38 protein-coding genes and 1 pseudogene (1 of these 39 cut by a window edge) are annotated in these 40,624 nt (G+C 29.7%); 3 read left to right on the top strand and 36 right to left on the bottom strand.

Going from position 1 to position 40,624, the window contains the following annotated elements; all coding sequences use genetic code 11:
• Positions 1-421 precede the first annotated feature (421 nt).
• The 26 genes and pseudogenes from CLTEP_RS04340 to cdaA all read right to left on the bottom strand — a co-directional run bounded on the left by CLTEP_RS04340 (position 422) and on the right by cdaA (position 29,313).
• Positions 422-673 (bottom strand): hypothetical protein, encoded by a 252-nt coding sequence (locus CLTEP_RS04340; protein WP_066823141.1) that lies wholly within the window; start codon positions 671-673, stop codon positions 422-424.
• Between the two features lie 74 nt (positions 674-747).
• Positions 748-1,395, bottom strand: coding sequence for a TnsD family Tn7-like transposition protein (locus CLTEP_RS04335; protein ID WP_278319521.1), 648 nt, complete (start codon positions 1,393-1,395; stop codon positions 748-750).
• Positions 1,396-1,964: 569 nt separating this feature from the next.
• Positions 1,965-3,791 carry a glutamine--fructose-6-phosphate transaminase (isomerizing) gene (glmS, locus tag CLTEP_RS04330; RefSeq protein WP_066823137.1) on the bottom strand — a complete coding sequence of 609 codons (1,827 nt, stop codon included), beginning with the start codon at positions 3,789-3,791 and terminating at the stop codon, positions 1,965-1,967.
• Between the two features lie 551 nt (positions 3,792-4,342).
• A pseudogene (locus CLTEP_RS15565) lies at positions 4,343-4,541 on the bottom strand (MerR family transcriptional regulator); the annotation flags it as partial.
• Between the two features lie 67 nt (positions 4,542-4,608).
• On the bottom strand, positions 4,609-6,012 hold the full coding sequence (locus tag CLTEP_RS15560) for a tetratricopeptide repeat protein (protein WP_066823135.1): 1,404 nt from the start codon (positions 6,010-6,012) through the stop codon (positions 4,609-4,611).
• Between the two features lie 183 nt (positions 6,013-6,195).
• Complete coding sequence (locus CLTEP_RS04320; RefSeq protein ID WP_066823133.1) at positions 6,196-6,783, bottom strand: tetratricopeptide repeat protein; 588 nt, start codon at positions 6,781-6,783, stop codon at positions 6,196-6,198.
• Positions 6,776-8,488, bottom strand: a complete 1,713-nt coding sequence (locus CLTEP_RS04315) for an Hsp70 family protein (RefSeq protein ID WP_066823131.1) — start codon at positions 8,486-8,488, stop codon at positions 6,776-6,778. The genes CLTEP_RS04320 and CLTEP_RS04315 overlap by 8 nt, the downstream gene beginning before the upstream one ends.
• Positions 8,489-8,555: 67 nt before the next feature.
• On the bottom strand, positions 8,556-9,131 hold the full coding sequence (gene grpE / locus CLTEP_RS04310) for a nucleotide exchange factor GrpE (RefSeq protein ID WP_066823129.1): 576 nt from the start codon (positions 9,129-9,131) through the stop codon (positions 8,556-8,558).
• Positions 9,132-9,185: 54 nt separating this feature from the next.
• Entirely contained in the window at positions 9,186-10,532 is a 1,347-nt protein-coding gene (gene glmM / locus CLTEP_RS04305) for a phosphoglucosamine mutase (RefSeq protein ID WP_066823127.1), read from the bottom strand.
• A gap of 998 nt (positions 10,533-11,530) precedes the next feature.
• Entirely contained in the window at positions 11,531-12,847 is a 1,317-nt protein-coding gene (locus CLTEP_RS04300; RefSeq protein ID WP_084364628.1) for an MFS transporter, read from the bottom strand.
• Between the two features lie 559 nt (positions 12,848-13,406).
• Positions 13,407-14,615 (bottom strand): hypothetical protein, encoded by a 1,209-nt coding sequence (locus tag CLTEP_RS04295; protein WP_066823125.1) that lies wholly within the window; start codon positions 14,613-14,615, stop codon positions 13,407-13,409.
• 126 nt (positions 14,616-14,741) lie between these two features.
• The gene (locus tag CLTEP_RS04290; RefSeq protein ID WP_201786585.1) at positions 14,742-15,317 is read right to left on the bottom strand and encodes a hypothetical protein; all 576 of its coding nucleotides are present in this window, start codon (positions 15,315-15,317) and stop codon (positions 14,742-14,744) included.
• A 613-nt stretch (positions 15,318-15,930) separates the two neighbouring features.
• The gene (locus CLTEP_RS04285; protein ID WP_066823120.1) at positions 15,931-16,656 is read right to left on the bottom strand and encodes a bactofilin family protein; all 726 of its coding nucleotides are present in this window, start codon (positions 16,654-16,656) and stop codon (positions 15,931-15,933) included.
• 39 nt (positions 16,657-16,695) lie between these two features.
• Positions 16,696-17,346, bottom strand: a complete 651-nt coding sequence (locus CLTEP_RS04280; RefSeq protein ID WP_066823118.1) for a YhbD family protein — start codon at positions 17,344-17,346, stop codon at positions 16,696-16,698.
• Positions 17,347-17,768: 422 nt separating this feature from the next.
• The gene (locus CLTEP_RS04275; RefSeq protein WP_066823116.1) at positions 17,769-18,494 is read right to left on the bottom strand and encodes a polymer-forming cytoskeletal protein; all 726 of its coding nucleotides are present in this window, start codon (positions 18,492-18,494) and stop codon (positions 17,769-17,771) included.
• A 480-nt stretch (positions 18,495-18,974) separates the two neighbouring features.
• Positions 18,975-19,505, bottom strand: coding sequence for a 2-oxoacid:acceptor oxidoreductase family protein (locus CLTEP_RS04270; RefSeq protein ID WP_066823114.1), 531 nt, complete (start codon positions 19,503-19,505; stop codon positions 18,975-18,977).
• A gap of 1 nt (position 19,506) precedes the next feature.
• Positions 19,507-20,256, bottom strand: coding sequence for a thiamine pyrophosphate-dependent enzyme (locus CLTEP_RS04265; RefSeq protein WP_066823112.1), 750 nt, complete (start codon positions 20,254-20,256; stop codon positions 19,507-19,509).
• The gene (locus CLTEP_RS04260) at positions 20,256-21,326 is read right to left on the bottom strand and encodes a 3-methyl-2-oxobutanoate dehydrogenase subunit VorB (protein ID WP_066823110.1); all 1,071 of its coding nucleotides are present in this window, start codon (positions 21,324-21,326) and stop codon (positions 20,256-20,258) included. The genes CLTEP_RS04265 and CLTEP_RS04260 overlap by 1 nt, the downstream gene beginning before the upstream one ends.
• A gap of 15 nt (positions 21,327-21,341) precedes the next feature.
• Entirely contained in the window at positions 21,342-21,551 is a 210-nt protein-coding gene (locus tag CLTEP_RS04255) for a 4Fe-4S dicluster domain-containing protein (RefSeq protein WP_066823109.1), read from the bottom strand.
• A 116-nt stretch (positions 21,552-21,667) separates the two neighbouring features.
• Positions 21,668-22,336, bottom strand: coding sequence for a nucleotide-binding protein (locus tag CLTEP_RS04250; protein WP_066823108.1), 669 nt, complete (start codon positions 22,334-22,336; stop codon positions 21,668-21,670).
• 36 nt (positions 22,337-22,372) lie between these two features.
• On the bottom strand, positions 22,373-23,443 hold the full coding sequence (gene buk, locus CLTEP_RS04245) for a butyrate kinase (protein ID WP_066823107.1): 1,071 nt from the start codon (positions 23,441-23,443) through the stop codon (positions 22,373-22,375).
• Positions 23,444-23,581: 138 nt separating this feature from the next.
• Complete coding sequence (gene ptb, locus CLTEP_RS04240) at positions 23,582-24,493, bottom strand: phosphate butyryltransferase (RefSeq protein WP_066823106.1); 912 nt, start codon at positions 24,491-24,493, stop codon at positions 23,582-23,584.
• A complete protein-coding gene (buk, locus tag CLTEP_RS04235) occupies positions 24,493-25,584 on the bottom strand; it encodes a butyrate kinase (RefSeq protein WP_066823152.1) in 1,092 nt (363 codons plus the stop codon). The genes ptb and buk (CLTEP_RS04235) overlap by 1 nt, the downstream gene beginning before the upstream one ends.
• A gap of 80 nt (positions 25,585-25,664) precedes the next feature.
• Positions 25,665-27,266 carry an NAD(P)/FAD-dependent oxidoreductase gene (locus tag CLTEP_RS04230; protein WP_066823104.1) on the bottom strand — a complete coding sequence of 534 codons (1,602 nt, stop codon included), beginning with the start codon at positions 27,264-27,266 and terminating at the stop codon, positions 25,665-25,667.
• Complete coding sequence (locus CLTEP_RS04225; RefSeq protein WP_066823102.1) at positions 27,263-28,495, bottom strand: CdaR family protein; 1,233 nt, start codon at positions 28,493-28,495, stop codon at positions 27,263-27,265. Before CLTEP_RS04225 ends, CLTEP_RS04230 begins: the two co-directional genes overlap by 4 nt.
• Entirely contained in the window at positions 28,465-29,313 is an 849-nt protein-coding gene (cdaA, locus tag CLTEP_RS04220; RefSeq protein WP_066823098.1) for a diadenylate cyclase CdaA, read from the bottom strand. The genes CLTEP_RS04225 and cdaA overlap by 31 nt, the downstream gene beginning before the upstream one ends.
• Before the next feature lie 200 nt (positions 29,314-29,513).
• On the opposite strand from cdaA, the gene CLTEP_RS04215 reads away from it, so the two are divergent.
• On the top strand, positions 29,514-30,533 hold the full coding sequence (locus CLTEP_RS04215; RefSeq protein ID WP_066823095.1) for a hypothetical protein: 1,020 nt from the start codon (positions 29,514-29,516) through the stop codon (positions 30,531-30,533).
• Between the two features lie 155 nt (positions 30,534-30,688).
• The gene (locus CLTEP_RS04210; protein WP_066823094.1) at positions 30,689-30,928 is read left to right on the top strand and encodes a hypothetical protein; all 240 of its coding nucleotides are present in this window, start codon (positions 30,689-30,691) and stop codon (positions 30,926-30,928) included.
• Positions 30,929-31,184: 256 nt separating this feature from the next.
• Here the strand turns inward: CLTEP_RS04210 and CLTEP_RS04205 are convergent, their stop codons facing one another.
• The 3 genes from CLTEP_RS04205 to CLTEP_RS04195 all read right to left on the bottom strand — a co-directional run bounded on the left by CLTEP_RS04205 (position 31,185) and on the right by CLTEP_RS04195 (position 34,332).
• A complete protein-coding gene (locus CLTEP_RS04205; RefSeq protein ID WP_066823091.1) occupies positions 31,185-32,042 on the bottom strand; it encodes an NAD(P)/FAD-dependent oxidoreductase in 858 nt (285 codons plus the stop codon).
• Between the two features lie 365 nt (positions 32,043-32,407).
• Positions 32,408-32,722, bottom strand: coding sequence for a thioredoxin (gene trxA / locus CLTEP_RS04200; RefSeq protein WP_066823089.1), 315 nt, complete (start codon positions 32,720-32,722; stop codon positions 32,408-32,410).
• Between the two features lie 164 nt (positions 32,723-32,886).
• Positions 32,887-34,332 (bottom strand): tetratricopeptide repeat protein, encoded by a 1,446-nt coding sequence (locus tag CLTEP_RS04195; protein ID WP_066823088.1) that lies wholly within the window; start codon positions 34,330-34,332, stop codon positions 32,887-32,889.
• A 375-nt stretch (positions 34,333-34,707) separates the two neighbouring features.
• Here CLTEP_RS04195 and CLTEP_RS04190 point away from each other — a divergent pair, with 375 nt between their 5' ends.
• Positions 34,708-35,385: a tetratricopeptide repeat protein gene (locus CLTEP_RS04190; RefSeq protein ID WP_066823087.1), complete on the top strand. Its 678-nt coding sequence runs from the start codon at positions 34,708-34,710 to the stop codon at positions 35,383-35,385.
• A 141-nt stretch (positions 35,386-35,526) separates the two neighbouring features.
• Here the strand turns inward: CLTEP_RS04190 and CLTEP_RS04185 are convergent, their stop codons facing one another.
• From CLTEP_RS04185 to citX, 7 genes are all read right to left on the bottom strand, one after another.
• Positions 35,527-36,588 carry a DUF4652 domain-containing protein gene (locus tag CLTEP_RS04185; protein ID WP_066823086.1) on the bottom strand — a complete coding sequence of 354 codons (1,062 nt, stop codon included), beginning with the start codon at positions 36,586-36,588 and terminating at the stop codon, positions 35,527-35,529.
• A complete protein-coding gene (locus CLTEP_RS04180) occupies positions 36,578-37,171 on the bottom strand; it encodes an RNA polymerase sigma factor (RefSeq protein WP_066823085.1) in 594 nt (197 codons plus the stop codon). The genes CLTEP_RS04185 and CLTEP_RS04180 overlap by 11 nt, the downstream gene beginning before the upstream one ends.
• Before the next feature lie 232 nt (positions 37,172-37,403).
• Positions 37,404-37,733 (bottom strand): hypothetical protein, encoded by a 330-nt coding sequence (locus CLTEP_RS04175; protein WP_066823080.1) that lies wholly within the window; start codon positions 37,731-37,733, stop codon positions 37,404-37,406.
• Between the two features lie 331 nt (positions 37,734-38,064).
• Complete coding sequence (tnpB, locus tag CLTEP_RS04170) at positions 38,065-39,153, bottom strand: IS200/IS605 family element RNA-guided endonuclease TnpB (RefSeq protein ID WP_066823150.1); 1,089 nt, start codon at positions 39,151-39,153, stop codon at positions 38,065-38,067.
• Between the two features lie 10 nt (positions 39,154-39,163).
• On the bottom strand, positions 39,164-39,562 hold the full coding sequence (gene tnpA, locus CLTEP_RS04165; protein ID WP_084364624.1) for an IS200/IS605 family transposase: 399 nt from the start codon (positions 39,560-39,562) through the stop codon (positions 39,164-39,166).
• A 129-nt stretch (positions 39,563-39,691) separates the two neighbouring features.
• On the bottom strand, positions 39,692-40,552 hold the full coding sequence (citG, locus tag CLTEP_RS04160) for a triphosphoribosyl-dephospho-CoA synthase CitG (RefSeq protein ID WP_066823076.1): 861 nt from the start codon (positions 40,550-40,552) through the stop codon (positions 39,692-39,694).
• Positions 40,533-40,624, bottom strand: the 3' portion of a protein-coding gene (citX, locus tag CLTEP_RS04155) for a citrate lyase holo-[acyl-carrier protein] synthase (protein WP_161938348.1). 409 nt of this gene lie beyond the right edge of the window; only the last 92 of its 501 coding nucleotides appear in the window; its start codon lies off the right edge, out of view; the stop codon is at positions 40,533-40,535. The genes citG and citX overlap by 20 nt, the downstream gene beginning before the upstream one ends.

Here is a 40,624-nt window from a genome sequence, read left to right as displayed (position 1 = left end):
AAAAGAATCCAAGGCTAAATAAAAACTGGCTTATTGGTGATTTTTCTGGTAAACTATTTTTATGAGACATAATTTCACTCCTGTTGTTAAAGTTTGTATTCAAAATAATTTATACAACAAAAAGTGAAATTTGTCTCTATTTTTTATGAAATTATTTAATTGTAAATATATGTTATGAAATTTTCTCAACTATAGTAAAGGTTTTGTTTTTTATACCTTTTTAAGTGTATATCCCAATGCATTAATTTTATTGTTTAGTGTCTGATTTATTGGCAATTCTTCATCACAATTTTTTTTCTGTACAATAAGTTGCTTCCTTATTTCTGTAACTGAAAGTCTTGTATATAGCCTTGCTGTTTTGAAACTAGTGTCTGTTTGACTTTGAGAATCTACTATATCCTTATATCTATCAATAGATTAGTTAGCTTTTCTTCAATTGGCTTACGCCTCTCTCATTGAACTTACCAACTATTTTCTGTTTACTTTCTAACTCAAAAGTTCCCTTTCTTATAGTATCTCTGCTAACTCTAAATTTTTTAGCAATAAATGATTGTCCACCTTTTCCTCTCATTTTAGATAATTCTGCCAATACTATTCTTTTATCTGAACCTTTCAGTTTATTTACGCTTTTTATAAAAATATTTTTGCATTTTCCAAATAAATTATGTATCATATTATTAGTGTCCCTTTTGTGTTTATTTTTGTTTTCTAGTAATTACAATTAAAACACATTTTAAAGGGATATTTTTATTTTTCTGAAAATTGACTTGTTATTTCTTTGTTATAGCCTAATTCTAAGAATTCTTTGCCATGGTATTCAATGAAAGAATTTAATAGCTCTTTATATTTAACTTTACCATTTATATTTACTAATCCCATTTCTTTTAATTTAGTAACATACTGTTCTTGAAACCAATTTAATGGTCTATTAGAATACTTGTTTTTCAATAATTTCTCTACATTATTAGCTAGCACAATCATTCTATCTAGAACCTTCTGTTGGTAACTTATTGAATTATTAATATTTCCCCCAGTTATACAACAATTTTCATTAGTTGCTCCAATAAACTCATGTTTGTTTCCAGAATGGACTAAAACCTCGCTATCCAATAGCAAGGTTTTATGTTTTGGGCATATTTGTAAGCACGGAATCTGATGAACTCTATGCCAAAATAACTCTCCATATTCTTTTTTATCCTCATTAGCACAAACAAGACAATATTTTAAATATCTATTTTCAGAAATAGAACTTGCCATTATCCCAGTTCTATTATAAATATCTTCTCCTTTATTTCCTTTCATTGATTCAATCACTTGCTTTGCTCTGTTTTTAGGTAAGAATGCAGTATAAAAAGGATATAAGGAATGATTATATATTAATTTATTCGAAGTAATATAATTATTTTGAAGTATATGTATCCGTAAAATAAACTCGTACTACTCCCAAATCCCCCTTAACCCCTTAATCCATCTAACCTCAATCCTATTTTCCATATTTTATCAAGATAATAAAGTCGTAATGAAAATAGGGGTAAGTTTCAATGTTTATAATACAAGAATTGGTAAAATTGGAAATCAAAAAAGATAATAAAGTCGAACTAAAAAGGGGCATGGGTTATGGGAAATAAGGGGCAAGAGCGAAGTCCATTTTCGACTGTTCCATGTAATCAATCTATTTTTGAATTTATTTATTTAAAGTGACTATACACCTTTAAATTCAAGGCTTGCATAAGGTTTTATCTATTTGTTTTTCTATATTATTTTCTATTTTTCTTTTCTACTTTTTGGTTTTTCCCTATATCGCAAGAATTCCTTTTAATACAAAAAAGCCATGTAATTCAATGCATTCTCAGCCCAAAATCACATGACTTTTATTACAACTTTATTTTCCTTAGTATGACTTTATTATTTTTAGTACGAGTTTATTTTATTAGCTCAACTTATTTTCCTAATTAACCGTCCCTTTACTCAACAGTTACTGATTTTGCTAGATTTCTTGGTTTATCAACATCGCATCCTTTTGCTGTTGCCATATAATAAGATAGAAGTTGTAAAGGTATTACAGAAATTACAGGATATAATATTGGAAGAGTCTCAGGAATATATAACGCTGAATGAACACTCTTTTCTATTTCTGTATGCCCTTCTGGAGCAAATGCTAATATCTTTCCTCCTCTAGTTACTACTTCTTTGATGTTGCTTACCATTTTATCAAATACTTTTTCTTGAGTAGCAAGTACTATTACAACAGTTCCATCCTCAATTAAAGCAATAGGACCATGTTTTAATTCTCCTCCTGGATACGCTTCTGAATGTATATATGATATTTCTTTAAGTTTTAATGAACCTTCCATTGCCACTGCATAGTCAAGCCCTCTTCCAAGGAAGAACATATCTTTATGCATATAATTTTCTGCAGCAAATTTTTGTATAACTTCTTTACTTTCTAATATTTTTTCCGCTTTTTCAGGAAGTTTAAGCATTTCTTCTTTAATTTCTTCTATTTCAGCATCTGATAAAGAATTTTTAAGCTTTGCTAAATATAAAGCTATTGTATCTATTGCTATCAATTGAGTAACATATGCTTTTGTTGAAGCAACAGCAATCTCTGGACCTGCCCATGTGTAGAATACATCATTAGCTTCCCTAGATATAGTACTTCCCATAACATTTGTTATAGCAATTACTCTAGCTCCATTCTTTTTAGCCAATCTAAGTGCTGCTAATGTATCTGCTGTTTCACCTGATTGACTTATTACAATCATCAATGTATTTTCATTAATCATTGGTTCTCTATATCTAAATTCTGATGCTACATCTACCTCAACAGGAATCTTAGCCAATTTTTCTATAACATATTTACCTACAATTCCTGCATGATATGCTGTACCACATGCAACGATATATATTTTATTAATATTGTTTATTTCATCATTTGAAATTGTTATTCCATCAAGATTAATATCTTCTCCTAAAACAATTCTTGAAGTCATTGTATCTCTAATCACCTTAGGTTGTTCATGAATTTCCTTCAACATAAAATGCTTGTATCCGCCTTTTTCAGCAGCTTCAGCATTCCAAGTAACATGACTCAATTCTTTTTCTATTGTTTCTCCTTCTTCTGATAATATTTCTACACCTTCTTTAGTTATTATGGCAAATTCTTTATCATCTAAATAGTATACATCCCTTGTATAATTGAGTACAGCAGTAACATCTGAAGCAATGAAAGCCTCTTCTTTTCCAGCTCCAATTATAAGTGGACTGTCTTTTCTAACAGCTACAATTTTATCTGGTTCATATGAAGATATAACACCTATAGCATAACTACCTTCCATTTTTTGAGTTGCCTTAATAACCGCTTCAATAATACTTCCATTATAGTAATAATCAATAAGATTAGGTATAACTTCAGTATCAGTATCAGTTGAAAAGTTATATCCATGAGAACATAACCACTCTTTTAAATGAATATAATTTTCAATAATTCCATTATGAACAACACTTATTGTGGCTTTTTCATTTGTATGCGGATGAGCATTCAAATCTGAAGGTTCTCCATGAGTAGCCCACCTAGTATGCCCTATTCCAATAGTACCATTTAAGGGATTTTTACTTAATTTATCTCTCAAATTTTTAATTCTACCTTTGCATTTTACAATTTTCAAACTATCATTATCCAATATTGAAACACCAGCTGAATCATATCCTCTATATTCTAATTTTTCTAATCCTTGTAATAAAATAGAGTCAGCTCTCCTATTTCCAAAATATCCAACTATTCCACACATATTCTATCTTCCTTTCAATTATTAATATCATATAATTTCAAAAGGAAACCTGTACCTAATAGCATATTAGCACCCGATCAATTTTGTCCCAAAAATCGCTCTTTGGTTTTGATTGATCTTTAACGGTAGTGCTATACCGTAGGGCATCCGCCGAAAATTTCGATATTCCCTATCCTCGTCAAGTTAAGTAGGCATTTAAAAAATTAGCAGGTCAAAAATGCTAGCTTTTTTGAAAATACTCTAAGTAAGATTTTAACCTCACCTAACTCCTGGCGCTTATATTTTAATTTATAGTTATAAAATTTTAAGTCAGTATTTTTAAAATTTTCCTCCTTTCGTATTCCATCAGCACAAGCTTCCATTACATTAGGTATCTATTATAATAATGTAATAACTATTTAAAAATCAAAATTGCTTTAGCCTATTTATCGATTTTACAAGACTCCCACTTCTATAAGTGGGAGATTGAAGATTTTGCTTCAGGTGGAGTAGAATCTCCACCTGAAGTCCCGAGGTTTTGCTTTAGCAAAACGAGTTCACTTGATCTTTTAATTCTTTTTCCTTTTAAGTATAAATACTCTAACGTAAATACATGTTTTTCTATCTACACCTTTATTGAACAAATTATAAACAAAATCTTTGTCATAATCATACTTTTCATTCGATAATATCATAGTTTTAATTATACCTTTTTTCACATATTTAATATAGAGTATGTATTGATATTTGTAATAATTCTTTTGATTTCATGCTTACACCTCTAAAATTATTATGGCATAAATACAGAGGTGTAAACATAGCTCATTAAATTACTATACTATATTTTTCCACAACACTTTTTGTATTTTTTTCCACTCCCGCATGGACAAGGATCATTTCTCCCTATTTTTGGTTCTTCCCTTATAAAAGGTTTTTGTAATTCATAATATTGTTCATCAAAACCTTCATTGTAATACCCCTCATCAAATGTCTCATCAAATATTCCAAATTCTTCATAGCCTCTGTCAAATACATTATCAAAATCTGGCATTTTACTAATTTCATTTATCATCTGGAACATAATTTTTTCTCTTGATTTCTTATTAAAAATATCCCTAAAAAATTTTTCCTCAACCTTATATAACTTTGGATATTTAATCTTCAATTTTTTAATAGAATTTTTCATAACTTCAAAATTTCCACACATATTCGCTTTGTGTGCCAATATAACCATCTCGTCATATCCTAGTTTTTCCAAAACAGGCATGGGAAGAATCTTACTGGAAATAATTCCTTTAATTTCATCAGGAATTTCATCATCCTCTATCATTATTTCATATTCATCGCTTAAATTGTTATAAACTGAAAGTTCTTTTTTTATCTTTTTAATGTTTTTATCATTTTGACTTAATTTATATGCCTTATCAATTATTAATTCCGCATAATCTACATGCCCTGCTAAAGCCATATACTGCCCTATTCCTACTAATTGCCACGCAACATCATCTTTTGTTCCTTCACTTTCACCGAATAATTCTATTAGCTTATCAAGATATTCTATTAATTTTTCTTCATTATCCATAACAAATTCTTTTAATATTAAATTATAATAGAATACACTTAGATCCCATCCATTTTTTTTGCCTAAATCTATAGCTCTATTAAGAACATCCTCTGCTTTACATAACCTCTTTGAAACAATATATGCACTCGCAAGTCCAAGCCAAAACGATATGTTATCTTCATCGATTTCAATTGCCTTCTCATACTCCTTTACTGCCTTTCTGTTAAAACCTCTCTCTAAATATGCATTAGCTAAATGTCCTCTAAAAGCAGCATTTTTAGGTTCTTTTTTAACCAATCGCTTATATAATTTTATAGCCTTTCCTGTATTACCATTCAGCATATACGCTTCACCTAAAAGTAACTTGTGCACAAGAATATTCGGGTATTCTTTTTCTATATCTTCAAGTAAATCAATTGCTCCTATTATATCCCCTTCACTCATTAGTTCTTTAGCTAACTCAAATTTTTCTCTTACAACTCCCGAAACTCTAATAAGTAAATCATATTCTTCTTTAGTCTTTTCATTACTCAAAGTCTCATATGCTTCTCTTATTTCAATAAATTCTTCTTCATATATGTCCGGTGGAAATTTTCTGATCATTTTAAAATAAGCTTTTTTAATTTCACTTTTAGAAGCTTCTTTATTTATTCCTAATATTTCATAATAATCTTTCATAAATTCACACCTCTGCTACTCAAAATATAGACACCACATTGACTATTTGTTTTGGCATATTTCATTTAACAGAAGTTTCTCCTTCCCTTTTATTTTTTTCTTAACGTAAGTTTTTTATATACCTTTATATAACTCATTCGTCACTATTACTTCAAAATCACCTCTTTAAATAGTATATTCTTATCAAATTATTTTTCCACATATTATATTTTTAAACAATCCCTTAATACTATTTATTATACTAAATCTTCGACAAATACAATCAGTCATTTTCATCAAATAAGTATTTGCATATTCATTATCCTTATCAAGAGCAATAGCCTTTTTCCAAGCATTTATAGCTCCTTTTTTATTACCTATTGCATAATTACACAACCCTATTACATTATATAAATTCACAAAATTTTTGTATGGTAAACTATTCAATTTACGTAGAGCCTTTTTATACTTTCCATCATAGCATAACTCCAAAGCAGCATTATATTCTTCACACATAATTAAAAAATCTTTACTTTTCATATTAGCTAAATACTCAAACGCTCTATTTTTATCCGAATTATTAATTTTAATGCTTTTTTCCCAGTAATACTTAGCTTTTTCAAATTCAATTAAAGTATAATAACACAATCCAAGTAGATTTAAGTTATCTGAACTATATTCGTCAATAGCCACAGATTTTCTCAATACATTGACTGCCATCGATATACTATTTTCATTTAATAATTCAAGCCCCTTATTGCAGTAAAAATTTCCCAATTCTTTATTATTCATATTTTCCCTCTAAATCAAAAAGTAAATCTGCTAGCTCCGATTTTATATTCTTCAATACTTCGTCATCTTCTTCCTTTATAAGAGCTTTTTTTAGCTTATTAATAGAATTCTCTAAACTACTATATTCATACTCATCAACTCTAGAAAGAAATCCTTCTGCAGTTTCTATTATCTTCTTATATCTTTTTATTTTAGGAGCTTCTATCCATTTGCTTAAATCTACCTCTTCATTCATAGACACTCCTGTAGTTTCTATAATTATGCCTGCTTTTTCACCTTTAGAAACTATTTCAGCATCTACTTTTAATATACCATTAACATCATAAACAAACTTTACTCTTATCTTTTCTTGTCCTGCAGGTGCCTTTGGTAAACCTGTTAATTTAAATTCACCTAAAAGATTGTTATTAGATGCTCTTTTATTATCTCCCTGATATATCTTTATTTCAACTATCTCTTGATTATCTATAACTGTACTATAAATTTCTTCTTTTGCTGTAGGTATTGTAGTATTTCTCGGAATTATAACACTATAACAATCCGGCATAGGCATTCCACCCATAAATTCCAATGTTTCAATTCCTAAAGTATACGGACATACATCTGTTATAAGTATATCACTTTCTTTTGATAATTCATTATTTAAAATTGCTGCTTGAATTGCTGCTCCTTTAACAACAGCTAAATCCGGATCTACCATACATTTAGGTTCTATATTGAATATATTTTTTATAAATTCTTTAACAAGTGGTATTCTGGTAGAACCTCCTACTAAAAGTATAACATCTATATCTTCTACTGAAAGCTTAGCATCTTCCAACGCTATATTTATAGGTTTCATTGTTGATTCAATAAGTGGATTTATTAATCGTTCAAATTCTTTCCTTGATATTTTTCTTTGAATCATAACCGGTTCATTATTTTTTTCTGCTATAAAAGGAAGTTCTATTAAATATTCATCATTACTACTCAAACTTATTTTGCATTCTTCCGCTTCCTTTTTCACTCTAGATTTTGCCCTTAAATCACATCTTAAATCTATATTATATTCTTTATAAAAAGAATCAAATATTTCATTCATAAGTGCCTCATCGAAATCCTTACCACCTAAATGATTATTTCCACTACTTGCCTTTACTTCAAGAATACCATCAAACATCTCAAGTACAGTTACATCTAAAGTTCCTCCTCCAAGATCATATACAAGAATATGTTCTTCATTTTTCATATGCTCTATCCCATAGGAAAGTGCTGCTGCTGTAGGTTCATTTATTATTCTTTCAACTTTTAATCCTGCAAGTTCACCAGCCTTTACAGTCGCTCTTCTCTGTTCATCCGTAAAGTATGCTGGTACTGTTAGCACAACACTATTTATATCTTCCTTAAGAACTTCTTGAGCCATTTCTTTTAAATACTTTAAAATAAATGATGATATTTCCTCTGGAGTATATGTATTATTTCCCAAAGTTATTTTTTTAGAACTTCCCATCAACCTTTTAACTTCTTTAATCGTACACTCAGGTCTTAAAATAAATTGCTCACTTGCATCTTCACCAACTATTATTTCATTGTTTTCATTAATCCCTACAACAGATGGTATAATATATTTACCCTGTGAATTCTTTAATACTTCCGGCTTACCATTTCTTAAAATAGCTATCTCTGATGTAGATGTACCCAAATCTATTCCTATTATTTTTTTCATAATCGATACTCCTTTTAAAATTATTAATGATAAATTCAAATCACCCAAATACTGATTTACTAAAAACTTAATTTCTAGTCGTTATATTTACAATAACTTCCGCTTTCCTAATAACCTCTCCATTATAAATATATCCAAACTTAACAATATCAATCATGGAATTTTCTTCCTCGTTCGACACTTCTTTTGCTTGAATAACCCTATGCAACTCATTATCAAAGGATACATTTATATCTTCAATTCTAATCAAACCAAGCTTTAGATTTATTTTAGAAATCTTATTCCATAAAACCCCTATTTGTTTTATCCATTTCTCATCATTGGTTTTTCTTGCAAAAAAATATATACTTTCAAATAAATCGTTTATATTGATAATTCCTTTTATAAGCTTTCTATTTTCAGATTCCATATGCTTTTTATTTTCTACCAATTCCTTTGTTATACTATTATTTTCTACTTTTTCTTCTAATGTATCAATTATTTCTTCTATGCTACAAAACGTTTTATACTGCTCTTTAGAAAATCGTTCAACCATTTTCGAAAAACCATTCATGACTATAGCAATTTCATCTTCAAATTTTCCATAAGCTTCAGATAAATTTACTTTTTTATATTTTTTTATTTCATCTTTTATATCTATCATAACATTCCTCTCTTCTATAGCTATCTTATATTATAAATCATATTCAAGCAAATTCTATTTTGCTTTTGATTCTATTAGCCTTGCAAGTGTGTGTGCCATTTCATCTAACTCTGATTGATTTTCACCTTCAAGCATAACCCTTACCAATGGTTCAGTTCCTGAAGGTCTTATAAGCACCCTTCCACAGCCATGTAACTTATACTCTATTTTCTTAATTTCTTCTTTTATTTCGCTATCAATCTCATGTATGTTTTTCATATTGTTAGGAACTTTTGCATTAACAAGTACTTGTGGAAGCTCTGTCATCATTGCTGCAAGTTCTGAAAGCTTTTTCATTGATTTTTTTACAACAGATGCAATTTGAATTCCTGTTACAAGACCATCTCCTGTTGTGTTGTAATCCAAAAATATTATATGTCCTGATTGTTCTCCTCCTAATTTGTAATTTCCTTTCAGCATTTCTTCAAGTACATATCTATCTCCAACTTTTGTTTTTATAGTTTTGATTTTTTCCTTTTCTAAAGCAATATCTAGTCCTAAATTACTCATTACTGTAACTACAATAGTATCATTATCAAGTTGGTCAATTTCTTTTAAATATCTTCCACATATAGCCATAATAAAATCGCCATTTATGAGATTACCTTTTTCATCGACTGCAAGACATCTATCCGCATCTCCATCAAATGCTAATCCTAAATCACACTTATTATCAACCACATAGTCCATTAATCTTTCTGGATGTGTTGAACCACATTCTTTATTGATATTTATTCCATCAGGATCATTGTTTATTACTAAAACCTCTGCTCCTAATTTTCTAAATGCCTTTACTGAAGTCACATATGAAGCTCCATTTGCACAATCGAGTGCAATCTTTAACCCCTTTAAATCACCCTTAGCTGTTGAGATTGCATGTTCAATATAATCCTCATAAGCATCATGTTTTACATTCATTCTTCCAAGCTGTTCTCCAATAGGAGTTGGCACTCCTTCAAAATCACTTTCTATTATACTTTGTATTTTATCCTCTAGTTCATCTTTTAATTTATATCCTTTACTATTGAAAAATTTTATACCATTATATTCTACTGGATTATGCGATGCAGAAATAACAACACCTGCATCCGCATTGTATTTTCTAATAAGATATGCTACCGCTGGAGTTGGTACAACCCCTACTTTAATAACTTCAGCACCTACCGATAATATCCCAGAACATAAAGCTGCTTCTAACATGTCCCCTGAAATTCTAGTATCTTTACCTACGATTATTGTTGGTTTGTGAGTTCCCTCTGTAAGCACATATGCTCCTGCTCGTCCTAATTTATAAGCTAAATCAGCTGTTAATTCAGTGTTAGCTACTCCTCTAACTCCATCTGTTCCAAAAATTCTTCCCATAATATCCTCTCTTTCCTATCTAAAATTAGTAAACTTATTTTGCTAAATCAAAATATAGAAAAACAAGTGAACTCGTTTTGCTAAACCAAAACATCGAGACTTCAAGTGGAGACTCTACTCCACCTGAATCAAAAGCTTCAATCTGCCACTTATAGAAGTAGGAGTCTTGTAAAATCGATTAATAATTTTCAATATTAGCAATATAGTTATCCAAATTAACTAAAATTCCTATACTCACAAATTCATCCATATCATTATTTATATTATTTATGATTCGAAAGTTCTTTACCATTTATACATTGTTAGCATAATAATATTATATATTTACCAGACAATTACAAGCTATATTATACAAAAATTCACATAAACATTCAATCAATTACTACCCCAGCTTCAATTCGTAATATGCAATATTTATATTTAATATACATATATTTTGTATTAATATTCACTATAAAAATCTCTACATGCTGCATTTTTTCGTTGTAATATATATGATAAAAATCTAAATTACGAATTGAAGTACCCCATTCAATAGATACTGCATTCCTTAAATATTAACACATCAAAAAAAATTAAGCTATTTAGGCATTTTCAAAAAAATAACTAGTCAGTATGCTAGTCTATTTTGCGAACTACTTCATCGTAGGAACCCATTGATAGAACCTACTATCAGCGGAACCCAACTCTTCGTATTTCACAAAATATACGTCGCATCTTTGACTTGTTATTTTCTTTCAAATGCCTTAAGTATATGATATATAGCAAGTACATCATATATATTATAGCTTAATTTCAGTAATTATACAGATTTTTTTACTACATTATGTCCTCTAATACATACTTTTTATCTGTAAATTCTTCATGCATATTCCAAATTTTTATAATCAAGAATAATGATTCTTGCAAAGTTTCATCAATTCCTTAATGCTCCTACTTCTATAGGTGAGTGATTTAAGCTTTTGCTTTATAAAGACAAGTTCACTATTTGTATTCTTCTACATTATATCTTCTAATACTTGTTTATCAGGATTAAAGTTAATAAATGCCTTAAAGTCTTTATTGAATCCTAAAATTACACTCACTATTGTAGATATTGCAAATGAAACTAAAACTATCATTTTGATAGAAATAAACTCTGCTATAATTCCTCCAAATGCTATTCCAAGCGGTGCTAGTCCCATCAATACTGTTGACATAAGTGCACTAACTTTACCTCTCATTTCTTGAGGAACTGTAAGCTGGACAGTCGAACCAAAAAACACATTAACTATCGCATTCAAGAATCCTCCTATAGCTAAGATAGCAAGCATTCCATAATAATTTAAAAATAAAACTATCGAAAACAAAACACAAAATGCTACTAAATCCACTATAAATACAAGAGCCCTCTTTCCATAAGGTATATCAACTATTGATGTTAGAATCATACCTAAAAACATTCCTCCGCTCATAACTGCCATCGCAAATCCATATTTAACTGACCCCAGTCCTGCTGTTTCTTGAAAAAAAGGTAAAAACAGCACAATTGCCATATTAGCAAAGAAGTTTAAAATCGCTCCAATGAAGATAAAATATCTTAACGATTTGAATTTCCAAACAAATTCAAATCCTTGTTTTAAGTCATCCCAAAAATGTACTTCTTTTAAATCCCTTTTTATCTTTGGAACTTTTATAAATACTTCCGTAAATGACGAAAATAAATATGATATTCCATTAAATAAAAACATAAGAGGCGCCCCTAAAACTGAATACAAAATTCCACCAACAGGATTAGCAGCCATGTTAGTACCTGTATAAACCATATTCAAAGCTGAATTAGCTTTAATTATTTTAGATTTTGGGACAATGTCTGGAAGTGCAGACATAATAGAAGGATTAAAAAATGCACCACATATTCCCAATATAATTCCTGCCACAAACACCATCCATATTTGTACAAAATGAAAAATTGCAGCTATTCCAACAAACACCACAACAATTCCTCTTATCAAGTCCATCAAAACCATCAGCTTTTTTCTGTCCACCCTATCAACAACAACTCCTGCAAAAGGTGATATTATCAATCTTGGAATCATTGATGTTGCCATTAATGTTCCCATCAAAGCTTTTGAACCAGTAATTTCTAGTATCCAAAAACCCAATGCTATTTCATATATAACATCACCAAATGCCGATACAAACTGTCCTTGCCATAATAGAAAAAAATTTAACGTCCAAAGTTTTTCTTTATTTACAATCTGTTTATTCCCAATTTCATTTTCAACAGTACAATTTTCATTTGTAACAACTTCCGCAGTTTTTACATCACCCATAAATCATTCCCGTTGCCAAAACCTTATAAAACTCTATAAAGCTTGTTTAATTCCCTGTTCAAGCTATCCCATTTTGCCGAAGCTACTTTGGTTTGATATAATAGTCCGAGGGCTTAAATTCGGATACAACGAATCCTACATATACAAGTTTACTTTTAAGTGTAACTACTTGTATTCACTAACATTTGCTTGGTTTTCGCTAACTACCACCCTCATGGTTCTACCCAATGGTTATATCACTTTCGCAATATACGGGATTCACAATAGCTAACTCTATTATATCACAAATTTAGCACTTGTATCCTTAACAATTTTTTAGATAGTTTTATAGATTTTTATAATAATTCTGCAACAGTCTACCTCCCCCCATTTCATGGTAATTGCATATTTCATACCAATTTACATAAACATGCCTTTCATTATAAACATACTTTTTATATTGTTATTTTAACTTTTTCCCCTATTTTGCTTTGAATATATACTATATTAAATTCTCTACATCCTTTTGATACATATAAGCTCTTACGTAATTTTCTTAAATCAAACTCCCTTCTCATACTCAATAAATTACAAGCACATTATCAAAAACTTCAGATTCTCCCTCATATTCTTTAATAACATTTGTTTCTGTGTCAATAATAGCTGTATATTTTTTATGCTCCTTACCTTTAATACAATTTGTAATCATATATCGTCCTTCTATGAAATCAGAAGCCCTACCAAACTTAAAATCGTATACAAATTCTTTATTACCATAAAACAATTCCTTATTATAAACCTTATTATCGTAAAAAATCTGATGCACTATTCTCTTATCACTGGCTTTAATATTATATATAATATCCTGATACATAACTTCGTCATTATCTTCGTATTGTATAACAATCTCTTTCTTTTTTAAATTCTTTTTATCAACTATAACCAGTTTTTCATTGTTATCATCAAAATTTTTAACAATATAGAACAATGCACTAGAAGTAATTCCTTTAAACGCTACTATGCCATTAAAACCTTTACTATCTAAAATATTAAATGTTAATTTTTTTCTTCCAATTTTAACCTCGCTAATAAAATCATCAAAAGGAATAATTCTAATGCTATCATTAAAGATTCTTTTTTTCTTTTTATATACATCAAATCGATTGAATATTTCCTCTTTTTCCCATGCCTCCAAATATGTTTCTTCAAATATCAAATGCATTACATCTTTTATTTTTGTTTGCAATAAAATATTTTTAAAACCATAAACCAAATTCCTATCCATAACTTTATATTTTTTATGCTCTTGAATATCAAATAAACAAGCTTCGTTATGGTTTAAAACATTCTTACATCTTCCCTTAACGTCTAAACTATTTTTTTGCTCTCTATAGAAAGACAAAAAATATCTTTCATTCAATGGTACAATCTCAACATCATATTTTTCATAAACATCAAACACATAAATTTTTTCTTCTTTACCACTTTTTAATTCAATTCTATACAGTGTATACGTATTATAATGTGTATGTGTTTCATTCATCAAATAATATATGCAATTTTGAGTGTTTGCACTTTTATCGAAATATCTATAATAATAAATCTTCTCATCATTACTACTAAGTTTTTTAAATAATTTTTTATCAATATCATACTCATAAAAACATTTTACCTCGTATGGTGAATTCGAGAGCAATGACTTCCTTTCAATTTCCTTACATATAATTTTATTATTATAGATTCCTATTGGATAAAATTTCACATTACTGGTAATATCAATTATTTGCATAACTTCCTCCAAATCACATAACTATATACATAACCATATATGATTAATTATACCCAACACTTTACAATTTAAAACATTAAAAATTGCTATTTTAAAACTACTTTATAGTAAAAATATTTCAAAATACTATCCTAAAAACAAATTTTTAATAATCCTAAACACGTCCACTGTTAAAGGTATTAATCCCCATCCATGATTTCCTATGGCGACAAGTCCCAAAACCTTATTCCCAATAGCCACAACTCCAAATGCAGTAAGCCCTATTCCAACACATCCTATAGCAATTTTAGCAAATGCAACTGCCCCTATAGCTAATTTAAAACTAAAAGCAATTGCTCCAACAGAAAACAATTTTCCTAACGCAATCGCTCCTATTGAAGCTATCCATCCTAATCCAATCGCTCCCAAAGCAAATAGCCCAAATGCAATTGCTCCAATACTTATAATTCCGAGTGACAAACCACCTATTGAAATAGCTCCAATAGCTATATCACCTATAGCTATCAAACCAACAGCAACTTTATTACATTTCCTAAATACATTATAATTTATCCCATTAGAAGTTATTTGTCCTGAAGTCCTTATATTTACTATAGGCAAATACTTAGATGGCCACTGATAATTTATTTCTCCATTTTCCCAGTCAAGTTTTAATAATTTTCCAATCCTGTATAATATTCTATTCCTAATTCTATAAAACATATATTACATCCCCTTTGTTTTACATATCCTTTAAATGCTCTAACATAATAACTTAGGCACAACTCCTTTGCCACCTAGTACCTTGTCTTCCCTAATAAAATACTAGTTTTCAAGTTGTAAATCTGTACTAGAGATTGGAGACTGGGGACTAAAACAAAATCACTAATCGCCAATCACCAAAACAAATTGTGACTTTGCTGAAAATTAATACTTAGAACTTTGTTCTTAAATAGATAGTAGTTCTCAGGTCACAAATCTGTACTGGAAACTAGCAGTCTAGCACTCTGACATACTATCAAACTAACATTGCAAGTCACAAATTTATGCTGGAGACTAGAGACTAAAACAAAATCACTAATCACCAATCGCCAATCACCAAAACAAATTGTGACTTAGTTAGAGAGTAAAACCTGGTACCTTCTTTTCCTGCTAGTACCTGATTCCTAAATGATGCTGATGGGCAGATACCAAATTTATACTAGCCACCTAGCCCTCTAGCAAACTTGCAAACTTGTTTCATCCCTAGCATCTAGTACCTTGTCTTTCCTCCCAGTACCTAATTCCTAGCCCCTAGTACCTTCTTTCCCCTCCTAGCATACGAACCCTGGCTTCCTTATACCTGTGAAATTTCTATAACTTTTGATTTATCATCAATGCTAATACTATCATGATATTCAATAATTTGAATATCACATCCTGAACCTATAACAACATTATTACCTCTAACCACCTGTGCTATAGTATTTTCTAAATAGATTTCATCACCTTCAATTATATCCGTTATAAGATAATATTTTTCAGCAAACAAAGCTTTCATTATTTTACTAAATCCACCACTCTCGTCCTTTTTTACTCTTATCTTTTGACACCCAATTTCTTTAACTTTACATTTTCCTCCTATAGTCATATCTATTGTCTCTGAATTCAATAATCCTAATATTTTAAATTTTCCACTTGATTCAAAGCATTCACACTCACAATCACCATCTATTTTCAATGCACCTGATATTTTAATACTTTCAGTTGTAACATTTTTCCCAATTTTTATCACTCCAGATATTCCTATTCTATCAGCATTTAAAGTTCCAATAACAATTGTACTGCCACTAACTTTAATTTCTTTACAATTAACATCTCCGCCTATTTTAGATGCACCACTAATCTTCACAAAATCCGATTTAATGTTTCCTCTAATGTTCCCTGCCCCACTACTACTGAATGTATTACATTCAATATCACCATCAATTAATCCTGAACCGCTAATTTTTACATCATTATAACTTCCACCTACTGTTTTACCAGCACCTGAAATTATTAAATCTCTTTTTTTGGTTTCCATTTTTCAGCCCCCTAAAAAATTTTAAAAACTCATCCATTACTATTTTATATTATTTATGGTGCTTTTACCAAATATTTTAATCTTTAATTCCTCAATGCACTTAGCCATATTAATCTTTTTGATAAATTTAGCAGAATCTTCTATGAATATTTCACTCTGTGGTGAAATCAATATACATATCGCTACACCAAATTTTCTTACAAGTATCACTTCGCAACCTTTACTCTTAAATTTTCTGTAATTACCTTCTAATGTTAATAAGATATTTTTACCTTCCTCGATACTTGCCTCTCCAGATTTTATAAACAGTTCAACCGTATACAAAAACAATATTTTTTCAAACGAAAAGGCTTCTTCCTCACCATTAATACTTGAATATATATTAAGAGTAATATCAGATAATATGCCCTTTTCTTTAAGTTCATGTTTATTCAAAAATACATCCGCTAATTTTGGTGCAAACATATTTGCTATTTGATCTAATGATAAATCATCCTTCATATTCTTAATTTTATCTATTCTATCCAATATTTTTTCTTTAGGGAAAAACGTTTCCTGTCCAGTAAAAGAAGATTTTTTGATAAACCATTCTTCCGGTATAAGTTTTTTCCTTTTCCATCTATAAAGTTGTCCATAGGATATACCCGTTAAATCCAACAAATCTTTTTTGGAAATCAACTCTCGACTCATAAATCAACCTCTTTCCATTTTAAACCAATAAATATTTCTTTTGTTATTATTTATTTTTGTATTTAATGTGTCCCTATTACACCCTTCATTCTACATTTTTTCTCTATCCTCATAAATATCCAATTCCCAAGCAGCCCTAAAGCAAGCATAGTTAAAAACTTTTGCCCATAAAATAGAATGGCGTAGGCCAAATCAAAGGCTCAAAAATGTTAATATACAATTCACCGGATATCTAAAATACATTTTCATACTTATAATAAAACGTGCTCTATATACATTCAGCTTTTTTCTAAAACTATTTTTATTCTTCATAATCACTCCTCTTAATATCTTCCGATAGTGTAAAGTATTTACACTACTTCTCTTTTAAAACATATTTATATTTACATAGTGCAAACTTTCTCAATTACATAAAGTAATTTTCATATTTTAACTTTTTTCGAAACTTCTCCACCATCAATAATCTCTAAATTGTTTCTGTATTCAACCCTCTCTATATCACATCCATACCCTATAACAATATCATTTCCTCTAACTATATCAGCTGTGGTGTTTTCAAGAAAAATACTGTCTCCTTCTATAACATCACACTCCAAGCTACATACTGTATTTGTAAATATTTTAAATAACTTTCCTATTTTAAAGTCATTGCATTTTCTAACTTCTATCCTTTCCCCTCCAATTTCCTTTACACTGCTTTCTCCCCTAAGATTAATATTAATTTCTCCAGCATTTAAAAGTCCTTCAATATCAAAAGCCCCTCTAGAATTAAATATTTCTGTTTCACAATTCCCTTTAATATCAGAGCATCCCATTAGAGTTACTTCATCAGAATGTACGTTTCCATCAACATCTCCTGAACCCATTATCTTTATACTCTTGCATATTACATCTCCATTAATATCTCCTGAACCATTTATTATAATATCTTCAGCCTCCACATTACCATTAATATCCCCTGAACCATTTATCTTCACAAAACCTGCCTTTAAATCACCATTAATATCCCCTGAACCATTTATCTTGAGTGAATTACATTGCAAATCACCTTCTATATCCCCTGAACCATTTATGAGAACATTATTATAAATACCTCCAGGTTGATCTGATGAACCAAAAATCTTCAAATTTCTTAAATTATTTTCCATGATACAATCTCCTTTCTATATTTAGTTTCCTCAGAGGTCGTTCCAATTTTTGTTAACCTCCTATGAAACCCGTATTCAGTGAACTCGTTTTGCTAAAGCAAAAGCTTCATTTCCCACTTATAGAAGTGGGCGTCTTGCAAAATCGATAAAACCCGCATAACAAAACATTGTTACATTTAGTGTTAAAAAAAATTAAGCAGACCTCTAAATCAGATTACAAATCACTAAAATACAATCTTCTTATACAACATTATGATAACATAACATTGTTATGTTGTAAAGAAAATTTTTCCTCTATTTATCAAAAATATAAGATTTAATTAAAGCTCTATACACCTCTGAGGTGCTCCCAAAATATGTAATGCATCTATACCCCTTCTGCATCAACGTTTCAAAGCATCTCCCAAAATTTGTCTCTACCTCAGAGGAACAGCAGAAGAACCTCTGGAAATTCCAGAGGTTCTTTTATTCTATCTTATTCTATTTAGCGTATTCTGCACCTTTCATAAGAGCTTTCTTATTTGCTTCAAAGAATTTTTCTTTACCATGTGCTCTTAGAGCCTCTATAAGAACATCCATTTCAACTATCTTAGTTTTCTCAACTAAAGCACCTAAAAGAACCATGTTTGCTATTCTCTTGTTTCCTATTTTTTCTGCTTCAGTTTGAGCTGGAATCTTGATTACTTCTATATCATTTCTTTCAGGTTCTCTATTTACAAGGTCGCTATCCATTATCAAAAGTCCACCTTTAGTAATTTGCTCTTCAAATTTATCAAGTGAAGGTCTATTCATAACTACCACAGTTGTAGGATCAGTTACTATAGGAGAACCAACTGGCTGATCTGATACTATTACTGAACAGTTTGCAGTACCACCACGCATTTCTGGTCCATAAGAAGGCAACCATGAAACATTCATATTAGCATCCATTCCAGCATATGCTAAGAATTTACCCATTGATAAAATACCCTGACCACCAAATCCTGCAAATATAATTTCTTGTGCTGCCATATTATTTCGCCTCCCCTGTTGTATCTTTTTTAACTCCTAGAGGATAGTAAGGAATCATATTTTCTCTTAACCATTTCATTGATTCATCAGGAGATAATCCCCAGTTAGTTGGACATATTGAAAGCACTTCAACTAAAGAAAATCCCTTTCCCTCTAATTGATTTTGGAAAGCCTTTTTGATTGCTTTTTTAGCTTTATTTACATTTGGAACAGTATCCACTGATACTCTTTCTACATAGCAAGCACCAGTTAATGTAGATATCATTTCTGATACTCTTACCGGATAACCAGCCGTTTTAGTATCTCTTCCATATGGAGTTGTCTCTGTCACCTGTCCTGGTAATGTAGTAGGAGCCATTTGTCCACCTGTCATACCATATATACAGTTATTTACAAATATTGTTACAATATTTTCTCCTCTTGTTGCAGCATGAACTATTTCAGCTGTACCTATTGCAGCAAGGTCTCCATCACCCTGATATGTAAACACTACTGCATCAGGATTAACTCTTTTAATCCCTGTTGCTACCGCTGGTGCTCTACCATGTGCAGCTTCAAACATATCACAAGCAAAATAATCATATGCTAGAACTGAACATCCAACTGGTGCAACACCTATAGCCTTGTCAACAACATTTAATTCATCTAAAGCCTCAGCTACCAATCTATGAATAATTCCATGTGTACATCCAGGACAGTAGTGAGTAGGTACATCTAACATTGCTTTTGTAGGTTCAAATACTATAGCCATTATTTATCCCCTCCTACAATTTCTTTAACTTTGTTCAATATATCTTCAGGATGAGGAACCATACCACCTGTTCTTCCATAAAAATCAACAGGTTTTCTTCCTTCAACAACTAATCTTACATCCTCAACCATTTGTCCACAACTCATTTCAACAGCTAAATAACCATGCTTAGTTTTATCTATTGTTTTCTCAAAAGCTTCAACAGGGAATGGCCATATTGTTATTGGTCTTACTAAACCAAGTTTAATTCCTTCTTTCTCAGCCATCTTAACTACATTCTTACATATTCTTGAAGTTGTACCATAAGCCACTATAATTAAATCAACTTCATTTTCACAATTATATAATTCATATCTAACTTCATTTTTCTTTATTTCTTCATATTTTCTTTGAAGCTTGTAATTATGTTCTTCTAATTCTTCTGGTTTTAAGAACAGTGAATTGATTACATTGTGCTGTTTTCTTCCTTTTAGTCCAGTAGCAGCCCAAGTCTTTTCAGGTAATTCTCTCTTTTGTCTGTCTTTGAATTCAACTGGTTCCATCATCTGTCCAAGCATACCATCTCCCATAACCATACAAGGAGTTCTGTACATATCTGCTACATCAAATGCATCTTGAATTAAATCTACCATTTCTTGAATTGAAGATGGTGCAAATACTGGTAAATTGAAATCGCCATGAGCCAAACCTTTAGTTGCTTGGAAATAATCTGATTGAGCTGGTTGAATACCTCCAAGACCAGGGCCTCCTCTTACAATATTAATAATAACACATGGAAGCTCTGCTCCTGCAATATATGAAATACCTTCAGCTTTTAAGCTTATTCCTGGAGAACTTGAAGATGTCATAACTCTAGCACCTGCACCTGCTCCTCCATATATCATGTTAATTGCAGCAACTTCGCTTTCTGCTTGTAAGAAAACCCTACCTAATTTAGGCATTTTCTTAGCCATATATGCAGCTACCTCTGTTTGTGGAGTAATTGGGTATCCAAAGAAAGCTTGGCAATTTGCTCTAATAGCAGCTTCACCTATAGCTTCATTACCCTTCATTAATATTTTTTCTCCCATTTGGCTTACCTCCTCTTATCTTTCAACTGTAATAACTAAATCTGGACACATTTTTGCACAAGAAGCACATCCAATGCATTCTTTCATCTTTTCCTCTGTTATAGTTGCTGGATGATATCCTTTAACATTTAATTTTTCTGAAAAACTAATGATGTTTTTAGGACAGGCTGTTATACAGTGTCCACAACCCTTACATCTGTCTTCCCTGAAAGTTACTCTTGGCATTCAATTTCCCTCCTTATTGATTATAATCCCATGAAAATTAAGGACTAAACTAATATAAATAAGCTTTTAAAGCTCATGTTTATTAAAAAATTAATAATTAATTTTTTAATACAATGTTATAATTTTCGCCATGGAGGCATCATAAATAGATTTATACCAAATACTTCTGCATGTACCTTACCTTCAATCTGCTTTGCTAGTTTTTCTTCACAAACTACATATCTGTATGGAATTTTAACTTTTTCAGATAATTCCTTAACCACCTTATCACCTTTAATTACATCTTCTTCAGTAGTTTCATATGATAAATTAGTATTAGAAATTAGATTATTAACTTTAAGCCTAGATGCTCTCTCAATATCTCTAATGTATTCCTCTGTATCTGATGAATTTGAAGTAAATGGTCTATTATTATTTATTACAAAATACATATCATAAGGTTCTTGACTAAAATATCTATTATACTGTCCAAGTGCAATAGCACCTGAATCATCTCCACCAACATCCATAACGACTTCATATGTTTTATCATTAAATATAGATATCACCTCTGGTGGCACTACCATAAGTTCAACATTAACCCATTCAGGATTTGAAGAAATAACTTTTATACCTTTCTCTTCAAGCTCTTTCTTTATTTCTCTTACACAAAAATATGGATTTACTATATCCAAGTCAACAATAGCAACCTTTTTCCCTTTATCCGCAAGTCTTATAGCATAATTAATCGCTATTTCTGTCTTACCACTTCCAAAATGTCCAGTAAATATTCTTATTCTGCTCATTTTTTCACCACCAATGCAATAATGATTTATTGCAGCTTATTTGTATTCTTTTGCTTCTTCTTCTCCATTAAGAACTCTTAAACCTCCCATAGCTAATGCTAAAAGTTCGTCCTCTCCTGGATATACCACAACTGGTGCAATAAATGAAACCCTCTCTTCAATATAGCTAACCATTGTTTTACTGTAAGCAATTCCTCCAGTAAGAATTATTGCATCAACTTTTCCTGATAAAACTGCTGCACATTTACCTATTTCTTTGGCTGTTTGATAACCCATAGCTTCAAAAACAAGTTTAGCTTCTCTATCTCCTTCTGATGCTCTACTTTCAACTTCTCTAGCATCGTTAGTATTCAAGTAAGCTACAAAACCACCCTTACCATTTATCTTCTTTTTGATTTCTTCAATTGTATATTTACCACTAAAACACATCTTTATTAATGCACCAATAGGAAGTCCTCCTGCTCTTTCAGGTGAAAATGGTCCTTCACCATCTAATGCATTATTTACATCTACTACTTTACCTTGCTTATGTGCTCCTACTGATACACCGCCACCCATATGTGCTACGATAACATTAACTTCTTCATACTTTTTGCCATTCTCTTTTGCATATCTTTTTGCAACAGCTTTCTGGTTTAAAGCATGGAATATGCTCTTCCTTTGAATTTCAGGCATACCAGATAATCTTGCAACATCTTCCATTTCATCAACGACAACTGGATCAACAATAAATGCTGGAATATTTAATGATTTTGCAATTTCATTTGCAATTATTCCTCCTAGATTAGATGCATGCTGTCCTTGAATACCAACTTTCAAATCTTCAAGCATAGCATCATTTACTGTATAAGTTCCGCCTTCAATTGATTTTAATAATCCACCTCTACCCACAACAGCACTTAACTCATTTATATCAAATTTCCTATTTTTCAACACATTAAGAATTACATTTTTTCTAAATTCAAATTGATCGTATATTGATGGATATCTTCCTATTTCTTCTGAAGTATGCCTTAATGTTTCAACCAATAAAGGTTTTTCACCCTCGAATACTCCTATTTTAGTAGAAGTTGAACCTGGATTAATTATCAACAATTTATAAGCCATATTATTCCCTCCACATATTATGCTTTTACATTTGCTCTTAGACATATGAAAATAAATAATAAATCAAATAGACTAGTATACCAGCTTATTATTTATTTGAGTGTGCCTTAGCAGTAAATGCATTAAATATTTTTAGTATTACTTTTTCATAAGTTCAGCTACTAATGCAGCCAATGCTATTGAATTCAGTTTTGTTTCATATGTGTCCGCCCTTGATGTTACAATTACAGGTGCAGCTGCTCCAACCAAAAGTCCTCCATTTTTACAGTCTGCTGTGTACGTTAAAGTTTTATACATTACATTTCCAGCCTCTATGTTAGGCATTAATAATATATCAGCTTTACCAGCAACTGGACTAGATATCTTCTTATGTTTTGCAGCTTCCTCAGATAGAGCATTATCTGTCGCTAGTGGCCCATCAATAATACATCCTTTAATTTGTCCTCTTGCATTCATCTGTGATAGTGCAGCCGCATCAAGAGTTGCAGGCATATTTGGATTTACCACCTCAACAGCACATATTGGTGCTACTTTTGGTGTCTCAATTCCAACTGCATGTGCAGCTGTAACAGCATTATTTACAATATCTATCTTTTCTTTTAATTCTGGATACATATTAAAAGCAGCATCTGTAACAAATATCAATCTATCGAATTTAGGTATTTCAAAAACAGCTACATGCGACATAAGCTTGCCTGTTCTAAGCCCTATTTCCTTATTCAAAACAGCTCTTAAGAAAGTAGCAGTATCAACTAATCCTTTCATAACCATGTCTGCTTTTCCTGATGAAACACATTCTACTGCTTTAATAGCAGCTTTCCTAGTATCAGCCTCATGAATGATTTCAATATCATCTAATTTTAAATCAATTTTTTTAGCTATATTTTTTATTTCTTCTTCATTACCAACTAAAATAGCATTTGCAATCTCATTTTGATGTGCTGCTTTAATTGCCTCAAGTACAGGTTCATCTTGAGCAACAGCAACCGCTACCGTTTTTATATCATTCTCTTTAACCTGCTTTAACACCTCATTAAAATTCCTAATCATTATAGTTTCACCTCGTCTTCATAAATTTTAGCATCTTCTTCTCCAAGTAAAACTCTAATAGCACCTTCTGCAAGTGCAAGCATTTCATCTTCTCCTGGTACAAGTTCAACAGGAGCTATGAAACTAACCCTTTCATCTATCCATTCTGTTAATCTCTTATTATGAGCAAGACCACCAGTCAAAATAATAGCATCAACATCTCCTTTTAATGCAATAGCCATACCTCCTATTTCCTTTGCTATTTGATAAGCCATTGCTTTTAATACAAGTTCAGCTTTGCTATCTCCCTCATCTATCATCTTATCAACAACTCTTCCATCATTTGTATTTAAATATCCTACTAGTCCAGCTTGACCTACTGTTTTTTTCTTAAGGGATTTTTGGTCATATTCTCCACTAAAAGCCATTCTCACAATTTCACCAACAGGAAGCCCTCCTGCTCTTTCTGGAGAAAATGGTCCTTCTTCATTTGCATTATTTACATCTAATATTCTTCCATTTTTTACAGGGGAAACTGAAATACCTCCACCTAGATGTGCTACTACATAAGAACTGTCTTCGAAATCTTTACCTAATTTTTTACATACTCTTCTTGTTACTGCTTTAATATTCAATGCATGCACTAAAGAACGTCTTGGGAGTTCTGGAAGTCCAGAAAGTCTTGCAACATCATTCATTTCATCAACTGCTACTGGATCAACTATAAATGCAGGAATGTCAACCTTTTTTGCGATTTCATTTGCAATTATTCCTCCAAGATTTGAAGCATGCTGTCCTTGAAAACCATTTTTTAAATCTTCAAGCATTCTCTGAGTTACATTATATGTACCGCCTGGCATGGGTCTTAATAGTCCTCCTCTACCAACTACTGCAGCAAGTTCATTTAACGCCACACCTTTTTCACGCAACCAATTCATTATTAATTCTGTTCTCATATCCTTCTGATCATATATTTTTTCAAATTTTTCAATTTCATCAGATGAATGAGATATGCTACTCATTACTATGCACTTCTTATCTTTATTAAATAATGCTAGTTTTGTTGATGTTGAACCTGGATTAATTACTAAAACATAACTTCTTTTACCCATAACATACCCTCCGACCATATCTTTTAATCTCAATTCTATTTTAACAAAAATTTTGGTTAAAGTCCAAGTTTTCTGAAAGTTTACTTTAAATAATTCCATTCTTTAATTATCGATTCTGCAACTTTTATGCCATCAACTGCTGCTGATACTATACCTCCAGCGTATCCAGCACCCTCTCCAGCAGTGTATAATCCCATTACTGAAACACTCTGCATATTATCATCCCTTTGAATTCTGATTGGTGATGAAGTTCTTGTTTCTATACCTGTAAAAATTGCATCTTTTCCTGCAAAACCTTCTATTTTCCTATCAAATTTTACGAAAGCTTCCTTTAATGATTTAACCACATATTCAGGCAAACACATTCTTAAATCACAAAACTCATATCCTGGCATATATGTTGGTTTAACACTACCAATTTTATTTGAAATACTATCATTTAAAAAATCATGTACAAGCTGAACTGGTGCAAAATAGTTTCCACCTGCAATTTTAAATGCTAATTCTTCATAACGGCGCTGAAATTCAATTCCTGCCAATGGAGAATTTCCTTCAAAATCATCAGGACCAACTGAAACAACTATGGCAGAATTAGCATTTTCACCGTCTCTAGATGAATAACTCATTCCGTTTACAACTAATCGTCCATTTTCTGAAGCCGCTGCAACAACCTTTCCTCCAGGACACATACAAAAACTATATACAGATCTATTTAGTTCTTTACTCGTATACGTTAATTTATACTCGGCTGCTTTCAATCGTGGATGCTCTGCAAATTTACCATACTGATTTTTATTTATCATTTTTTGATTATGTTCCACTCTAACACCAATAGCAAATGGCTTCTGTACCATGAAAACATTATTCTTATATAACATTTCATAAGTATCCCTTGAACTATGACCTATAGCCAATATTAATGCTTCACAAGGAATAGTTTCTCCATTTACAACAATACCTTTTAATTCACTATTTTCTACTACAATATCTTCTAATTTGCTATTAAACCTTATTTCTCCTCCTAAGCTGATAATTGTTTCTCTGATATTTTTAACAACTTTCTTTAATACATCAGTACCTATATGTGGCTTAGCTTTATATATTATTTCACTCTGAGCACCAGCATTTATCAATTCTTCTAATACATAATCACATCTATAATCTTTTATTCTTGTCATCAATTTTCCATCCGAAAATGTACCTGCACCACCTTCTCCAAATTGAACATTAGATTCAGTATCTAATTTACCCGTTCTCCAAAAACTCTCAACGGTTTTTGTCCTATCATCAACATTTTGACCCCTCTCAATGATAATAGGTTTATACCCATTTCTTGCCAAAACCAATCCTGCAAACATGCCAGCAGGACCCATACCTATAACTATGGGTCTTGTACTTAACTTCTTACTCCCAAATTGAATCTCAGGAATGTATTTCTTCTTATCAATTGTAATATCCTTATCATTACATCTTTTGATAATTTTATCTTCATCACTACACTCAACACCTACAGCATAATTGAATTTAATTGCATTTTTCCTTCTTGCATCAATAGATTCTTTTAATATTTTTATTTCTTTAATATACTTTTCTTTAATATTTAGTTTCTTAGCAACTTTATTCTTTAATATTTCCTCTGGTTCATTTATATCTAAAATAATATTACTTATCTTAATTGTCATTGTTTTCCTCCATTTGTTTCATCTTTTTTCTTAATGGTAACATTTACCGTTTTATGATTTTGAGATATTATAGTCAAATTCTTAGGCAAATCCACTTCAATAGGTATTACATGCTTTCCTTCTCCGAGATCTGTCAAATCAACTTGACATTTTACAATGCCATCATATAAAGCATTAATATCACTCTCTACTCCCTGAATAACTAGCGATACATCATTACTATCGAGTTCAGCTTCATATTGTTCTGCTAAATTTTTAATATCAATGTTTAACGTTAGATTTTTATAAGCTATCTTCTCAATTTCAATATTTGCATTCACTAAGTTTGTATCATTAACCAGTTTTATACCATCAGGAACTATCAATTTAACTTCCTTTACTGTACTTTCATTGACTTTGCTTAAATCTATTGGCTCAGTTTTTAAATAATTAACACGTTTTAGTATATCCTTATCTCCTACAATTAAAACTTTATCTATATCTAAATTTATTGAGCTTAAAACATATTTTTTATTTAGTTCTCCTTTAGTTTCAATTTTAACATCTACAGTTTTAATCTTTTTAATTGGAATCAAAACATCAACAAAATTAGGCTGAATTTTAACATTTTTTATGCTTCGTTTTGCCAAATCAACAGCCATCAATGCTGTTGATACAGTAATATCTTTGTCTTCTTTGTTAATATAAACATCTGCCTCAACTTTACTAACCGCATTGACGTATTTTGATGCCCCATAAACAATTACATCTGTTGGTTTTATTATTGGATTATAAGCATAATACCCCTCTGCAACTTTACCTTGAACATTGATTTTAACTGGAACTGTCTTTTCAATAAGCTCGTCTAAATCAACACTAACCCATAAACCATTACTATTGTTTATACTTACATTTTCAGGTGATTTTTTTATTTCAATAGGTATTCTATTTTCCCCATTCTTGACCCTGTATGCACTCAAATCAGCCACTATTTTAAAATCATCAGGTTTTAATTTGTATACATCTGAAGCAATCCCCCTCAAAGACAGGTTAACATAATGCTCCTCTTTATCAGTCAGCACTAGCTTATATTGACTCAAACTATCAACATTCTTTAATTCGACAGGAACATTCTTTAAAGTATATGTTATGACTGGATTCTCCATGTTGGAAATATAAAGCCATAAAACAAAAGCCGCAAAAACGCAGCAAATTTTAATTATCCATTGGTTTTTATTTTCTTTTTCCATGCCATTACCCTCTCTTTCAATGTTATTTTTTTATCCTGTCTATTAGTTATAACCTTAAGCAGCACACTCTTTAATTTATCCTTATCATACTTTCTTATTAATTTACCATTTATAGCAAGGGATATTATACCTGTTTCTTCCGATACAACTATAACAAGTGCATCTGATACCTCCGAAATTCCTATTGCAGCTCTGTGTCTCGTTCCCAACTTTTTATTTACTTCATCTTGAGTTGTCAAAGGTAAAAAACATCCTGAAGCAACTATCCTATTATTTCTTATTATGGTAGCACCATCATGAAGAGGAGTATTCACAACAAATATATTTTCAAGCAAAGCCGAAGACACTATTGCATCTATCTTTGTTCCTGTATCAATAACATCTCCCAATCCTGTCCTTTGCTCTATTATAATCAATGCCCCAGTCCTTGTCTGTGCTAAATTTTCAACCGCATTTACTATTTCAGTCACCACTTTGTTTCTTATCTCTTCATTTCCAAATATGTGCTTATCAGTGAAAGTTTTTCTTCCAATATGCTCTAGTGCTTTTCGTATTTCCGGTTGAAAAATAATTACAATAGTCAAAACTCCAATTGTTATAGTTTTGTTTAAAATCCAGTGTAATGTTTTGAGTTGTAAAAAATCGCTAATAGGAATTAATAACAGTATTAATAATATACCTTTCAATAATTGAAAAGCTCTTGTTTCCTTTATTAAATTATATATTTCATAAAAAATAATCGATACAACTATAATATCCAATATGGAAAATATAGTTATATTTTTCAATGTGTTTATTATTAAATTCAATATATCCACTCAATTCACTCCTCATAGCTCTCTAAACATAATTATACACTAAAGATATATCATATTAAACAAAAAATACTTCATAAATAACATTTTTTGAATCATAAAAATATCAACTTTGAATTTTAATATAGAAAATTTTGAAATTTAAAATAAGCCATTAATTGTGCTATAATGAATTGAGTAGTTATTGTAAAGGAGTGAAATCATTGAAATCAAAAAAAAGCAAATTATCAAAATTTCTAATACTCTCATTTATACTTGTAGTAATAATTGCAGCAATTTTTTGGGGAACTTATTACTCATTTGTTAACAAATCATATGCTTCATTTAATAAAACAATAAAAAATTATGTAACTAGAATTAACTCCATTAATGCTAGTGTAAGCTCTTATTCTAATAATAACTCTATAAACAGCGATAAAATAATTAAAGATTTTCCAAAAATAATAGATAATTTTAAAAATATCGAATCAGAATTGTCAAAACTAAATCCACCAGAAAAATTGGCTAAGGATTTTGATTATTTGATGCAAGGTATAGATAATAATATTAGAATTTATATGCAAACTTTAATAATCGTTCAGTATCCTAAAAGCACTGACGCAGATAATTCACTTATAGATTTAAAAGATTATAGAGATAAATGCAGAAATTTTTACTCTCTCATATATAACGAAAACTTTAAGGTTAATTTACCATCTTCTTACTTGAATTTTATAAATAATGTTATTCAATTTGCTGATGAAAATATCAAAATTAGAAATTCTGAAGAAATAATACGCAAGCAAAATTTGGCTTTCATAGATACTATGGACAATCTTGCTGATAAGTTTATAGATATAGTTAATAAGAGAAATTTCAAAGAATGTCTTATTAAAGCACGAACAGAAACTCCTAATTATGATGATATTTTATCATTAATAACTGAAGACTTAAAATCATTAAATGAAATAAAAATAGAAAACAGTAAAATAATACCTTCAAAAGATGGTCTTAAAATTTATAAACTTTTTTCATCAATTATAAATGATTATGATTCGTATTTGAACAGTCTTCATCATGCTATTGAAACCGAAAAAAACCAAGCACTTACTGGCAATTTAGATGATACTGTACTTAATAATTTGTATTCTACTCCAAATAAACTTTTTGCTAATGTAAAATCAAAATACGATAAATACAAACAATTATTGCTTAACTTCAAAAATAAAGAGCTCGAAAAATAATTTAATATTGCATTAAAATTTAAAATTTGGGTACAATATCATTAAGTTACTTAGTTCTCTTAATACAAAAGCAATAATACTGTTATGACTCTAAAAGTCTTAAGAGCTTGATTTAAACTAAAAATATGGTTTTGTTAAATAAAGGAGTGTTAAATATGAAGCATTCAATTTTAAATAAGAAGTTCCTAGCAATTAGTTTATTTTGCATTTACTTTTTATTGATTTTACCTATTAATGTTGTCAATGCTAAACCACTCAACGATAAAGCTGAAAAACTATATAAAGAAAAAACTAATTCAATAGCAGTGTTCAAAAATTATGACGAAAAAGATATCTATCAGAGTTGTTCTATAATACACCAAATAAATGATTATATTCTTTCATTGTTTGGATAATGACATGCTAATTTAGTCTTGGCTGAAATGTTCGTTTTTGGTTATATTCCTTCGTTATTTGGCTTGTAACCTAACAAACAAGTTCGGCTAAATCAAAACATATACAGAGACCTTTCCACTAGAAAAGTCTCTGTTTTTTTATTTTTTATAAATTCTACAATACTCCCACCTCTATAAGTAAGATATTGAAGCTTTTTGATTTAGTTGAAGTAAACTATACTCCTAAATTCCCTATGTTTTGCTTTAGCTAAATAAGTTACTTCTTATCCAGATAAGAAACAGCACTTAATGCTGCAATTTGTCCCTCACCAGTAGCTTTCATAAATTGATACGGTTTACCAACACAATCTCCTGCTGCAAAACATCCTGCAATGTTTGTTTCCATGTTTCTGTTAACTTTTATATGCTCTCCTTCCATTTCAAGTCCTGGCATTAACTGACCTGGAGAAACACTATCCTTCAATACAAAAACACCATCTACATTTAATTCTTCATTCTTTAAAATAAGCTTTTCTGCACTAGTATCACCAGTAATTTCAATAGGTTTATCTTTAATTATTTCTATACTGCTGTTTAATGAATATTCTCCTTCATACATTGGAACATAATAAAGCTTGCCAGCAAGTTCACTCACATAATTAGCATCTTTCTCTGCATCTTTATTGTATGCTATAATTGCAACTTTTTTACCTTTATATAAAGGAGCATCGCACGTTGCACAATATCCAACACCTTTTCCTAAAAATTCTTCCTCACCTTTTAAAGGTTTTGTATACTCAACACCACCAGCAAGTATAACAGTCTTAGCTTCATACATCTTTTCATTAACCATTAAAGCAAAATATTCACCCATGGCATAAATATTGTTTATTCTTTCTTCTACAATATTTATATTCATAGCAGAAATATGCTCTTTGAATTTTTGCATTAATTCTTTTCCTGTAACATCAAACGATCCCAAATAATTATTTATCTTAGGTGCTTTTATCAGTTTATTGCTTAAGTTTTCAGTACCAAACAAAATTATTTTTTTATTTCTAATAACAGCATTGATAGCAGCTTCTAATCCAGCAGGTCCACTTCCTACTATAGCAATATCATATCTTTCACTCATAACAACACTTCCTTTCCTACTACTAAAACATAGAATACACATTATTATTTTATCAAATTATTAATACTTCTACTCTTTCAAGTATAAATCTTTCACAAGACTATTATTCGTATATATACTTCATTTTAACAGTGTTACCTTGTGAACTTGTATTGCTACTGGACATAATGGTTATGGGCAATATATTCATTTTCACAATATTACCTTGTGAAATACCACAACTTATAGAATATATACTTATCAAGTTATAAAATTCGTATTTTTTGTCTAGAGAATTATACGATTTTAAGAACTTTTCACGTATATAATACTTCTATAAGCTACGTTAAAAAAGGTATGCAATATACCTTGCATACCTAATTTTATTAAAGATTTCTTTCAACAAAGTTAACGATATCATTCTTAGGTCTAAAACCAATCATTGTGTCTTTAACATTACCTTTATCAAACACCATTACTGTAGGTATACTAGCTATACCAAATTGTTGAGCCAATGCTGGATTATCATCAACATTGATTTTAACAAATTTAGCCTTTGGAGCTATCTCCTTTTCAGCCTCTTCTATAACTGGTGAAAGCATCTTACATGGTCCACACCATTCTGCCCAAAAATCTACTACTACTGGTTTATCTGACTCTAAAACTTCTTTAACAAAACTACCTTGATTTACATGTAACATAAAAATCCCCTCCTATTTATGTGAATACTACTAATACATTTCCTAACCCTCTTAACATACCCCTGTGAGGTATCAACCACATTATCATTCTATACCTTAATAAATCATATGTCAATACCTTTTATCGATTATTATACCCAAATTTTATATTTAAAATCCATAAATTAATTACTACTATTCATTTTAATAATTTCATAGATATTGGAATTATTGTATTTAGATTTTGCGTATTCTGTATTTAATATTTTGGCATATTTCTTAGATTTATTTATATCAATATCCTTATATAACATTGCTAATCTATATAAAACTATTTCAATATATGTACCATTTTTTATATATTTTTTTTCGTTAAATTCCTTATTATACATTTCATAATACATAAGTGAATTTTCAATATCATTCATCTTTTCATACGATACTGCTAACATATACAAATCATGCTCATACAGATAATTTGCTTTTCCGTATATAATACCCTTTAAAAAATTTTGAACCGCAGCTTTATATTCTTTACTTTTATAAGCATCTAATCCTTTATTGTAATAAAATCCACAAGCGTATTCATTTAATAACTTTTTGGCTTTGCTAATAATAGCTCTCTCATTTATATTCAATTGCTTGCTATCCCACTCATCTACATATTTATAAAGTGACTCAATATCCTTTTTTTCTATACATTCGCTTACCTTATCAATAGAAAGTTTTTCTGGTCCTTTATCATATGATTTTTCGCCCTGTATTGTAGTATATTTTGAAGCTACATGAATTTCCTTATTAACTTTTCTATTTTCCCCCTCATTTGTTACACTACTTTTTTCGGTGCTTAACTCTTTATCTTTTCCCTTTTCTGTTTTATTATATATTGTTTTGTCTGCTCCATTATTTTCTTCACTATTTATTACTTTATACGTTTTTCTATTTGTACACTTGTCATTTTTTTTCTCAGCTACATATGAATTATTATTACATGTACTAATAATATTATCATTTTTATAAGATTTTATTTTGCTTATACCAAACTTGATAGTGAATATCAATAAAATCACTACAAAAAAGCTAAAAGAATATATCACCGCTTTTTTGAAATCTCTTTTTTTATCTATCACTCCTAGACTAATTAGCAGTTTTTTATTTCCTTTCGCAATTTTATTATTCTTATCTATTTTTAATACTTCATCAATACATACATTTGCCTTTTCAAATTCACCTTTTTTTATATAACATGTTGTTAAAGCATTGTTAATATTGATAGCATTAAAATCACTATTTTTGCAAAACTCTAATTTTTTTATTGCTTCATCAATTTTGATTTTATTAATCAAATCTATCGATTCTTCATAAAGCTTTTTATTATCAATATCATTTCTGCTATCATTTAAATACTTTTTTGACACCATATCATTATTTGCCTTATAATTTATTTCCCATACTCTTCTAGCTTCATTTATATCACCTTTAATATAAAGCAATAAACCTTTTAAGTTCAATGCAGCAGAATTTCGTATATCTAAAGCTATGCTTTTTTCACACACACTTATTGATTTGTCTATATAACCATTATTATACAGATTTATAGCTTTTTTATATAACTTATTAGTTTTTTTCATATACCATCCCAATCCTCGTTTTACTCTTTTGATAATTTTACAAATTTATAATCCTTATGATATTGATTATACAACTAATCTAGGTTTTTTTCATCTTGTAAATCAATATCTTTTTTATTCTCAAAAACAAGAATGTAGATATACGTGAACAAGTTCACTTATTTCTTTATTAATTCATAATTGATATATGATTACAATTTATGTATAATATAGACATGAGAATATATTAACATAAAATATATTAATTCTCAAATTGTTTATAAAAAGGAGTGTATTATCATTAAAAGGAAATACTTCGTATTTATTGCTATAACTATTATACTGATAGCTGCAATATTCAAATACAATCAAACTCTAATATACAAAGGTGACTTAATGTTTTCAAACTCAAACTTTCGTGAGGCAGAAAAGTACTATAATAAAGTATTTATCAGTGGATTGTTTTCAGATGAATCTTTATTAAATAATGCAAATACAAAATTTGAATTAAAAAAAATAAAAGAAGGTATTGATATACTAACTAAAATTGAAAACAAAGCTAAAAAATCAAATGATACAGATAAGTTAGAAATAATATACTATAATAAAGGTTATTATTATTATCACTTACCCGATTACAATAGTGCAATTAATTATTTCAATAAATATATTTCAATGGATACTAAAGATAATTTTGCTTACCCTTTAGCTCTTAAGTATCTAGGAGATTCTTATTTTCACATAAGAAATTACAATGAATCCATAAATATATTGAATAAGGCAATTGATGTTTCATTGAAAAAGAATAATTTTATAGTTTTATCATCTCTATACGAAAGACTAATTGATTGTTATATTACAAAAAATGACTATGATAAAGCATTAGCTATAAATGAAAAATTACTGAAATTAGATCCAAATGAAGTTCAGTATTACTTAACCAAATTTTATATATATAGACACTCAAAGGGAGTAGAATATGCAAACAAATATTTAGCTAAATTAAAAGAAAAATTTCCAAACAACGAAAAAGTAAATAAGTTTAACGATAAATTCAATAATACAAGCAAATAAGAAAATACTTATTATATCAAAATTATAAGGCTCCCACTTATAAAAGTGGAGCCTTATAATTTTGATATACTTATTACTAGACTATTTCATATCTACATAGCCTGTAAATGTTTTTGTGTATTCTAAGATTTCTTCTTGAAATCAATAACTGGAATTAGTTTGCTTTTGAGTATCAACTTTATATCCCTTAATAACACCTTTCTCTAAATGGTACTCATTCATAACATCATCATCATAAACAATAAAATCTAAATACAAATCCTTTCCACGCTTTGTAACCTTACATACCTGTTCTTTGGGTTTGGTATTGTACACTATTTTTGTTTCACCTGTATTAATATTTAAGTCGTATACATTTCCACCTTTGCTCACAGTACCGTATCCAAATCCAACTATAACCAAAATATTATCATCATCCCACCATTCTAAATACATAGGTGTATTCTGTTCTTTATTATCCTTAATGCTATAAACATTAACATTACCCGATTGCAAATTTTTGATATAAATATCGTGTATACCTAAATCCACATTTCTTATATCCATTCCCTCTATGCAAGCTGAAAATTTATTGTTGGGCGAATTTTTCCATGTAGTTATATTTTTTTCTCTCTCTTTTTTAGATGCCTTTCTTATATCAAACTTTGGTATATATACACCTTTTACGCTACCTGAATAACTTCTTATATCCTTAATAGCATCATTAGATTTTTCTTCCATTATTGAGGTTTTATCAGCTGATAAAAGCCCTGCTTTACTTCTCTCAGTTTTGACTTTTTTTGGTGAACGTTTTTGCACTGATTCAGTACTCATTGCTGAATCCATAGTTCCTTTGAGATAATTATTACCTTTAGAATTCCTTGCAACAATTGGAACAAAAATCAATAATACTGCTGCAGCCGCAACTGCTGACATATATTTGTACCTATTTTTTTTAATAAAAAACACTAATTTGTTTGTTTTGCTTTTGCTATATCTATTTCTATCAATTTTTTTCATTATATCCGCTCTTGAACTCGAAAACTCTATTCCATCAATATTAAATACACTTCTAAATTCTTCATCTATTTCTTTTTCTTTATTATAAATCTCTCTACAATTTTCACATTCTTCCATATGTTTTTCCATAGCAGATTTCATATCATGCGTAATATTATCCTCCAAATAATCATATAATCTTTTCTTAAAAACATTACAATCCACTACTAACACCTCTTTTCGTATCGTTTCTGTACATCTTGTAGTTATCTCTTATCTTATAGTACCGCCTTTTCACCGTTGAAAGATTCATTCCTAACACATCTGCTATATCACCAAATGTAATGTCTTGAGAATATTTCATAGTAAGTATTTGCCTATCAATGTCATCTAATTCATTTATAAAATCCTGCACCTGTTTTTTAGTTTCTCTATACTCCAATGCCTCTTCTGGCGATATATCTGAAGATACTAAATTTCTAGCATCTTCAATATTTGATTCATAAACCCTCTTATATTTTCTCATATAATCTATACATTTATTTTTTGCAATTTGAAGTATCCAATTTGTAAACTTTCTTTTTTTATCATACATGTAAAGCCTATTATATATTGTTATAAATACCTCTTGTGTTATATCCTCTGATGCTTCTTTATCTCTTATCATGCCATAAATAAACTTCAATATCATGTATTCATATTTATTAACTAATATATTGAAACTGTCCACATTCCCATCTAAAATATTTTCAACTAGTTTTATATCTTCCACTTCATCATCTCCAATCCCCCCATAAATATAATTCATTCACCAATCTCCAATCCCCGAAGCAAACAAAGGTAAAGTTATGCTAATTTACATTCAACTACCCTCAATATAAACAACGGTAATTTCTTTGCCACAATTTCTATGAACTTTCTCTTTATATAAGTATACGATAAAAATAAAGCAAAGTTCAAAAATCAGAAAAATTTCCTACACAACAAAAAAAGACTAACATACACTAAAACTAGCATTCATTAGTCTTGCAAAGACTAAATTATTTAACTGATTTTAAATAAGCTACATCATAAGTATTTTGTATAGTTACTCTTTCAACTTTTTCAAATTTCTGTTTTAATTCTTTAACATCTTTTGATGTATCTTTCACAGCCAACTCAATTACTTCTACTTTTTCACTTAAAGATTTCATAATCTGAATATGTTCTTTTTCATTTTGCCCTATATGACTACCTTGTACTTCCACTACAATATCAATCTTAGATTTTAATTCTTCCAAAATTATAGTATTTTTTTGTAATTGCTTTTTTATTGGTTCTAATTCATACTTTAGTATATCTCTTATGCCCTTTAGAATATCATTCTCCATATTTTCACCACCAATAATCTTATATTTACATTCTAACATTTATATTTTTAAATTTCAATAAACATATAAACCTTCAATTCGTAATTTAAATTTTTATCATATATATTACAACGAAAAAATGCAGTATGCAGAGATTTTTATAGTGAATATTAATAAAAAATATATGATATTAAATATTTATATTGCATATTACGAATTGAAGATATAAACTTCTTTTCGTGAACTACCCTCCACTTACTTCGTTGAAGTGGGAGCTTCTTGGTCAATATTCCTAATGGAGCAAGTTTACCCAAGCTAACAAGGTCGTCCCAACCTCTGATTATTACCAAAATTATATAGCTAATTTCAGTAAATTTTTACTAGCATTTATATCTCTATCATGATGTGTACCACATTTTGGACAAGTCCATTCTCTAAGTCCTAAGTTCTTTACTTCTTTGTTTTTATACCCACAATTAGAACATAATTGGCTACTTGCATAATTAGATGGTGCAACTATTATTGTCCTCCCGTACCAATCAGCTTTATATTCTAACATTCTTCTGAACTCAAACCATGACACTTCACTTATTGCTTTCGCTAGTTTGTGATTTTGTTGCATATTTTTTATTTTTAAGTCCTCAATAACTATAACTTGGTTTTCGTTAATTAATTGAGTACTTATTTTATGCAAGAAATCTTTTCTTTGATTAGCAATCTTCTCATGTAACTTAGCCACTTTTAATCTAGCTTTATATCTGTTATTACTTCCTTTTTTCTTTCTTGATAAATCCTTTTGCAATTTAGCAAGTCTTTTTTCAGATTTTCTCAACCATTTTGGATTACTAAAAAATTCTCCATCACTTGTTATTGCAAATTCTTTCAACCCTACATCTATACCAACTTTTTTCTCTATTTTAGGTAATTGTTTCTTTTCAGTATCGACTAATATTAATATATAATATTTTCCACTTGGTGTTTTTGATATAGTACAACTCTTTATTAATCCGTTGAACTCTCTATGTTGTTTTATTTTAATCATAGATTTTAACTTAGGAAGTTTTATTCTACTATCCTGAATATATACCGTTCCCTTTTGATTGTTAGTTGTATAACTATAATAATTACTTTTTTTACTTTTGAATTTAGGAAACCCAACAGACTTATTTCTAAAGAAATTTTTATATGCTTTATTTAAGTTTATTTGAGCATTAGCTAAAGCTAAACTATCAACTTCTTTTAACCAAGGAAATTCTTTTTTATATTGTGCAGGAGTTGGATATTTTACTTTCTTTATATCTAAATCCTTATTTTCTTCATATGACTTTATTCTATCAGCTAACATTTTGTTATATATAAACCTAGTACAACCAAAAGTTTTAGCTAGATATAGTTTTTGTTCTGAATTTGGATAAATTCTATATTTGTAAGCTTTTAGCAACTCCTTCACCTCATTTCTTCCCTTGATTTTGAATGTATTTCTTTATTACTTCTATGGGTGAACCACCTGTTGTAAGTAAACAGTAACTTCTTGACCAAAAATACTCTTTCCATAACTTCTTTTTTATTTGAGGAAATTCTTTCTTTATAAGTCTGCTACTAGCACTTTTATAAGCATTTATGAATTTTGATAACTCACTATTTGGATGTGCTTTGAATAATACATGAATATGATTATTGTCATGTTCCCATTCTTCTATTGTTATATTGTACTTTTGACTTATTTTCTCGAATATTTCTTTTAGTCTACTACTTATTTTGTCATCTATTACTTCTCTTCTATATTTCACTACCAAAACCAAGTGGTAATGCAATAAGAATACTGAATGATTATTTGTATCTAATTTCATTGGTATCACTCATTTCTATTATTTACTACTGATTATATTTTAACATAAAAAAATAATAGAAACAAGTTATTTTTACGCATCCATCTCCCACTTATAGAAGATGGGAGACTTCTGCTAGTTATGTTAAATTCATTTAAAGAATTTCTCCTTAACCATATGAAAGAACACCGTTACAGCAAGTAAATCTGCACTTCCTCCGGGACTTATCCCTTCTCTCGAAAAAATTCTATCTATATTGTTTATTTCTTTTCTACCAATTTCTGTGTTCATTCCCCCAATAGCTATAATATGTTTTGCTTTGTTTTGAACATATCTTAACTTTTCCAATGTATGTTTGTGCAAAATTGTTGTATCATCACAAAACTGCATTATTGAAAACAATGTGTGTACTAATCTATCATTTTCACTTAATCTATGATTCTCTTCATAAACTTTAACAGAATAATCAAAAATCAATGGAAGTCCTCTTTCCACTTGACCTCTTATGCCTTCCATACCATATTTTAAATATAGCTTTTCTCCATAAGTTAATTTTTTATTCTTATTCATATTTTTCAATTCAGTACTAACAATTCCATGAGTCATTTTCTTTATTATATCTGGAATATATAAAAAGTCTTTACTATCATGAATAGCTTTTGCTGTAGCTGCACACGATATTCCGAGTAAAAATATCATGCCTTTATGAGTATTTATTCCTTTTGTCTTTAGAAACATACTTTGTTCTGCTTCCTTACCAATTTCCCTAATCTTTTTAAATATAACATGTGGCTGTTCATCAGAATAGCCACATTGTGAAAAAACAACCATATATTTACTTAATACAGATGTGCTTTTTATAAATGTAAAGTAATCCATATCTTTATGAGCCCCTCTTGATACCGGTGATACTAGCCCCGCTGAAGGGAAACATGAAATCTCATAAAGCATTGACTGAAGTGCTATTTCACCAATATCAAAAGCTATATCTTTAATACTTGATATTTCCATAAAAATTCTCCATATATTCTTCATATTTTCTACTAATAAAGTTTTTAACTTCATCTATGTTATGCTTTCTAG

Origin of the sequence: Clostridium tepidiprofundi DSM 19306, assembly GCF_001594005.1 — a bacterium.
GTDB lineage: Bacteria > Bacillota > Clostridia > Clostridiales > Clostridiaceae > Clostridium_AC > Clostridium_AC tepidiprofundi.
Note: the sequence above shows the minus strand (reverse complement) of the source record. Positions and strands in the feature narration are given on the sequence as shown.

What these genes read in the sequence shown, in the direction of transcription:
- tnpA (WP_084364624.1), bottom strand. Translation starts at nt 39,562, where the DNA reads ATGAAATTAGATACAAATAATCATTCAGTATTCTTATTGCATTACCAC.
- CLTEP_RS15560 (WP_066823135.1), bottom strand. Translation starts at nt 6,012, where the DNA reads ATGAAAGATTATTATGAAATATTAGGAATAAATAAAGAAGCTTCTAAA.
- CLTEP_RS04265 (WP_066823112.1), bottom strand. Translation starts at nt 20,256, where the DNA reads ATGGCTATAGTATTTGAACCTACAAAAGCAATGTTAGATGTACCTACT.
- CLTEP_RS04260 (WP_066823110.1), bottom strand. Translation starts at nt 21,326, where the DNA reads ATGGGAGAAAAAATATTAATGAAGGGTAATGAAGCTATAGGTGAAGCT.
- CLTEP_RS04320 (WP_066823133.1), bottom strand. Translation starts at nt 6,783, where the DNA reads ATGAATAATAAAGAATTGGGAAATTTTTACTGCAATAAGGGGCTTGAA.
- trxA (WP_066823089.1), bottom strand. Translation starts at nt 32,722, where the DNA reads ATGTTACATGTAAATCAAGGTAGTTTTGTTAAAGAAGTTTTAGAGTCA.
- ptb (WP_066823106.1), bottom strand. Translation starts at nt 24,493, where the DNA reads ATGATTAGGAATTTTAATGAGGTGTTAAAGCAGGTTAAAGAGAATGAT.
- CLTEP_RS04280 (WP_066823118.1), bottom strand. Translation starts at nt 17,346, where the DNA reads ATGAGTCGAGAGTTGATTTCCAAAAAAGATTTGTTGGATTTAACGGGT.
- citG (WP_066823076.1), bottom strand. Translation starts at nt 40,552, where the DNA reads ATGGAAATATCAAGTATTAAAGATATAGCTTTTGATATTGGTGAAATA.
- CLTEP_RS04290 (WP_201786585.1), bottom strand. Translation starts at nt 15,317, where the DNA reads ATGTTTTATAGAATTAGGAATAGAATATTATACAGGATTGGAAAATTA.
- CLTEP_RS04285 (WP_066823120.1), bottom strand. Translation starts at nt 16,656, where the DNA reads ATGGAAACCAAAAAAAGAGATTTAATAATTTCAGGTGCTGGTAAAACA.
- buk (WP_066823152.1), bottom strand. Translation starts at nt 25,584, where the DNA reads ATGGGTAAAAGAAGTTATGTTTTAGTAATTAATCCAGGTTCAACATCA.
- CLTEP_RS04250 (WP_066823108.1), bottom strand. Translation starts at nt 22,336, where the DNA reads ATGAGCAGAATAAGAATATTTACTGGACATTTTGGAAGTGGTAAGACA.
- glmS (WP_066823137.1), bottom strand. Translation starts at nt 3,791, where the DNA reads ATGTGTGGAATAGTTGGATATTTTGGAAATAGGAGAGCTGACTCTATT.
- grpE (WP_066823129.1), bottom strand. Translation starts at nt 9,131, where the DNA reads ATGATAGATATAAAAGATGAAATAAAAAAATATAAAAAAGTAAATTTA.
- CLTEP_RS04190 (WP_066823087.1), top strand. Translation starts at nt 34,708, where the DNA reads ATGTTTTCAAACTCAAACTTTCGTGAGGCAGAAAAGTACTATAATAAA.
- CLTEP_RS04175 (WP_066823080.1), bottom strand. Translation starts at nt 37,733, where the DNA reads ATGGAGAATGATATTCTAAAGGGCATAAGAGATATACTAAAGTATGAA.
- glmM (WP_066823127.1), bottom strand. Translation starts at nt 10,532, where the DNA reads ATGGGAAGAATTTTTGGAACAGATGGAGTTAGAGGAGTAGCTAACACT.
- CLTEP_RS04340 (WP_066823141.1), bottom strand. Translation starts at nt 673, where the DNA reads ATGATACATAATTTATTTGGAAAATGCAAAAATATTTTTATAAAAAGC.
- CLTEP_RS04180 (WP_066823085.1), bottom strand. Translation starts at nt 37,171, where the DNA reads ATGAATTATATTTATGGGGGGATTGGAGATGATGAAGTGGAAGATATA.
- CLTEP_RS04205 (WP_066823091.1), bottom strand. Translation starts at nt 32,042, where the DNA reads ATGAGTGAAAGATATGATATTGCTATAGTAGGAAGTGGACCTGCTGGA.
- CLTEP_RS04255 (WP_066823109.1), bottom strand. Translation starts at nt 21,551, where the DNA reads ATGCCAAGAGTAACTTTCAGGGAAGACAGATGTAAGGGTTGTGGACAC.
- CLTEP_RS04275 (WP_066823116.1), bottom strand. Translation starts at nt 18,494, where the DNA reads ATGGAAAATAATTTAAGAAATTTGAAGATTTTTGGTTCATCAGATCAA.
- CLTEP_RS04300 (WP_084364628.1), bottom strand. Translation starts at nt 12,847, where the DNA reads ATGGGTGATGTAAAAACTGCGGAAGTTGTTACAAATGAAAATTGTACT.
- CLTEP_RS04210 (WP_066823094.1), top strand. Translation starts at nt 30,689, where the DNA reads ATGAAGCATTCAATTTTAAATAAGAAGTTCCTAGCAATTAGTTTATTT.
- CLTEP_RS04315 (WP_066823131.1), bottom strand. Translation starts at nt 8,488, where the DNA reads ATGAAAAAAATAATAGGAATAGATTTGGGTACATCTACATCAGAGATA.
- CLTEP_RS04195 (WP_066823088.1), bottom strand. Translation starts at nt 34,332, where the DNA reads ATGAAAAAAACTAATAAGTTATATAAAAAAGCTATAAATCTGTATAAT.
- CLTEP_RS04225 (WP_066823102.1), bottom strand. Translation starts at nt 28,495, where the DNA reads ATGGAAAAAGAAAATAAAAACCAATGGATAATTAAAATTTGCTGCGTT.
- CLTEP_RS04270 (WP_066823114.1), bottom strand. Translation starts at nt 19,505, where the DNA reads ATGGCAGCACAAGAAATTATATTTGCAGGATTTGGTGGTCAGGGTATT.
- buk (WP_066823107.1), bottom strand. Translation starts at nt 23,443, where the DNA reads ATGGCTTATAAATTGTTGATAATTAATCCAGGTTCAACTTCTACTAAA.
- CLTEP_RS04230 (WP_066823104.1), bottom strand. Translation starts at nt 27,266, where the DNA reads ATGACAATTAAGATAAGTAATATTATTTTAGATATAAATGAACCAGAG.
- CLTEP_RS04295 (WP_066823125.1), bottom strand. Translation starts at nt 14,615, where the DNA reads ATGCAAATAATTGATATTACCAGTAATGTGAAATTTTATCCAATAGGA.